Source organism: Variovorax paradoxus (assembly GCF_000834655.1).
GTDB classification, from domain to species: domain Bacteria; phylum Pseudomonadota; class Gammaproteobacteria; order Burkholderiales; family Burkholderiaceae_C; genus Variovorax; species Variovorax paradoxus_F.
This window is the reverse complement of the sequence record NZ_JXQQ01000004.1, coordinates 1-57671: the sequence shown is the minus strand read 5'-3', so window position 1 is coordinate 57671 and position 57671 is coordinate 1. Positions and strand designations below refer to the sequence as shown.

Annotated in this window: 46 protein-coding genes (1 of these 46 running past the window's edge); 38 read left to right on the top strand and 8 right to left on the bottom strand. The window is 67.0% G+C overall.

The window, feature by feature from the left end; genetic code table 11:
• Window positions 1–461: the final stretch of a glycosyltransferase gene (locus tag RT97_RS01065; RefSeq protein WP_042576930.1), read on the top strand. The gene continues 520 nt to the left of window position 1, outside the view; only the last 461 of its 981 coding nucleotides appear in the window; the start codon falls outside the window, past its left edge; it ends in the stop codon at window positions 459–461.
• Window positions 458–847, top strand: coding sequence for a GtrA family protein (locus RT97_RS01060; protein WP_042576929.1), 390 nt, complete (start codon window positions 458–460; stop codon window positions 845–847). The genes RT97_RS01065 and RT97_RS01060 overlap by 4 nt, the downstream gene beginning before the upstream one ends.
• Before the next feature lie 128 nt (window positions 848–975).
• Here RT97_RS01060 and RT97_RS01055 read toward each other — a convergent pair whose 3' ends face one another.
• The 3 genes from RT97_RS01055 to RT97_RS01045 form a co-directional block, all read right to left on the bottom strand.
• Window positions 976–2175, bottom strand: coding sequence for an amidohydrolase family protein (locus RT97_RS01055; RefSeq protein WP_042576928.1), 1200 nt, complete (start codon window positions 2173–2175; stop codon window positions 976–978).
• On the bottom strand, window positions 2130–2879 hold the full coding sequence (locus RT97_RS01050; protein WP_042576927.1) for a TetR family transcriptional regulator: 750 nt from the start codon (window positions 2877–2879) through the stop codon (window positions 2130–2132). The genes RT97_RS01055 and RT97_RS01050 overlap by 46 nt, the downstream gene beginning before the upstream one ends.
• 127 nt (window positions 2880–3006) lie before the next feature.
• Window positions 3007–3780 carry a ferredoxin--NADP reductase gene (locus RT97_RS01045; protein ID WP_042576926.1) on the bottom strand — a complete coding sequence of 258 codons (774 nt, stop codon included), beginning with the start codon at window positions 3778–3780 and terminating at the stop codon, window positions 3007–3009.
• Between the two features lie 316 nt (window positions 3781–4096).
• Between RT97_RS01045 and RT97_RS01040 the strand changes: the two genes are divergently transcribed.
• From RT97_RS01040 to RT97_RS00905, 28 genes are all read left to right on the top strand, one after another.
• Window positions 4097–5722: a hypothetical protein gene (locus RT97_RS01040; protein WP_042576925.1), complete on the top strand. Its 1626-nt coding sequence runs from the start codon at window positions 4097–4099 to the stop codon at window positions 5720–5722.
• A 3-nt stretch (window positions 5723–5725) separates the two neighbouring features.
• Entirely contained in the window at window positions 5726–6628 is a 903-nt protein-coding gene (locus tag RT97_RS01035) for a UPF0280 family protein (RefSeq protein ID WP_042576924.1), read from the top strand.
• Window positions 6629–6648: 20 nt separating this feature from the next.
• Complete coding sequence (locus RT97_RS01030) at window positions 6649–7290, top strand: amino acid synthesis family protein (protein WP_042576923.1); 642 nt, start codon at window positions 6649–6651, stop codon at window positions 7288–7290.
• 39 nt (window positions 7291–7329) lie between these two features.
• On the top strand, window positions 7330–7914 hold the full coding sequence (locus tag RT97_RS01025; RefSeq protein WP_042576922.1) for an amino acid synthesis family protein: 585 nt from the start codon (window positions 7330–7332) through the stop codon (window positions 7912–7914).
• Window positions 7915–7970: 56 nt separating this feature from the next.
• Window positions 7971–9176 (top strand): ABC transporter substrate-binding protein, encoded by a 1206-nt coding sequence (locus RT97_RS01020; RefSeq protein WP_013538680.1) that lies wholly within the window; start codon window positions 7971–7973, stop codon window positions 9174–9176.
• 80 nt (window positions 9177–9256) lie between these two features.
• Complete coding sequence (locus RT97_RS01015) at window positions 9257–11188, top strand: ABC transporter permease (RefSeq protein ID WP_042576921.1); 1932 nt, start codon at window positions 9257–9259, stop codon at window positions 11186–11188.
• Window positions 11185–11979 (top strand): ABC transporter ATP-binding protein, encoded by a 795-nt coding sequence (locus tag RT97_RS01010; protein WP_042576920.1) that lies wholly within the window; start codon window positions 11185–11187, stop codon window positions 11977–11979. The genes RT97_RS01015 and RT97_RS01010 overlap by 4 nt, the downstream gene beginning before the upstream one ends.
• Entirely contained in the window at window positions 11976–12710 is a 735-nt protein-coding gene (locus RT97_RS01005; RefSeq protein WP_042576919.1) for an ABC transporter ATP-binding protein, read from the top strand. The genes RT97_RS01010 and RT97_RS01005 overlap by 4 nt, the downstream gene beginning before the upstream one ends.
• Before the next feature lie 160 nt (window positions 12711–12870).
• A complete protein-coding gene (pncA, locus tag RT97_RS01000; protein WP_042576918.1) occupies window positions 12871–13596 on the top strand; it encodes a bifunctional nicotinamidase/pyrazinamidase in 726 nt (241 codons plus the stop codon).
• A gap of 46 nt (window positions 13597–13642) precedes the next feature.
• A complete protein-coding gene (locus RT97_RS00995; RefSeq protein ID WP_253278099.1) occupies window positions 13643–14803 on the top strand; it encodes an ABC transporter substrate-binding protein in 1161 nt (386 codons plus the stop codon).
• Window positions 14781–15281 carry a (2Fe-2S)-binding protein gene (locus tag RT97_RS00990; RefSeq protein ID WP_042576916.1) on the top strand — a complete coding sequence of 167 codons (501 nt, stop codon included), beginning with the start codon at window positions 14781–14783 and terminating at the stop codon, window positions 15279–15281. Before RT97_RS00995 ends, RT97_RS00990 begins: the two co-directional genes overlap by 23 nt.
• A gap of 136 nt (window positions 15282–15417) precedes the next feature.
• Window positions 15418–19260 carry a molybdopterin cofactor-binding domain-containing protein gene (locus tag RT97_RS00985; RefSeq protein WP_042576915.1) on the top strand — a complete coding sequence of 1281 codons (3843 nt, stop codon included), beginning with the start codon at window positions 15418–15420 and terminating at the stop codon, window positions 19258–19260.
• Between the two features lie 124 nt (window positions 19261–19384).
• A complete protein-coding gene (locus RT97_RS00980; RefSeq protein WP_042576960.1) occupies window positions 19385–20572 on the top strand; it encodes a fumarylacetoacetate hydrolase family protein in 1188 nt (395 codons plus the stop codon).
• A 163-nt stretch (window positions 20573–20735) separates the two neighbouring features.
• Window positions 20736–21809: a type VI secretion system protein TssA gene (gene tssA / locus RT97_RS00975; protein WP_253278098.1), complete on the top strand. Its 1074-nt coding sequence runs from the start codon at window positions 20736–20738 to the stop codon at window positions 21807–21809.
• A gap of 88 nt (window positions 21810–21897) precedes the next feature.
• Window positions 21898–22470: a type VI secretion system contractile sheath small subunit gene (tssB, locus tag RT97_RS00970; RefSeq protein WP_042576913.1), complete on the top strand. Its 573-nt coding sequence runs from the start codon at window positions 21898–21900 to the stop codon at window positions 22468–22470.
• Between the two features lie 84 nt (window positions 22471–22554).
• Window positions 22555–24063 (top strand): type VI secretion system contractile sheath large subunit, encoded by a 1509-nt coding sequence (gene tssC, locus RT97_RS00965; protein ID WP_042576912.1) that lies wholly within the window; start codon window positions 22555–22557, stop codon window positions 24061–24063.
• Between the two features lie 45 nt (window positions 24064–24108).
• Window positions 24109–24591, top strand: a complete 483-nt coding sequence (locus RT97_RS00960; protein WP_042576911.1) for an Hcp family type VI secretion system effector — start codon at window positions 24109–24111, stop codon at window positions 24589–24591.
• A 171-nt stretch (window positions 24592–24762) separates the two neighbouring features.
• Entirely contained in the window at window positions 24763–25641 is an 879-nt protein-coding gene (locus RT97_RS00955; protein WP_042576910.1) for a type VI secretion system accessory protein TagJ, read from the top strand.
• Between the two features lie 32 nt (window positions 25642–25673).
• Entirely contained in the window at window positions 25674–26201 is a 528-nt protein-coding gene (gene tssE, locus RT97_RS00950; protein WP_042576959.1) for a type VI secretion system baseplate subunit TssE, read from the top strand.
• 127 nt (window positions 26202–26328) lie between these two features.
• On the top strand, window positions 26329–28200 hold the full coding sequence (tssF, locus tag RT97_RS00945) for a type VI secretion system baseplate subunit TssF (RefSeq protein ID WP_042576909.1): 1872 nt from the start codon (window positions 26329–26331) through the stop codon (window positions 28198–28200).
• 56 nt (window positions 28201–28256) lie between these two features.
• The gene (tssG, locus tag RT97_RS00940; RefSeq protein ID WP_042576958.1) at window positions 28257–29393 is read left to right on the top strand and encodes a type VI secretion system baseplate subunit TssG; all 1137 of its coding nucleotides are present in this window, start codon (window positions 28257–28259) and stop codon (window positions 29391–29393) included.
• Window positions 29390–32119: a type VI secretion system ATPase TssH gene (gene tssH / locus RT97_RS00935; RefSeq protein WP_042576908.1), complete on the top strand. Its 2730-nt coding sequence runs from the start codon at window positions 29390–29392 to the stop codon at window positions 32117–32119. The genes tssG and tssH overlap by 4 nt, the downstream gene beginning before the upstream one ends.
• Window positions 32120–32143: 24 nt before the next feature.
• The gene (locus RT97_RS00930) at window positions 32144–34534 is read left to right on the top strand and encodes a type VI secretion system Vgr family protein (protein WP_080898120.1); all 2391 of its coding nucleotides are present in this window, start codon (window positions 32144–32146) and stop codon (window positions 34532–34534) included.
• Window positions 34534–35001 (top strand): hypothetical protein, encoded by a 468-nt coding sequence (locus RT97_RS00925; RefSeq protein WP_042576907.1) that lies wholly within the window; start codon window positions 34534–34536, stop codon window positions 34999–35001. Before RT97_RS00930 ends, RT97_RS00925 begins: the two co-directional genes overlap by 1 nt.
• A 5-nt stretch (window positions 35002–35006) precedes the next feature.
• Window positions 35007–37541, top strand: a complete 2535-nt coding sequence (locus tag RT97_RS00920; RefSeq protein WP_253278101.1) for a DUF2169 family type VI secretion system accessory protein — start codon at window positions 35007–35009, stop codon at window positions 37539–37541.
• On the top strand, window positions 37538–38587 hold the full coding sequence (locus RT97_RS00915; RefSeq protein ID WP_042576956.1) for a pentapeptide repeat-containing protein: 1050 nt from the start codon (window positions 37538–37540) through the stop codon (window positions 38585–38587). The genes RT97_RS00920 and RT97_RS00915 overlap by 4 nt, the downstream gene beginning before the upstream one ends.
• 59 nt (window positions 38588–38646) lie before the next feature.
• Window positions 38647–39309 carry a DUF3540 domain-containing protein gene (locus RT97_RS00910; protein ID WP_042576905.1) on the top strand — a complete coding sequence of 221 codons (663 nt, stop codon included), beginning with the start codon at window positions 38647–38649 and terminating at the stop codon, window positions 39307–39309.
• A 45-nt stretch (window positions 39310–39354) separates the two neighbouring features.
• Complete coding sequence (locus tag RT97_RS00905) at window positions 39355–39738, top strand: DUF4150 domain-containing protein (protein WP_042576904.1); 384 nt, start codon at window positions 39355–39357, stop codon at window positions 39736–39738.
• A gap of 21 nt (window positions 39739–39759) precedes the next feature.
• Here RT97_RS00905 and RT97_RS00900 read toward each other — a convergent pair whose 3' ends face one another.
• The 3 genes from RT97_RS00900 to RT97_RS00890 are packed head-to-tail and all read right to left on the bottom strand — an operon-like array spanning window position 39760 to window position 43057.
• The gene (locus RT97_RS00900) at window positions 39760–40569 is read right to left on the bottom strand and encodes a PP2C family protein-serine/threonine phosphatase (protein ID WP_042576903.1); all 810 of its coding nucleotides are present in this window, start codon (window positions 40567–40569) and stop codon (window positions 39760–39762) included.
• Window positions 40562–42607: a type VI secretion system-associated FHA domain protein TagH gene (tagH, locus tag RT97_RS00895; RefSeq protein WP_042576902.1), complete on the bottom strand. Its 2046-nt coding sequence runs from the start codon at window positions 42605–42607 to the stop codon at window positions 40562–40564. The genes RT97_RS00900 and tagH overlap by 8 nt, the downstream gene beginning before the upstream one ends.
• A gap of 48 nt (window positions 42608–42655) precedes the next feature.
• The gene (locus RT97_RS00890; RefSeq protein ID WP_042576901.1) at window positions 42656–43057 is read right to left on the bottom strand and encodes a TssQ family T6SS-associated lipoprotein; all 402 of its coding nucleotides are present in this window, start codon (window positions 43055–43057) and stop codon (window positions 42656–42658) included.
• A 140-nt stretch (window positions 43058–43197) separates the two neighbouring features.
• Between RT97_RS00890 and tssJ the strand changes: the two genes are divergently transcribed.
• From tssJ to RT97_RS00860, 6 genes are all read left to right on the top strand, one after another.
• Entirely contained in the window at window positions 43198–43716 is a 519-nt protein-coding gene (gene tssJ / locus RT97_RS00885; protein WP_042576900.1) for a type VI secretion system lipoprotein TssJ, read from the top strand.
• A gap of 246 nt (window positions 43717–43962) precedes the next feature.
• Window positions 43963–45258 (top strand): type VI secretion system baseplate subunit TssK, encoded by a 1296-nt coding sequence (gene tssK, locus RT97_RS00880; protein ID WP_253278100.1) that lies wholly within the window; start codon window positions 43963–43965, stop codon window positions 45256–45258.
• Between the two features lie 8 nt (window positions 45259–45266).
• Window positions 45267–46637 carry a DotU family type VI secretion system protein gene (locus RT97_RS00875; RefSeq protein WP_042576899.1) on the top strand — a complete coding sequence of 457 codons (1371 nt, stop codon included), beginning with the start codon at window positions 45267–45269 and terminating at the stop codon, window positions 46635–46637.
• Window positions 46637–50272 (top strand): type VI secretion system membrane subunit TssM, encoded by a 3636-nt coding sequence (tssM, locus tag RT97_RS00870; RefSeq protein WP_042576898.1) that lies wholly within the window; start codon window positions 46637–46639, stop codon window positions 50270–50272. Before RT97_RS00875 ends, tssM begins: the two co-directional genes overlap by 1 nt.
• A 3-nt stretch (window positions 50273–50275) precedes the next feature.
• Entirely contained in the window at window positions 50276–50989 is a 714-nt protein-coding gene (gene tagF / locus RT97_RS32955) for a type VI secretion system-associated protein TagF (RefSeq protein ID WP_042576897.1), read from the top strand.
• A 31-nt stretch (window positions 50990–51020) separates the two neighbouring features.
• Window positions 51021–53102: a serine/threonine-protein kinase gene (locus tag RT97_RS00860; protein ID WP_042576896.1), complete on the top strand. Its 2082-nt coding sequence runs from the start codon at window positions 51021–51023 to the stop codon at window positions 53100–53102.
• 16 nt (window positions 53103–53118) lie between these two features.
• On the opposite strand, the gene RT97_RS00855 is transcribed toward RT97_RS00860, so the two are convergent.
• Together RT97_RS00855 and RT97_RS32280 are read right to left on the bottom strand one after the other, a co-directional pair.
• Complete coding sequence (locus RT97_RS00855) at window positions 53119–54657, bottom strand: YifB family Mg chelatase-like AAA ATPase (RefSeq protein WP_042576895.1); 1539 nt, start codon at window positions 54655–54657, stop codon at window positions 53119–53121.
• A gap of 222 nt (window positions 54658–54879) precedes the next feature.
• Window positions 54880–55305, bottom strand: coding sequence for a GNAT family N-acetyltransferase (locus tag RT97_RS32280; RefSeq protein WP_155403698.1), 426 nt, complete (start codon window positions 55303–55305; stop codon window positions 54880–54882).
• 958 nt (window positions 55306–56263) lie between these two features.
• On the opposite strand from RT97_RS32280, the gene RT97_RS00850 reads away from it, so the two are divergent.
• Both RT97_RS00850 and glnK read left to right on the top strand, forming a co-directional pair.
• Window positions 56264–57133: a TorF family putative porin gene (locus RT97_RS00850; protein ID WP_080898117.1), complete on the top strand. Its 870-nt coding sequence runs from the start codon at window positions 56264–56266 to the stop codon at window positions 57131–57133.
• 66 nt (window positions 57134–57199) lie between these two features.
• Window positions 57200–57538: a P-II family nitrogen regulator gene (gene glnK, locus RT97_RS00845; RefSeq protein WP_007833403.1), complete on the top strand. Its 339-nt coding sequence runs from the start codon at window positions 57200–57202 to the stop codon at window positions 57536–57538.
• The last annotated feature ends 133 nt before the right edge of the window (window positions 57539–57671 follow it).

Genomic DNA, 57671 nt, shown 5'->3' with positions numbered 1-57671 from the left:
CGAAATCGTTCCCGGCGCTGTCGCGCGGCTTCGAGATCGAGACCGAGCTCACCGTGCACGCGCTGGAACTGCGCATGCCCTGGGCCGAGGAAAGCACCGCCTACAGCACGCGCCCCGAGGGCTCGCACAGCAAGCTCTCCACCTACCGCGACGGCTGGCGCATCCTCAAGACCATCTGCAAGCTCTTCGTGAGCGAACGGCCGCTGCAGTTCTTCTCGATCATCGCGGCGCTGCTCGCGGCGGGCGCGATCGCGCTGGTCGTTCCGCTGGTCGTCACCTACATGCACACCGGCCTGGTGCCCCGGCTCCCCACGGCGGTGCTGGCCACCGGCGGGATGCTGAGCGCGATGCTGTCGATGGTGTGCGGCGTGGTGATGCACGCAGTGACGCTCGGCCGCAGGGAGGCCAAGCGGCTGCGTTACCTGGCGATTCCGGGCGTGCGCAACTGCACCTCGCGATGAAGCTGGGGCGGGAGTTCCTGTCGTTCGCCGTGGTCGGCGCGGCAGGCTTCGTGGTCGACGTGGTGGTGCTGTACCTGCTTGCGCCGCTCCTGGGCTGGTATGGCGCGCGGGTGCTGTCTTTTCTCGCGGCTGCAACGGCCACCTGGGCGCTGAACCGCCGCTACACCTTCAGCGGCAGGAGTGCCAACGCTTCGGTGCTGCGCGAGTACCTCGGCTATCTCGTGACGATGCTGGGCGGCGCCGTCGTCAACTACGGCGCCTATGTGCTCGTGCTGCATTGGGTCACGGGCGCCTGGGCGCCGGCGGCCGGCGTAGCGCTGGGCAGTTGCGCGGGCCTGGTGGTGAACTTTCTCTCTGCGCGCTATCTGGTGTTTCGCGCGAAGTAGATGCCTGGCCCTCGAGGGTTTGGGGTGGGGGCATGCGGCGCGTCAGGCACCGACGCTCTTGCGAAGGCCGCGTGCCCCCATCCCAGCCTTCCCCCGGAAGGGGAAGGAGCAAGAGGACGCGCCGCGCCTCAGTGCGCGCCCGACACCACGACCGGAATTTCGGTCGCGGGCGGCGTGTTGCGGCTACGGCCGCAGCGCACGATGCCGTCGATCATCACCATGCCCACGCCCGGGATGTCGCCCAGTTGCACGCTCTCGAGCAGGCCCGGCGCGGGCGAGTGCTGCGCGCGGTCCATGAAGACGAAGTCGGCATCGCGGCCCACTTCGATCAGGCCGCAGTTGAGCTTGCGGATCTTCGCTGTGTTGCCAGTGGCAAAGCAGAACACCAGCTCGGCCGGGATGTTCGCGATGGACGACAGCATCGCCACCATGCGCAGGATGCCCAGCGGCTGTACGCCCGAGCCAGCGGGTCCGTCGGTGCCAAGGATCACGCGGTGCGGGCACTTCAGTTCGAGGGCGGCCTTGGCCGCCGCGATGGCCACCTTCTCGTTGCCGTTGTGCACGATCTCGATGGCGCGCGAGCTCTTCTCGCACAGCTCGCACACATGCGCCTCGGGCAGCGAGGTGTGGCCGCCGTTGATGTGGCCGATGATGTCGGCGTCGGCTTCGAGCACCACGTCCTTGTCGATCAGGCCCGAGCCCGGGATCGACGGACCGCCCGTGTGGATCGTGCTCTGGATGCCGTACTTGCGAGCCCAGGCCACCATTTCCTTGGCCTCGTAGCCTGCCTTCACCGAGCCCAGGCCCACTTCGCCCAGGAGGCCTACGCCGGCTTCGGCGAGTTCCTTGAAGTCGCTCTCGACCATGCCCTTCTCGATGACCGGCGCGCCCGCCAGCACCTTCACGCCGCCGGGGCGGAAGTTGTCGAAGGCGCGCTGCGCGGTGATGGCCAGCGCCTTCAGGCCGACGATGTCCTTGGGGCGCCCCGGCAGGTGCACTTCGCCCGCCGAGATCATGGTGGTCACGCCGCCGTTCATCGTGGAGTCGATCCAGCCGATCTGGCCCTGGCGCGGCGTCCAGTCGCCGAACACGGGGTGCACGTGGCTGTCGATGAGGCCGGGTGCAACGCAGGTCTTCTTCGCGTCGATGACGGTTTTCGCGCCTTCGAGGTCGCAGTCCTTTTCCTTGCCGACCGCGACGATCAGGCCGTCGTTCACCACGATGGTGTCGGCGTCCAGGATGGGCTTGTCGATGTCGCCCGAGAGCAGGAGCCCGATGTTCTTTATGACGACCTTGCCCGACTTTGCGCCGGCTGCGATTTCTGCCATTTCGTGGTGTCCTCGTCGTGGGGTGGGGTGTTGTCTTGTATGTCGTCGGCGCGCACGGTGCGCAGCACGGTCTCGATCACGAAGTCTTCCCAGTGCGTGACCGCCTCGGGCGACTCCAGCGGCTCGCCGAGGAAGGCGGTGAGCGTGTGCCGGTTGGAGGTGTAGAAATAGCCGGTGGACGCGATCAGCAGGTAGATGTCGCGCGCCACCAGGTCCCGGCGGAACAGGCCCTGCGACGAGCCGCTCGCAAGAATCTCCGCAATGATCGCCACCGCACGCGAAGAGTACTCGCGCGCCCTGAGCGACTTGGAGATGTGCCGGCCCTTGTGCAGGTTCTCGGTGTTCAAGAGCGTCACGAACTCGGGGTTCTTGCGGTAGTAGCCGAGCACGAAGCGGATGACTTCGGTGAGCGCGTCCACGGGACGGCTCGCATCGAGCGCGATGGCAGCCTCGGCATCGTCCATGCGCTGGTAGATGCCCTCGAGCACCGCGATGAAGAGGCCTTCCTTGCTGCCGAAGTAGTAATAGATCATCCGGTCATACGACTTGGCCGCTTTGGAGATCTTCTCCACGCTGCCGCCGTCGTAGCCGTACTTGGCGAACACCTTGGTCGCCGACTTCAGGATGCTGTCGCGCGTGGCCTGGGCGGCCGCCTCGCGCACGCCGGTGCGGCGCTGGGGCTTGGTGACTATCTTGCGTTCCATCGAGGGCTTTGCAGCACGCAATGAAGAGGGTGGCGGCTGCCGCCGGGCCGCCCCAAGGCGGACCGCGACTCCCCCATGGGGGGTGGAGTTACACGAGCGTAGCGAGTGAAAAGCCGGGGGGCTCTCATTACTTTTCCGCGAAGGCGCGTTCGACGACGAAGTCGCCGGGCGTGGAGGTGTTGCCTTCCTTGAAGCCGCGCTTCTCCAGGATGTGCTTCAGGTCTACCAGGAGACCAGGGCTGCCGCACAGCATGACGCGGTCTTCCTCGACATTGAGCGGCGGCAGGCCCAGGTCGTCGGTGAGCTTGTTGCTCTCGATCAGGTCGGTGATGCGGCCCTGGTTGCGGAACTCTTCGCGCGTGACTGTCGGGTAATAGAGCAGCTGCTTCTCGATCATCTCGCCCAGGATCTCGTGCTTGGGGAGGTGATCGGTCACGAGGTCGTGATACGCCAGCTCGTCGACCTGGCGCACGCCGTGCACCAGGATGACCTGTTCGAACTTCTCGTAGGTGTCCGGGTCGCGGATGATGCTCATGAACGGTGCGAGGCCGGTGCCGGTGCCGAACAGGTAGAGGCGCTTGGCCGGCAGCGTGTAGTCGATCAGCAGCGTGCCGGTGGGCTTGCGGCCCACGATGATGGTGTCGCCCACCTGGATGTGCTGCAGCTTGGAGGTGAGCGGGCCGTCTTCCACCTTGATGCTCAGGAACTCGAGATGCTCCTCGTAGTTCGGGCTCACGATGCTGTAGGCGCGCAGCAGGGGCTTGTTGTTCACCTTCAGGCCGATCATCGTGAAATGACCGTTCGAGAAACGCAGCGCCGGGTCGCGCGTGGTGGTGAAGGTGAACAGGCGGTCGGTCCAGTGGTGGACGCTCAGGACGCGTTCTTCGCTGAATGCACTCATACGGAACTCAAGAGTTGGTTGGTAACAGGGGAGGTTGGCTGAGCCGAGATGCACGCCCTTGGGGCGCAAGACGTCGGCCGGCTCCGAACCCTCCATTGTCGTTGGTCGGAAAAACCCCGATGAACATCGCGAGAAAACACCATTGCAAGCATCGGGCCTGTTTGCTACATTGATCTTCAATGTAGTGAATGCAACATGAAAGTGTAGGGAATGCTACACAAACGGCAGGCGACGCACAAGCGGGCTGACGGCACGTTTGTTGCAAACCCCACCGGACCGGATTGCCCATACACATACCGCCCACAAGAACGCCCCGATGACCGAACACACCAAGACAGACGGATTGCCAGGCATGGACATGCCGGTGGTCGCCGAAGCCGGCGCGAGCGCCTTCGGCAAGGCGCCGCCGCGCAACGAGAAGATGAGCACCGCGAAGGTCGAGTGCAACGCATGCCCGGTGCTGTGCCAGATCTCCGACGGCCGCACGGGTGCCTGCGACCGTTATGCCAACCGCGAAGGCGTGCTGGTGCGCGTCGACCCCGTCGTGTTGCTGCGTCGCGCGATCGCGAGCGAGGCGCCCACGCTGGTGCCCTTCGATCGCCCGGCGGCCGAAAAGTCCGAAGCGGCCGAGACGGGCGCCCCCGACTGGAGCGGCGACCTGCTGCACGCCGACGAAGTCTTCGTCACCGGCGTCGGCTCCTCCACCACCTACCCCGACTACAAGCCCGCCCCCTTCATCGTGGCCTCCAAGGCCCAGGGCGTGGACATGGTCACCGTCGTCACCGAAGGCATCTTCAGCTACTGCAGCTTCAAGGTGAAGATCGACACCGACCGGTTCCTCGGCTCCGAGCAGGCCAACGTGCGCTACCGCGGCGAGGTCGTGGGCCACGTCACCACGGCCGAATACGGCTCGCAGATGCTCTCGCTCGGCGGCGTGCACCACCTCACCGGCGGCAGCAAGAAGGAAGGCCGCATGACGGCCGAACTCATGCAGCTGCTGGGCAACAAGAAGGCGGTGGAGTGCACCATCGACGGCGGCTCCACCCTCGTCATCCAGGCCGGCAAGGCGCCCATCGTCAACGGCGTGGAAGAGCAGCGCATGCGCGTGGGCTGCGGCTCCGCGGCGGTCGGCATCTTCGCGCGCCAATTCGCCGGCGTGGCCGACGAGGTGGTGGTCGTTGACGACCACATCACCGGCGTGCTCACCGAGCACCAGGCCGGCCGGTGCCTGGACATGGCGCCCTCGGGCATCCAGATGCTGGGGCGCAAGTCCACGCCGGGGCGCTACTTCCAGGTGGCCAACCCGGGCAACGGCTGGGGCGGTACCGACATCGCCGATCCGCTCGCGATCATCGAGGGTTGGGAAGAAGGCGTCGCGCGTCCGGGCCTGCGGCTCTTGATGACCTCGACCACCGGCGAGCACGCGCAGTGGTACGTGCTCGACGAAGCACTCAAGCCCATCGAGCAGGACATGCCCGCCGAAGTGAAGCGCATCGTCGACCGCATCGGCGAGAACTGCGAACCGTCGCTGTGCACCGTGCTGTTCCTCGGCGGTGCGGGCGGGAGCCTGCGTGCCGGCGTGACCGAAAACCCCGTGCTGCTGACGCGCGCGATCAAGCGTTCGCTGGTCAACGTCACCTGCGGCGGTGCGCCGGCCTATGTGTGGCCTGGCGGCGGCATCACCGTGATGGCCGACGTCATGCGCATGCCCGACAACAGCTTCGGCACCGTGCCCACGCCAGCCATCGTGGCGCCGATCGAATTCAGCATGCGGCGCGACGACTACGAAGCGCTCGGCGGCCACATGGAGCACATCTTCTCGCTCGAGCAGGCACTCGCGCGCGGTGCGTGGCAGGAAGACGGCGCACCGCTCGCGCGACAGTGGCTCGTCATGGACGACGCCAACCCGTGGCCGCTTGGCCACGCACCCATGCTGGGCTGAACCATGTCCGCTCAACGCAGCCTGCTCGACGGCGGCCGCTGGCACTTCAACCACGGCCCGATCGACATCGTGGCCGAGGCGCACGGCGACCCGTACGCCGTCGCGGCCGCGCACGACGCGGCGTGGGCGCGCTTTGGCCATGTGCTCGACGAACTGGTGCGCGAACTGCCGCTGCTGCGCCTGCCGGTGACCGACAGGATGCGTCCGCGCGGCGTCGTCGGCCAGCGCATGTGGGATGCGTGCGCCGCGTTTTCGCCGACCTTCATCACGCCGATGGCGGGCGTGGCCGGTTCGGTGGCGCAGGAGCTGATCGCGTTCTACGACCGCCCCGGCATCGAGCGCGCCTGGATCAACAACGGCGGCGACATCGCGCTGCACCTGGCCCCCGGCCACTCGGCGCGCGTGGGCGTGTTCGCCGACATCGCGCGCTTCGACTGGCGCGACAGCGGCGTGCTCACCACCGACGGCCAGTTCGAACTGCACGCCAGCCAACCGGTGCGGGGCGTTGCCACCAGCGGCTGGCGCGGACGCAGTTTCTCGCTGGGCATCGCCGACAGCGTGACGGTCCTGGCCGCCACTGCGGCGCAGGCCGATGCGGCGGCGACGGTGATCGCCAACGCCGTCGATGTGGACGACGGCCTCATCCAGCGCAAGCCCGCCAGCCAATGCAAGGACGACAGCGACCTGGGCGATACCCTGGTCACCGTCGACGTGCCGCCGCTCGCACCGTCGCAGGTCAAGAGCGCACTCGATACGGGCGCGATCTGCGCCAAGGTCCTGCAAAAAGGTGGGCTCGTCTGGGCCGCTCTACTCGTTTGTCAGGGGCAGTTCCGACTTGTCGAGCCCTTATGCTCGAAGCCGCTGCAGACCGTGCTGCCCAAAACAGTTGGTTCAGTATTTGCTTAACGAAAGCAAGGTTCTTTTTCATGATCGATATTCGCCGCGTCTTCACCCATGTCGAGCACATCCACCACGAGTTCGGACCGCGTGCCGACACGCCGTTGGTGCGCGGTGCCATCGGCGCGGTGCTGACCAATCCCTTCGCCGGCCGCTACGAGCCCGACATCCTGCCGATGATGGCGCTGCTCGACCCCGTGGGCGTGGACATGGCGCACCAGCTGCACGCCGCGATGGACGTGCCGCTCGAGCAGATCGCCACCTACGGCAAGGGCGCCATCGTCGGCGCCGACGGCGAGCTGGAGCACGGTGCGCTCTGGCACGTGCCCGGCGGCTACGCGATGCGCGAACTGCTCGGCTGGAAGGGCAGCCGCGTCGCCTACACCGCGGGCATCGCCGAAGAGAAAACGGGCCAGCCCGGCAATGCGCTCTCGATCGTGCCCTCGACCAAGAAGGTCGGCCCGCCCGGCGCCGCGCTCGACGTGCCGCTCACCAACATCAACGCGAGCTATGTGCGCGGCCAGTTCGATGCCATCGAGGTGCGCGTGCCCGGCGCACCCGCGGCCGACGAGATCGTCTTCATCCTCGCGATGAGCACCGGCTACCGCGTGCACGCCCGCGTCGGCGGCCTGCTCGCGAAAGACATCAGCAAGTGGGACGGCCTGCGCTGATCCCACGCACACAGAGACAAGACAAGGAACACACAGAACATGACCGCCAACATCCGAAAGCTCGTCGTCCAGGTCGATGAAGTCCGCAAGGAAATGGGCCAGGAAGTGACGCCGCCCACGCGCCGCGCCGTCGCCATTGCCGTGATCGAGAACCCCTACGCCGGCCGCTTCAGCCAGAACCTCGACGAGCTCATCGCCATCGGCGAAGAACTCGGCGCGCTGCTCGGCCAGAAGGCCGTGAAGGCGCTCGGCATCGAGCCCGGCCAGGCGCAGAGCTACGGCAAGGCCGCCATCGTCGGCGAGCGCGGCGAGCTCGAGCATGCGGCCGCCATCCTGCATCCCAAGCTCGGCGCGCCGCTGCGCGTGGCGGTCGAGAAGGGCGCGGCGCTCGTGCCTTCGGCCAAGAAGCAAGGCACGCTCGGCACCGCCATCGACGTGCCGCTCGGCCACAAGGACGCCGCCTTCGTGCGCAGCCACTTCGACGCCATCGAGGCCCGCGTGTCCGATGCGCCGCGCGCCAACGAGATCGTCGTGGCCGTGGCCGTCACCGACAGCGGCCGTCCGCTGCCGCGCATCGGCGGGCTGCAAGCCAGCGAAATCAAGGGAGAAGACGGTCTTCGCTGATCCGTCTTCGCCGCACCGCACACCTGTTTTCTGTTTGAACCCCTAGGAGCTTCCCGATGAATCCATTGCGCCTTGCCTTCTGCGCCGCTTCCGTCGTCACGCTGGCCACAGCCCTCGTCCCCGCGCATGCGCAGGGCGTGATCAAGATCGGCGAAATCAACAGCTACAAGGCGCAGCCCGCCTTCCTGGAGCCCTACAAGAAGGGCATGGAGCTGGCCGTCGACGAGATCAACGCCAAGGGCGGCATCAACGGCAAGAAGATCGAACTCATCAGCCGCGACGACAACGCCAACCCCGGCGATGCCGTGCGCGTGGCCGAAGAACTCATCTCGCGCGAGAAGATCGACGTGCTGGCCGGCGCGTTTCTCTCGAACACGGGCCTGGCGCTCACCGACTTCGCCAAGCAAAAGAAATTCTTCTACCTGGCTGCCGAGCCGCTCACCGACAAGATCGTCTGGAGCAACGGCAACAAGTACACCTACCGCCTGCGCCCTTCGACCTACATGCAGGTCGCGATGCTGGTGCCCGAGGCCGCCAAGCTCAAGAAGAAGCGCTGGGCGATCGTGTACCCCAACTACGAATACGGCCAGTCGTCGGCTGCCACTTTCAAGACGCTGCTGAAGGCCGCGCAACCCGACGTCGAGTTCGTCACCGAACAGGCGCCGCCGCTGGGCAAGGTCGACTCGGGCAGCGTCGTGCAGGCGCTGGCCGATGCCAAGCCCGACGCGATCTTCAACGTGCTGTTCGGTGCCGACCTTTCCAAGTTCGTGCGCGAAGGCAACACCCGCGGCCTCTTCAAGGACCGTGAAGTGGTGAGCGTGCTGACCGGCGAACCCGAATACCTCGACCCGCTGAAGGACGAAGCGCCCAACGGCTGGATCGTGACCGGCTACCCGTGGAACGGCGTGAAGACGCCCGAGCACAAGGCCTTCCTCGATGCCTACCAGGCCAAGTTCAAGGACTACCCGCGCCTCGGTTCGGTGGTCGGCTACAGCGCGATCCACTCGATCGCGGCGGGCATCAAGAAGGCCGGCGGCACCGACACCGAAAAGCTGGTCGCGGCCTTCAAGGGCCTGCAGGTCGACACCCCCTTCGGCAAGATCAACTACCGCGCACAGGACAACCAGTCCACCATGGGTGCGTACGTCGGCAAGACCAAGAACGACGGCGGCAAGGGCGTGATGGTCGACTACGTGTACCTCGACGGTGCCAAGTTCCAGCCTTCGGACGACGAAGTGAAGAAGATGCGCCCCGCAGACTGACTGCGCGGCTCCTGCAACGCGCCCGCCGCCGCCGATGACGTGCGGCGGGGCGCGGTGTCTCCAGTTTCCTCAGGGTCCTTATGAGCTTTTCAGGCTTCGTTGTTCAGTTGCTCAACGGGTTGGCCGGCGCGTCCTCGCTTTTCCTCGTGGCGGCCGGTCTCTCGTTGATCTTCGGCGTGACGCGCATCGTCAACTTCGCCCATGGATCGTTTTTCATGGTCGGCATCTATGTCGCTTACACGCTCGTGGAGAAGCTGGGCTCGAGCCTGGGCTTCTGGCCTGCGCTCCTGATCGCGGCGCTCGCGGTCGGCGTGCTCGGCGCGCTGATCGAGGTGCTGCTGCTGCGCCGCATCTACAAGGCGCCCGAACTCTTCCAGCTCCTGGCCACGTTCGCGCTGGTGCTCGTCATCAAGGACGCGGTGCTGTGGCTCTGGGGGCCTGACGAGCTGCTCGGCCCGCGTGCGCCGGGCCTGAAAGGCTCGATCGAAATCCTCGGGCGCCAGTTTCCTTCCTACGACCTGTTCCTGATCGTCGTCGGGCCGCTCGTGCTCGGCCTCGTCTGGCTGCTGCTCACCCGTACGCGCTTCGGCACGCTGGTGCGCGCCGCCACGCAAGACCGCGAAATGGTCAGCGCACTCGGCGTGAACCAGGCCTGGCTCTTCACCGCGGTGTTCGCGCTCGGCGCATTGCTCGCGGGCCTGGGCGGTGCGCTGCAGCTGCCGCGCGAGCCCGCGACGCTGGAGATGGACCTGAACACCATTGGCGCCGCGTTCGTCGTGGTGGTGGTCGGCGGCATGGGCTCGCTGCCTGGCGCCTATGTGGCGGCGCTCCTGATTGCGGAGATCAAGGCCGTGTGCATCTGGCTGGGCGTGGTGCAGATCTTCGGCATCGACGTGTCGTTCTCCAAGCTCACGCTGATGGTCGACTTCCTCGTGATGGCGATCGTGCTGGTCTGGCGGCCATGGGGTCTGTTCGGACGGCCGCAGGCGCCCAGCCGCTACGTGGGCATGCAGGAAGAGCCGCTGCGCCGGCCGAGCAACGCCTACCTCGTCGCCGCCGCAGTGCTCGGGCTGATGCTCGCGGTGCTGCCGCTGCTCACGGTGAACTCGCCCTACACGATGGTGCTGATGATCGACCTGCTGATCGCCGCGCTGTTCGCCACCAGCCTGCACTTCATCATGGGCCCGGCGGGCATGCATTCCTTCGGCCATGCCGCGTACTTCGGGCTCGGCGCCTACGGCGCCGCGCTGCTGGTTCGCTCGCTGCACCTGCCGATGGAACTTGCATTGATCGTCGCGCCGGCCGTGGCCGCGCTCGGCGCGCTGGTCTACGGCTGGTTCGCGGTGCGGCTCTCGGGGGTCTACCTCGCGATGCTCACGCTGGCTTTCGCGCAGATCACCTGGGCCATCACCTACCAGTGGGACAGCTTCACCGGCGGCAGCAACGGCCTGACCGGCGTGTGGCCCTCCGAATGGCTTTCGAACAAGCAGGCCTACTACTGGCTCACGCTGGTGCTCGTGGGTGCCGGCGTGTGGTGGCTGCGCCGCGTGCTGTTCTCGCCTTTCGGCTATGCATTGCGCGCGGGCCGCGATTCCGTGCTGCGCGCCGACGCCATCGGCATCGACGTGAAGCGCATGCAGTGGATGGCCTTCGTGATCGCGGGCACCGTGGCGGGCCTTGCCGGGGCGCTCTACGCCTTCTCCAAGGGCAGCATCTCGCCCGAGAGCCTCTCGGTCGGCAAGTCGGTCGACGGCCTCGTGATGGTGCTGCTCGGCGGCATCCAGACGCTGGCGGGCCCGGTGGTCGGTGCCGTCACCTTCACCTGGCTGCACGACACCGTGGCGCGCAACACCGACTACTGGCGCGCGATGCTCGGCGCCATCATCCTGATCCTGGTGCTGCTGTTCCCGCAGGGCATTGCCGGCTCCGTCAAGCAACTCGCCGATCGCTGGCGTGCACCGAAGAATGAAACAGCAGAAGCAGATGCCAAGCTCAAGGAGGTGAAAGCATGAGCCTCCTCAAGGTACAGAACCTCGGCAAGTCCTTCGGCGGCGTGAAGGCCGTGGACGGCATCAGCTTCGAGCTGCCCGCGGGCGAGCTGCTCGCGCTCATCGGCCCCAACGGCGCGGGCAAGTCCACGACCTTCAACATGGTCAACGGCCAGCTGAAGGCCGACCAGGGCTCGATCACGCTCGACGGCCACGAACTCGTGGGCCGGAAGCCCCGCGAGATCTGGCGCAAGGGCGTCGGCCGCACCTTCCAGATCGCCGAGACCTTCGCCTCGCTCACCGTGGTCGAGAACGTGCAGATGGCCTTGCTCTCGCACGACCAAAAGCTGTTCTCGATGTGGCGCCGCGCGGCAGACCACAAGCGCGACGAGGCGCTCGCGCTGCTCGACCAGGTCGGCATGAAATCGCAGGCCGACCGGCCCTGCAGCGTGCTGGCCTATGGCGACGTGAAGCGCGTCGAGCTCGCCATCGCGATGGCCAACTCGCCCAAGCTGCTCCTGATGGACGAGCCCACCGCCGGCATGGCGCCCAAGGAGCGCAACTCGCTCATGGCGCTGACCAAGGACCTCGTCATTCAGCGCGGCATGGCCGTGCTCTTCACCGAGCACAGCATGGACGTGGTGTTCGCGTACGCCGACCGCATGATCGTGCTCGCGCGCGGCCGCCTCATCGCCCAGGGCAAGCCGCTGGAGATCCGCGACCATCCGAAGGTGCAGGAGGTGTACTTCGGCAGCGGCAAGACATTCGAGAAGATCGCAGAGAAAGCCGCAGCGCTGGGAGTGACAACCGCATGAGCACGCACGAACCCCTTCTTCAGGCCAAGGCGCTGTGCGCCTGGTACGGCGCAGCGCAGATCCTGTATGACGTCGACCTCGACGTGCGCCGCGGCGAAGTCGTCGCGCTCATGGGCCGCAACGGCGCGGGCAAGTCGACCACGCTGAAGGCGCTGATCGGCATGCTCGCCAAGCGACGTGGCGCGGTGCGCTTCCTCGGCCACGACATTTCCAAGAGCGAGCCGCACCACGCGGCGCGCCTGGGCCTCGGCTTCGTTCCCGAAGACCGGCGCGTGTTCACCGACCTCACGGTGATGGAGAACCTCGAAGTCGGCAAGCAGCCCGCGCGGCAGTGGGCCGACGGCACCGAGGCGCCGCTGTGGACGCCCGAGCGCCTGTTCAAGCTCTTTCCCAACCTCGGCGAAATGCCAAACCGCCCCGGCGGCCGCATGAGCGGCGGCGAGCAGCAGATGCTCACCGTGGCGCGCACGCTGATGGGCAATCCGTATCTCGTGCTGCTCGACGAGCCTTCCGAGGGCGTGGCACCGGTCATCGTCGAGCAGATGGCCAACATGATCCTGGAGCTCAAGGCGCAGGGCGTGAGCATCCTGCTCTCGGAGCAGAACATGCACTTCGCCGAACTCGTGTCCGACCGCGCCTATGTGCTGGAGAAGGGCCAGATCCGCTACCACGCCACGATGGCCGAACTCGCGGCCAACGAAGAAGTGCGCCGTGCCTATCTCAGCGTCTAGCATGAAGCTCACCCCCGGTCTTTGCGCACGCCATGCCGCTTCGCCAACCCCTTCCCAGGGGGCAACACCGACGGCCCGGCAAAGCCGGTTCCGTGGTGTTCCCGAAAAGTTGCCTCGGTCTTTTTGAGTTCTCGTCCCTCTTCTACAAGGAGTACGCACCATGCATCGCAGAACCGTATTGAAGTCCGCCGCTGCCCTCGGGCTCATGAGTGGCCTCGGCAGCTTCGGCCTTTCGGCCTTCGCGGCCGGCAAGATCAAGCCCGGTGCCAAGGCCGCGCTGATCGTGGTCGACGTGCAGAACTGCTTCCTGGACGGCGGCACGCTCGCGGTGAAGGGCGGCAACGAGGTGATCCCGGTCATCAACGCACTGGCGCCCGCGTTCGAGAACATCGTCGTCACGCAGGATTGGCACACCGCAGGCCACGCCTCCTTCGCGAGCACGTACTCGGGCAAGAAACCGTTCGAGACCACCAAGCTCAACTACGGCACGCAGGTGCTGTGGCCGGACCACTGCGTGCAGGGCACCGACGACGCCGCGCTCGGCAAGGACCTGAAGGTGCCGACCGCGCAGCTCATCATCCGCAAGGGCTTCCACAAAGAGATGGACAGCTATTCGGCCTTCGAGGAAGCCGACCACAAGACGGCCACGGGCCTGGCCGGCTACCTGAAGGCGCGCGGCATCAAGACCGTGTTCGTCACGGGCCTGGCCACCGACTTCTGCGTGGCCTGGACCGCGATGGATGCGCGCAAGGCCGGCTTCGACGCCTACGTGATCGAAGACGCCACGCGCGGCATCGACCTCAACGGCTCGCTTGCGGCGGCCTGGAAGCAGATGACCGCCAAGGGCGTCAAGCGCATCCAGTCGGCCGACATCCAGAGCACCTGAGCGCATTTCTTCTTCAACGACGACACAACTGCGAGAAAAACGACGCATGAAGCTTTCGATTTCAAGGCGCGCCATGGTGGCGGGCGGCGCGGCCCTGGCTCTGGGCCCGGGCCTTCTCGGGTCGGCACGCGCAGAAAACGGCGTGACCGACACCACCATCCGCATCGGCCAGTCGGCCGTGTTCAGCGGGCCGGCCAAGGACTTCGGCGTCGATTACCGCGCGGGCATCAAGCTCTACTTCGACCGCGTCAACAAGTCGGGCGGCATCAACGGCCGCAAGATCGAACTCGTGACGTATGACGATGCCTACGACCCTGCGAAGACGGCCATCAACACGGCCAAGCTGATCGACGAGGACAAGGTCTTCGCGCTCACCGGCTTCGTGGCCACCGGCAATCTCGCGGCCGCGATGCCGCTCGCCGAGAAGGCGGGCGTTCCGATGTTCGCGCCCCTGGTGGGCACCACGTCGTTCCGCACCAAGGTCAACCGCAATCTTTTCCATGTGCGCGCGGGCTACGACCTGGAGCTGCGCAAGATCATCAGCCACCTCTCGACCATCGGCATCTCCTCGATCGCCGTGGTGTTCCAGGACAGCCCGTTCGGCAAGTCGAACCTCGCCACCTGCGAGCAGCTTGCGGCCGAGTACAAGGTGCAGGTCGTCAAGACGCTGCCGCTGGCCATCACCGCGGAAGATGCGAAGCAGGTCGCCACCGAGATCTCCGCGGCCAAGCCCGGCGCGGTCGTGATGATCATGGCCGGCCGCATGGTCGAGACTTTCATCCGCGACTACCGCGCGGGCGGCGTGGGCGCGCCGCTCTACACGCTCTCGGTCGGCATCACCGATGCGGCCGGCTCGGCCAAGCGGCTGGATGGCAAGCTCGCGGGCCTGGTCACGGCCAGCATCGTGCCGCCGCCGAACGCGCAGCGCGTGCCCATCGTGGCCGACTACCAGCGCGACCGCGCCGAGTTCGGCGAGAAGATCGACAGCTACACCACGCTGGAGGGCTACATCGTCGCGCGCGTGATGGTCGAGGGCCTGCGCCGCGCGGGCAAGACGCTCACGCGCGACAGCTTCGTGGCCGGGCTCGAGAGCATCGGCAGCACGCGCTTCGGCGACTTCCCCATCGACTACAGCGCGAAGAACCACAACGGCTCGACCTTCGTGGACCTGGAGATGTACACCCGTGACGGACAGTTGCGGCGCTGAGCCGCTGCATCTGCAGGTCAACGGTCAGGCACAGTCGCTCGCGGGCGTGCCCCGCGAGGCGTCGCTGCTGCAGTTCCTGCGCAACGACCTCGAGCTGAACGGACCCAAGTACGGATGCGGGTTGGGTCAGTGCGGTGCATGCACGGTGCATGTCGACGGCGTCGCTGCGCGTTCGTGCGTGATTCCCGTCCAAGGGGTGGCGGGCCGCGAGGTCACCACCCTGGAAGGCCTGGGCTCGCGCGGGCGCTGGCATCCGGTGCAGGCGGCCTTCGAAGACGCGCAGGCCGCGCAGTGCGGCTACTGCCTCAACGGCATGGTGATGCAGGCGGCGGCGCTGCTTGCGCGCGATCCGCACGCGAGCGAGACGCGGATCCGCAGCGAGCTGTCGGGCAACCTGTGCCGTTGCGGCACGCACATTGAAATTCTCGATGCCGTGCAGCGCGCGGCTGTGCGCATGCGCGCAGAGGTGAACCGGTGACCGGCCCTTCTTGCCCCCTCTCCCGCTTGCGGGAGAGGGCTGGGGTGAGGGCGTCGGCCTTCGCAAACGCATTGCCTTCGCCATCGCCGCTGACCCTCACCCCAGCCCTCTCCCCAAGGGGAGAGGGAGCAAGACCATGACACGCCGCGCCGACCTGCCGCAGACCCGCGCGGAGTTTCTTGCCGCCGACGGCGTGCTGCTCGTGGTGCGCGAAACGCCCGCCGCACCGATGCCCGCCAAGGGCCAGCCCGCAGCGATCGCGGGCAACCCCATCGAGGGCGACGAAATCCTGCTCGCCGTATGGGACGACGGCAGCGTCTCCGCGCTCAACGGCCACGTCGATCTCGGCACCGGCATCCAGACAGCGCTTTCGCAGATCGTGGCCGAAGAGCTCGATCTGGGCATGCCCTGCGTTCGCATGATGCTGGGCGACACCGCGCGCGTGCCCAACCAGGGCGCGACGATCGCGAGTGCATCGATCCAGATCCATGCGCAACCGCTGCGCCTTGCCGCAGCGCAGGCGCGGGCCTGGCTGCTCGCTCGCGCGGCCGAGCGCCTGGGCGTTGCAGCCGACGCGCTGCAGGTGCGCCACGGCGTGGTGCGCGTCACCGAGACGCCCGACCTTCACGTCAGCTATGCGGACCTCGTGGCGCACCAGCGCACGGTGCTCCGCCTGGACTCCGGCGCGAAGCCCAAGGACCCGGCCGACTACCGCATCGTCGGCACACGCCAGGCGCGCGTGGACATTCCCGGCAAGCTCGCAGGCGAGCTCGTGTTCGTGCACGACATGCGCGTGCCCGGCATGCTGCACGGTCGCGTCGTGCGCCCCCCGTATGCCGGCGCGGACCACGGCGATTTCATCGGCAACACGCTCGAGGCGGTCGATGAATCGTCGATCGCGCACATCCCCGGCATCCGCGCCGTGGTCGTGGTCCGCGACTTCGTCGGCATCGTGGCCGAGCGCGAAGAGCACGCCGAGCAGGCGCTGCGCGAGCTGCGCGTCACGTGGAAGCCGTGGCCCGGCATGCCCGACCTTTCCGATGTCGCGCAGGCGCTTCGCGACAACCCTTCGACGCAGCGCCTGTTGGTGGACGAAGGCGATGTCGATGGCGCCATCGCTGCCGCATCGCAGCCGATGCAGCGCACCTACGTCTGGCCCTACCAGATGCACGCCTCCATCGGCCCCTCGTGCGCGCTGGCCGACTGGCAGCCGGCCGACGGCAGCGGCAGCGGCAGCGGTTCCGCCGCCGGGACGCTCCCAGGGCGGAACGCGGCCCCCTCGGGGGGCAGCGACCCACACGCAGCGGGGGAGCGTGGGGGCATTGTTCTTCGCGTGTGGGCCGGCTCGCAGAACCCGCATGTGCTGCGCGCCGACCTGGCCAGGCTCATGGGCGTGGACGACGTGCAGGTCGACGTGGTTCGCATGGAAGCCGCGGGCTGCTACGGCCGCAACGGCGCCGACGACGTGGCGGCCGACGCAGCGCTGCTCGCGCGCGCCGTCGGCATGCCGGTGCGCGTGCAGCTCACGCGCGAACAGGAGCATGCGTGGGAGCCCAAGGGTGCGGCGCAACTCATGGAAGTCGATGGCGGGCTCATGGCCGATGGCCGCATCGCCGCCTACGACTTCGAAACCTCCTACCCGTCGAACGGCGCGCCCACGCTCGCGCTCTTGCTCACGCGCACCATCGAGCCGGTCGCGCAGGCCTACGAGATGGGCGACCGCACCGCGCGCCCGCCGTACAGCTACGACAACCTGCGCGTGAAGGTCAACGACATGGCGCCGATCGTGCGCGCCTCGTGGCTGCGCGGCGTGTCGGCGTTGCCGAGTTCGTTCGCGCACGAGTCGTACATCGACGAGCTCGCGACGGCCGCAGGTGTCGATCCGGTGCAGTTCCGCTTGCGCCATCTGAACGATCCGCGCGCGGTCGAGCTCGTGCAGGCCACCGCGCAGAAGGCCGGCTGGCGCATGCGCACCGGGCCGCAGGAGAACGCGGACGGCGGGCTCGGCGAAGGGGGCGACATCCTCTTCGGCCAGGGCTTCGCATACGCGCGCTACATCCACAGCAAGTGGCCGGGCTTCGGCGCCGCATGGGCCGCCTGGGTGGCCGACGTCGAGGTCAACCGCAAGACCGGCGAGGTGCATGTGCGCCGCGTGGTGGTGGGGCACGACGCGGGCTTGATGGTCAACCCCGCGGGCGTCGAGCACCAGGTGCACGGCAACGTGATCCAGACCACCAGCCGGGCGCTGATGGAAGAGGTGAAGTTCGCGCCGCAGCAGGGTGCGCCATCGGGCGGCGCGCAGTTGCCCGGCGTGCTGCCGACCGGCGTGGTCGCGAGCCGCGAATGGGGCAGCTACCCGATCATCAATTTCCGCGACGTGCCGGTGATCGAGGTGATGCACATGCCGCGGCCGGGCGAGCCGTCGCTGGGGGCTGGCGAGTCGTCTTCGGTGCCGGGAACGGCGGCGATCGCGAATGCGATCTTCGATGCGACGGGGGTGCGGTTCAGGGCGCCGCCGTTCACGCCGGAGACGGTGCTGGCTGAACTGAATCGGGGTTTGCTTCCTCCCGTTGCGGGGGAGGGCGGGGGTGGGGGCATGCGGCGTGCGAGTGGTGACGCCGCCGTGCCCCCATCCCAACCTTCCCCCAAAGGGGGAAGGAGCAAGACGGATGCACCTTGGCCTCGGCGCAAGGGTGTGTGGGCCACGGGCGCCGCGCTCTTCATCGGCGGCATCGGTGTCGTCGCCGGCCTGCTCGGCTGGCGTTCGTCCATCGCGCCCGTCTCGCTGACCGCGCCGGTCTACAGCCAATCCACCATCGAACGCGGCCGCGTGCTCGCCGCGCTCGGCGATTGCGCGGTGTGCCACACCGCACCCGGCGGCGCGCCCAACGCAGGAGGCCGCGCGATGGACACGCCCTTCGGCACGCTCTACACCACCAACCTCACGCCCGATGCCGCCACGGGCCTGGGCCGCTGGTCGTTCAGCGCGTTCCAGCGCGCGATGCGCGAAGGCGTCTCGCGCGATGGCCATCACCTCTATCCGGCGTTCCCTTACACCGCGTTCGCCAAGACCAGCGACGACGACCTGCAGGCGCTCTACGCGTACTTCATGTCGATGCCCGCGGTGCGCGCGGAAACGCCGAAGTCCGAACTCAAGTTTCCGTTCAGCATGCGGCCGCTGATGGCCGGGTGGAACGCGCTCTTTCACGACCCCGCACCGCTGCAGCCCGTCGCGACGCAGAGCGCCGAGTGGAACCGTGGCGCGTACCTCGTCAACGGCCTGGGCCACTGCGGCGCCTGCCACACGCCGCGCAATGCGCTCGGCGCGGAGCAGGGCGGCAGCGCGTTCCTCTCGGGCGCGATGGTCGATGGGTGGGAGGCGCCCGCGCTCACGCACCTGTCGAAGTCCGCCGTGCCGTGGGACACCGAAGAGCTCTACCGGTACCTGCGCAACGGCCACACGCAACGCCACGGCATCGCCGGCGGCCCGATGGCCGAGGTGGTGCGCGAACTCGGCCAGGTGCCCGATGCCGATGTGCGCGCCATGGCGACCTACCTCGGCTCGTTCAACCCGACGCCGGCCGCCGAACCGCAAGCCCTCGCGCAACAGGCCGTCGCCAACGCGGCCCGCACGCAAGGCCAGTTGCTCGGCCCCGCGCAGCGCATGTTCGACAGCGCCTGCGCGTCGTGCCACCACGACGGCAACGGCCCGACGCTGCTGGGCGTGAACACGCCGCTCGCGCTCAACAGCAGCCTCACGAGCGCACGGCCCGACAACCTGCTGCGCACCATCCTCGATGGCGTGCGCGAGCCGGCCGGCCGCGACATCGGCTTCATGCCGGCGTTCCGCGAGGCGCTCGACGACCGGCAGATCGCCGAGCTGGCCGGCTACATGCGCGCGCGCTTCGCGCCGCAGGAGCCGGCGTGGTCCGACCTGCCCGCGCAGGTGGCGCGCGTGCGCGCCGCAAAGGCGCACTGAGCGGCTGTTCAGGTGCGCCTGCGCGCGCCCACACGATCACTGCCGAGGCTACGATGCGGCGTCGCGCACCGGCCTCGCGGCTCGCGCGCAGCACTGAACACCTTCAATGGAGACATACAGCACCATGGCCCTGAACCTCTCGCCCTCGACCAGCCTCCCCAGCGACGCGGACCGCGCCACCCTGGTCGGCCGCATCTGGCAGCCCGATGTGGGCCCGGTGCTGGTGGCCGTGCACGAAGGCGGCCTGCACGACCTGTCGACGCTCGCGCCGACCATGAGCGACCTGCTCGAAGCCAAGGGCTCGCCGTCCGCCGCCGTGCGCGAAGCACTGAAGAGCGGCAAGGCGCCGCGCGTCGCCGCGCTCGATGCCGTGCTCGCCAACAGCGACGAGACCGTGCGCGACAACCGCAAGCCCTGGCTGCTCGCGCCGTGCGACCTGCAGGTCATCAAGGCGAGCGGCGTGACCTTCGTGGCGAGCCTGCTGGAGCGCGTGATCGAGGAGCAGGCGCGCGGCGATGCCTCGCAGGCCGAGGCCACGCGCGCGGCCATCGGCAAGGTGCTGGGCGACAACCTCGCGGACATCGTCCCCGGCTCGCCCGAGGCCGCGAAGGTCAAGGAGGTGCTGATCGCGCAGGGCGTGTGGTCGCAGTACCTCGAAGTGGGCATCGGCCCCGACGCGGAGATATTCACCAAGGCCCCGGTGCTGGCCGCCGTGGGCACCGGCGCCGACGTGGGCATCCACTCGGGCTCGGTCTGGAACAACCCCGAGCCCGAGGTCGTGCTCGCCGTGAACAGCCGCGGCGAAACCTTGGGCGCCGCGCTGGGCAACGACGTCAACCTGCGCGACTTCGAAGGCCGCAGCGCCTTGCTGCTGGGCAAGGCCAAGGACAACAACGCCTCGTGCGCGATCGGCCCTTTCATTCGTCTCTTCGACGATCACTTCGGCATTGCCGACGTGCGCCGCATCACCGTTGCGCTCGAAGTCACGGGGCCCGAGGGCTTCGTGCTGGAGGGCTCGAGCTCGCTCACGAAGATCAGCCGCGATCCGCTGGACATCGTGTCGCAGGCCGTCGGCATTCACCATGACTACCCAGACGGCTTCATGTTGTTTCTAGGCACCATGTTCGCGCCGACACAAGACCGTCACGGCCCTGGGCAAGGATTCACCCACGTCGTCGGCGACCACGTGCGCATCGGCGCACCGGAACTCGGCGCGCTGTTCAACCGCGTCGTGCATGCCGACCGGGCGCCGCGCTGGACTTTCGGCGTAAGCGCGTTGATGCGAAATCTTGGTGGGCGCGGACTTTTGTAGTCCTTACGTGTGCGGTTCAAAAGGAGTTGTACTCCTTAGGGTTTCATTGCCCGTCCGTTGCATTCAGTTGCGGTTGACCACCGTTCCTGTTCCCCTCAAGATAACCAACGTTGATGATGGTTAACTCAAGGGGGACCGGTTGTTGCCGAGTGAGATCGATCTATTGCAGTCGCCTGTCGAAGGCCCGCTCCCGTGCGGTGAAGATCTGGAATACGACCCCGATTTCATGGCGTTGCAGCAAGCAACGACCGGCAAGCGGGAGCAACAATTCGGCGCGACGATCATCCCGGCCGAGCCACCCGACTGGGCCCGTGTCGAGCGCATCGCCAAGCAGCTGTGCGAACGCACGCGCGACCTGCGGGTACTGGTTCCGCTGACCCTTGCATGGACCGAGACACGCGGCCTCTCCGGCTATGTCGATGGCCTTCGGCTGGTCGACGTGGTGCTGCAGAAATTCTGGAACGACGTCCACCCGCGCGTCGTCGACGATGGTTTCGAAGACCCGCTGCCCCGCATGAATGCGCTGGCCGCACTGGCCGAAGCCGAAGGACTCGGGCGCAGCGTGCGCGATGCGCGGCTGCTCGATGACGGCGGTTCGTCGGTGAGCCTGCGACAGGTCGAGGCCCTGCTCGATTCGAGCAAGGCAGACCAGATCGACTACCCCGGCGGCATCGGCCGGTTGCGAGAAGCGGCGCGGCGCGCGCACGAGAAATCGACGCCGCAGGTGGTGGCCCTGCGCGCGGCGCTCGAATTGCTGCAACGCATTCGCGAGACCTCCGAGCGCGCACTGGGACAGAGCTGGGCGCCCGATTTTTCCAGGCTCGAGCGCTCGCTGCGCACCGTGCTGCAGCTGATGCCCGAGCAGGCGCCGACCGAGCCTCCGGCAAGCGCTTCGCATGAAGGCGAAGCACATGCGCAAGGCAATGTGCAGGGTGCCGCGGCGAGTGCGCAAGGCACGGTCGCTCAGACAGTAAATGTCGGTGCAGGCCTACGCGCAATAAGTATTAAAGAGATTGAAATATCGAGCCGTGATGATGTTCAGGTGTTGTTGGAGAAGGCTTGCCAGTACATGGAGCGCACGGAGCCCAGTCATCCGGCGCCCATGCTGATACGGCGAGCGCAGCGGCTCCTGGACCTGAACTTCTTCCAGATCATCGAAGAGCTCGTGCCCGAGGGATTGCAAAAGATAGAGAGCCTGGCCGGACGGCCGTTGAACGGCGGAGCCTCCTCGGAATAGGCGGCGCTCGCTGCCGATACGGGAGGCTCGAAGCCAGCAGGACAGACAGTCAGGTCCGACCCACGCATTCAGTTTCAAGAGGAAGCTTATGGCAGACAACCGTGTCAGAAACAGTGGTCAGAAGTTCATTGCGCGGAACCGGGCGCCGCGCGTGCAGATCGAGTACGACGTCGAGATCTACGGCAGCGAACGCAAGATCCAGCTGCCCTTCGTGATGGGCGTGATCGCCGACCTCGCGGGCAAGCAGATGGACCCGATGCCCGACCTGGCCGAGCGCGATTTCATGGAAGTGGACATCGACAACTTCGACGACCGCATGAAGGCCATCAAGCCGCGCGTGGCGTTCCAGGTGCCCAACACGCTCACGGGCGAAGGCCAGATGAATGTCGACATCACCTTCGACACCATGGACGACTTCTCGCCCGCGCGCATCGCGGGCCAGGTCGGCGCGCTGCAGCAGTTGCTCGCGGCCCGCACGGAGCTGTCGAACCTGCTCTCGTACATGGACGGCAAGAACGGCGCCGAGCAGCTGATCGCACAGGCGCTGCAGAACCCGGAACTGCTCAAGTCGCTGGCGTCCGCGCCCAATCCGGCGGTCGCCAAGGCGGTCGATGCGGCGAACGAAAAAGCGGGCAATGCGCCCGCCGGTGCTTCCGAGTAGACGCAAGCACGCAGCGCAGCAAGTAGAGCAACGCACAGCAGCAACGCACAGCAGCAACGCACAGCAAGCCGACAGGATTTCCACATGAGCACCGCACCCAAACAGACTGCACGCGCGCAGGCCGCCACGATCGATGCACTCGCACCCAACGAGTTCTCCGATCTCCTGCAGCGCGAGTTCAAACCCAAGACGGAGCAGGCGCGCGAAGCGGTGCAGAACGCCGTCAAGACACTCGCCGTGCAGGCGCTGGAGAGCACGGTCACCATCTCCAACGACGCCTACCGCACCGTGCAGGGCATCATCACCGAGATCGACCGCAAGCTCTCCGAGCAGATCAACCAGATCCTGCACCACGAGGACTTCCAGCAGCTCGAGGGCGCATGGCGCGGCCTGCATTACCTGGTGAACAACACCGAGACCGATGAGCAGCTCAAGATCCGCGTGATGTGCGCATCGAAGCGCGAAGTGGCGCGCTCGCTCAAGCGCCACAAGGGCATCGGCTGGGACCAGAGCCCGCTGTTCAAGAAGGTCTACGAAGCCGAGTACGGCCAGTTCGGCGGCGAGCCTTTCGGCGCGCTCATCGGCGACTTCCACTTCGACCACAGCCCGCCCGATGTCGAGATGCTCGGCGAGATGGCCAAGATCGCCGCGGCCGCGCATTGCCCCTTCATCGCAGGCGCATCGCCCACGGTGATGCAGATGGATTCGTGGCAAGAGCTGTCGAATCCGCGCGACCTCACCAAGATCTTCCAGAACACCGAGCACACCGCATGGCGCAGCCTGCGCGAGTCGGAAGACGCGCGCTACATCGGCCTGGCCATGCCGCGCTTCCTGGCGCGCCTGCCCTATGGCGCGCGCACCAATCCGGTCGACGAGTTCGAGTTCGAGGAAGAAACCGATTCGGCAGCGCACACCCGCTACACCTGGGCCAACTCGGCCTATGCGATGGGCGTGAACATCAACCGCTCGTTCAAGCAGTACGGCTGGTGCACCTCGATCCGCGGCGTGGAATCGGGCGGCGCGGTGGAGAACCTGCCCACCCACACCTTCCCGACCGACGACGGCGGCGTGGACATGAAGTGCCCCACCGAGATCGCCATCAGCGACCGGCGCGAGGCCGAGCTCGCCAAGAACGGCTTCATGCCGCTCGTGCACCGCAAGAATTCCGATTTCGCGGCCTTCATCGGCGCGCAGTCGCTGCAGCAGCCGGCCGAGTACTACGACGCCGACGCCACGGCCAACGCGAACCTCGCGGCGCGCCTGCCTTACCTGTTCGCGTGCTGCCGTTTCGCGCACTACCTCAAGTGCATCGTGCGGGACAAGATCGGCTCGTTCCGCGAGCGCGAGGACATGGAGCGCTGGCTCAACGACTGGATCATGAACTACGTGGACGGCAGCCCCGGCACGTCGTCCCAGGACACGAAGGCAATGAAGCCGTTGGCGGCGGCGGAAGTCCAGGTGGAAGCCATCGAGGACAACCCCGGCTACTACGCCGCCAAGTTTTTTCTCCGGCCGCACTATCAGCTCGAAGGGCTGACGGTTTCCCTGCGGCTGGTTTCGAAGCTGCCATCCAACAAGAAGGACAGCAGCTAAATCAACGGTGCTCCACGAGGGCGCAAATAACTTTGGGGGTTAATCATGGCAGTAGACATGTTCATGCGCGTTGAGGGCGCGAACGGCGAATCCAAGGACTCGAATCACAAGGATTGGAGCGATATCAAGTCGTTCGCGTGGGGTGCAACGCAGCCTGGAAACATGGTCAGCGGCGGTGGCGGCGGCGTGGGCAAGGCCAGCTTCAACGACCTGCAGGTGCTCGCGCGCATCGACAAGGCGGCACCGTCCATCATGAAGAATTGCGCGAGCGGCAAGCACCTGGGCAAGGTCGAGGTGTCGGTCTGCAAGGCCGGTGGCACGCAGATCGAATACTCCCGCGTCACGCTGGAGGAAGTGCTGGTCACCTCGGTGCAGTACACGGCCGAGCAGGGCGGCGACGCGGTGCTCGTGCAGTTCGCGTTCCAGGCCGCCAAGGTCAAGCAGCAGTACTGGGAACAGACCGACAAGGGCGGCAAGGGCGCCGAGACGGTTCTGGCCTGGAACCTCAAGGAAAACAAGGAAGCCTGAGGCTCCCGGGACAACAAGGAAGCCTTGGGGCTTCCTTGTTGCCGTCATGCCGGGGGCAGGCCGCGCGAGCAACTCGCGCGCCGATGCAAAGAAGGCCCGCCTTCCGGCCGAGGATCGATCACCACCGCACGGCGCACGCGTCGTGTGCGAGTCAGTCAATGAGGAAGCTTCATGGGCGATGGGTTTGCAGTGCTGGGCGAGCGCTCCGTGGCCGAGCACACCGAATGGGTACAGCGGCAGATTCGCGCCAGTCCCCAGAACGCCAGCCTGCGCCTTGCCCTGTGCCACTTCCTCGCGCTGCGCGGCGAGTGGCAGCGGGCTGAAGACCAGCTCAAGCTCGCCGCGAAGATCGATCCCTCTTTTGCGCCGGCGAGCGCCACCTGCGCGATGGCGCTGGCGGCCGAGCGCCACCGCACCGAATTCTGGAATGGCGGCCGCGCGCCGGCCGTCGTCGCCGGCCAGGCCGGCTGGGTCGACGGGCTGATCGCCGCGGCGGCATTGCCGCCCGAACGGGCCGACGAAGCGGCTGCATTGCGCGAGGCGGCGCGGCAGGACGCACACGCATCGCCGGGCATGCTGAGCGTGGTCGACCGTTCCGACTCCCGCGCCGCGCAGGCCATCGACGGCGAGCCGGTCGAGACCGCCGAATTTGCATGGCTCTGCGACGGCGACGTGCGCATCGGGGCCGTGCTGGAACTCCTTACGCCTTCGGGCTATGCGTGGCTGCCGCTGCATGCGGTGCGCCGCCTGAAATTCAAGCGTCCGCAGCACCTGGTCGACCTCTTGTGGGCGCCGGCAGAGATCGTGCTGCAGGACGGCCGCGGGCTCAACGGCCTGGTGCCGGTGCGCTATCCCGGCAAGCTCGACGGACTCGACGACGAAACCACGCTGGGCCGCCGCACCGACTGGCTGCCGCTGGCCGGCGAAGAGCAGTACGCGGGCGTCGGCCAGCGCACGCTCATCAGCGAAGCCGGCGACCATTCGCTGCTGGACGTGCGGCTCGTCGAATTCGACGCGGCACCCGCAACGGCGGAGGACGCCGCACCGTGAGCACCACGCTGCCCGCCAGCCGTTCCGCGGCGATCGACATCGATGGCGATCCGCAGGAGAGCGTTGCGCGCGACCGCCTGCAACCCGTGCTGCTCGACCGCCTGACCGACAAGCAGCCGCAAAGCCGCCAGGAGCGTGCGGGCAGTTTCCTCATGAGCGGCAAGCTCCTGCGCGACTCGGTGCTGCGCGACCTGCAGTGGCTGCTCAACACCACCAACTTCGGCGCGGACCACGACATCAACGCCATGCCGCGCGCGCGGCGCTCGGTCGTGAACTACGGCGTGCGCGGATGGGCCGGCGGTCGCATGTCGGAGGTCGACTTCGCCGACGTCGAGGCCGCCATCCGCGCCTCGATCATCGACTTCGAGCCGCGCATCATGAAGGACAGCATCGACGTGCGCTGCGTGACCGATGCGACCGACCTCGAACACCACAACCTGCTCGCGCTGGAGATCCGCGGCACGCTGTGGTCGGTGCCTTACCCCATCGAATTCATCCTGCGCTCGGAGCTCGACCTGGAAAGCGGCCACATGATCCTGCGGCCGACGGGAGGCCTCTGATGCGGGTGCTCCGATGCTCTTTTCGAGAAACACCGCGGAGCCGGCTTTGCCGGGCCGCTGGCGTTGCCCCCGGTGAGGGGGAAGGCGCAGCGACACGAAGTGCGCGAAGCCTGGGGGTGAGCCACTGATGGACGCGCGGCTGCTGGATTACTACAACCGCGAGCTCACCTACATGCACGAGCTCGGGGCCGAGTTCGCGCAGCGCTACCCCAAGATCGCCGGCCGCCTGGGCATGCGCGGCATCGAGGTCAGCGACCCCTACGTGGAGCGCCTGCTCGAAGGCTTCAGCTTTCTCACGGCGCGCATCCAGCTCAAGATGGATGCGGAGTTCCCGCGCTTCTCGCAGCGCCTGCTGGAAGTGGTGTACCCCAACTTCCTCGCGCCGCTGCCCGCGATGGCGGTGGTGCAGATCGACGGCAACCTCAACGAAGGCTCGCTCAAGGCAGGCTACGAACTGCCGCGCCACACGATCCTGCGCGGCCGCATGATCAAGGGCGAGCAGACGGCCTGCGAGTTCCGCACCGGCCACGCCGTGACGCTCTGGCCCATCAGGATCGCGGAGGCCGGCCTCGGCCCGGTGCCCGCGGAGATCGGCCACGCGATGCCGATGGTGGCGCGCCAGGCCAAGAGCGCGATCACCATCAAGCTCGAAGCGGTGGGCGGCGCGCGCTTTTCCGAGATGCCGCTCGACCGGCTCGAGTTCTTTCTCTCGGGCGCCGAGTTGCACGCGCTGCGCGTGCTCGAACTGGTGGCGCACCACAGCATGGGCACCGTGTGCCGCAGCGGCCCGGGCGCCACGGCACGGATCGTGCCGCTGGGCGACGAGGCCATCCGCCACGAGGGCTTCGACCCCGACCAGTCGCTGCTGCCCTACGACGCGCGCTCGTTCCAGGGCTACCGTCTGCTGCACGAGTACTTCGCGTTTCCCGACCGCTACCTGTTCTTCAGCGTGAAGAACCTGCGCGCCGCGGTCTCGGCCATGAGCGGCAGCACGATGGAGATCGTGATCCTGCTGGACCGCGCCGACGGCGACCTGGAGCGGCTGGTCGACGCCAAGCATTTCTCGCTCTTCTGCACGCCCATCATCAACCTCGTGCCGCGCAGGAGCGACCGCATTCCGGTCGGCCCGGGCCAGCACGAGCACCACGCGGTGATCGACCGCACACGGCCGCGCGACTTCGAGATCTTCACCGTCGAGCGCGTCACCGGCCACATGGCCAACGGCTCGGAGGAGCGCGAGTTCCGCCCCTTCCTCGGTTCGTTCGCGACCGACGACGGCGACTTTGGCGCGTACTTCTCGCTGCGCCGGGAGCCGCGCCTGGTGTCCGACCGCGCACGCGCGCAGGGCACGCGCACCAGCTACACCGGCAGCGAGGTCTACGTGTCGCTGGTCGACCAGCACGACGCGCCCTTTCCGCACAGCCTGCGCCACATCACGCTCGATGCGCTGTGCACCAACCGCGACCTGCCGCTCCTGCTGCCGACGGGGCTCGAATCGGACTTCACGCTGCGCATCTCGGCGCCCGTGCGCTCGATCCGCATCCTGCGCGGCCCGTCGCGGCCGTACCCGGCACTCGCGGAGGGGGCGCTTACCTGGCGCCTCATCAGCCACCTGGGCCTCAATTACCTGAGCCTCACCGACGTCGATGCCGCGCAGGGCGCCGCCGCGCTGCGCGAGATGCTCGACCTCTACGGCAACCTGGCCGACCCGGCGGTGCGCCGCCAGATCCAGGGCGTGCGCTCGATGGCGCTGGCGCCGGTGTTCCGGCGCCTGCCCGAGCCGGGGCCGATCGTCTTCGGGCGCGGCGTGGAGGTGGCGCTCAAGATCGACGAGGTCGCGTTCTCCGGCGCGAGCCCGTATCTTTTCGGCGCGGTGCTGGAGCAGTTCTTCAGCCGCCACGTGTCGCTCAACGCCTTCACCGAGTTCGCGCTCTCGAGCCTGCAGCGCGGCGAAATCGCGCGCTGGACCCCGCGGGTCGGGCGCCGCCCCGCCGTATGAGCGCAGCCGGCTTCTCCGACGGAATGCAGCAGGCCGCGCAGGTCGAGGGCGAGGAGATGTTCGAGGCGCGTGCGTTCGATGAGCCCGCGGGCCATGAGACGCCTGCGATTGCCGCGACGGGCCGGCGCGACGCCCTGCTGTCAGACCCCGCGCTGTGGGCGGGCCTGGTCGACCAGCCCTTCGAGCACGACCTGTTCATGCTGCTGCGCCGGCTCGATGCACAAGGCGACCACCCGCTGCTGGGCCGCGCACCCCGCCCCTCGGACGAGCCGCTGCGCCTCGGGCAGGAGCCCTCGATGGCCTTCGCGCCATCGAACGTGTCGGGCGTCGATGTCGATGGCGACGGGCCGCCGCGCATCTCGATCTACGGCTTCGGCTTGTTCGGCCCCAACGGCCCGCTGCCGCTGCACCTGACCGAGTACGCGCGCGAACGCAAGCGCCACCACAACGACCACACGCTCAGCGCGTTCGCCGACCTGTTCCATCACCGGCTCATCCTGCTGTTCTACCGGGCGTGGGCCGATGCGCAATCGGTCAACAGCCTGGACCGCCCCGACGGCCACCGCTTCGTCGACTACGTGGCGAGCCTCATGAACATGGGGCAGCCGGGCCTGAAGGAGCGCGACCGCATCGCCGACCATGCGCGCACCTTCATGGCGGGCCACCTCGTGCGCCAGACGCGCAATCCCGAGGGGCTGATCCAGATCCTGCGCCTGTACTTCGACGTGCCCGTGCGCGTGGAGGAATTCGTGAGCGACTGGGTGATGATCGACGAGCGCCAGGTGAGCCGGCTCGGCCTCTTCGGGCGCAACCACCAGCTCGGTGGCGGCGCGACCATCGGCCTCGCGGTACGCGATGCACAGAGCAAGTTTCGCCTGGAGCTCGGGCCGCTGTCGCAGCAGCAGTTCCGCGAGTTCCTGCCGGGCAGCCGCCGGTTGCAGCAGGTGGTCGATTGGGTGCGGCAGTACGTCGGCATCGAGTTCGCCTGGGAGCTGCGGCTGGTGCTCCGGAAAGAGGAGGCGCGCGGCATGCGGCTGGGCGGCGACCAGGGCCTCGGCTGGGGCAGCTGGGTCGGCACGCGCCTGTCGGACACCGACGCCGGCGACATGCTGTTCGAGCCCGAGGCGCTGTATCCCCGTAACGCATCGGCGGCCGATGTGCCTGCCGAGTCCGCATCTTCCATGGCCCTATGACCGACATCCGCCGCGTCTCTCTTTTCTCCAAGCTGAACCCGATGCTCTACAAGGCATTGGAGACCGCCACCGCCTTCGCCAAGCTGCGCGGCAATGCCTACGTCGAGCTCGTGCACTGGCTGCACCAGATCCTGCAGCTGCAGGACAGCGACATGCTGCGCATCGTCAAGCGCGCGGGGCTCAACCTCGATGCGGTGGAGCAAGACCTCGTGCGCGCGCTCGACCGCCTGCCGCATGGCGCCACCTCGATCAGCGACATCTCCGAGCACGTGGACAACGCCGTCGAACGCGCGTGGGTGTATGCGAGCCTGCGCTTCGAGGCCACGTCGATCCGCGGCGCGTATCTGCTGGCCGGCATCATCAAGACGCCGGGGCTGCGCCAGGTGCTCTCGGGCATCTCGCGCGAGTTCGACAAGATCGTGCCCGACGTGCTGGTCGCCCAGCTCGCCGCGTGGACCGAAGGCTCGCCCGAAGACGACTTCGACGCCACGCCGAATGCGGGCCCGGGCGGCAGCGCACCCGCCGTGCAGCACCAGGGCGATGGCGCGCCGGCCGGCGGCTCGGCGCTCGCGAAGTATGCGAGCGACCTCACCGCCAAGGCGCGCGCGGGCGAGCTCGATCCGGTGTACGGCCGCGACGACGAGATCCGCCAGATCATCGACATCCTCATGCGCCGCCGGCAGAACAACCCGCTGCTCACCGGCGAGGCCGGCGTGGGCAAGACCGCGGTGGTCGAAGGCCTGGCCTCGCGCCTGGCCGCGGGCGACGTGCCACCCTCGCTCAAGGACGTGTCGCTGTGGGTGCTCGACCCCACGCTGCTGCAGGCCGGTGCGGGCGTGAAGGGCGAGTTCGAGCAGCGGCTGCGCCAGGTGATCGACGAGGTCGAGAAGAGCCCGAAGCCCATCGTGCTGTTCGTCGACGAGGTGCACACGCTGGTCGGCGCGGGCGGCACGGCCGGCACCGGCGATGCGGCCAACCTGCTCAAGCCAGCGCTCGCGCGCGGCCGGCTGCGCACCATCGGCGCGACGACCTGGTCGGAGTACAAGAAGTACATCGAGAAAGACCCGGCGCTCACGCGGCGCTTCCAGACGATCCAGGTGCACGAGCCCACCGAGCCCAAGGCGGTGATCATGCTGCGCGGCATCTCGGCCGAGCTGGAGAAACACCACGGCGTGCTGATCCTCGATGCCGCGCTCGAAGCGGCCGTGAGCCTGTCGCACCGCTACATTCCCGCGCGGCAACTGCCCGACAAGGCCGTGAGCCTGCTCGACACGGCGTGCGCCCGGGTGGCATTGAGCCAGCATGCGCTGCCGGCCGCGCTCGAAGACCTGCAGCGGCGCATCGAAGTGCTCGGCATCGAGTCGGGCATCGCGGGGCGCGAGGCGGCGATCGGCGTGGGCGAGCACCAGCGTGTCGAAGACATCGCGGCCGAAGTGGCGGCGGCGCAGGCCGAGCTCGACCTGCTGGAGCAACGGCGCGTGGAAGAGGCCGCGCTGGTGGAGCGCATCGTGGCGCTGCGCAAGTTGCTGTCGCCTGCGGCCGTGCCGGTGCAGGCCGAGTCCGAGGACGAAGGCGAGGAAGAGGGCGAGGAAGCGTACGTCGACACCCCGCCCTCCGAACCCGAAAGAACGCCCGAAGCGATCCGCGCCGAACTCGACCAGGCGCAGGACAAGCTCGTGCAGCTGCAGGGCGAGTCGCCGCTCATCCTCGCCGCCGTCGATGCACAGGCCATCGCCACCGTGGTGGCCGACTGGACCGGCATTCCCATCGGCCGCATGGTGCGCGACGATGCGCAGTCGGTGCTGCGCCTGGGCGAGATCCTCTCGGCCCGCGTGGTCGCGCAGCCCGATGCGCTGGAAACCATTTCGCGGCGCATCCGTACCGCGCGTGCGCGGCTGGACAACCCCAACAAGCCGGTGGGCGTGTTCCTGCTGTGCGGCCCTTCGGGCGTCGGCAAGACCGAGACCGCGCTGGCACTTTCAGAAGCGTTGTATGGGGGCGAGCAGAACCTCGTGACCATCAACATGAGCGAGTTCCAGGAGTCGCACACCGTCTCCACGCTGAAGGGCGCGCCGCCCGGCTACGTGGGTTACGGCGAAGGCGGCGTGCTCACCGAGGCGGTGCGCCGCAGGCCCTACAGCGTGGTGCTGCTCGACGAGATCGAGAAGGCGCACACCGACGTGCACGAGATCTTCTTCCAGGTGTTCGACAAAGGCTGGATGGAAGACGGCGAGGGCCGCCACATCGATTTTCGCAACACCGTGATCATCATGACCTCCAACGTCGGCACCGACCTGGTCATGCAGCTGTGCGAAGACCCGACCCTGCGCCCCGACCCCGAGCCGCTCGCGGCCGCGCTGCGCGAACCGCTGCTCAAGGTGTTTGCGCCGGCCCTCCTCGGGCGGCTGGTTGTAGTGCCTTATTACCCGTTGCAGGCCGATGCGTTGCATCGCATCATCCGTCTTCAACTCGACCGCATTGCCACGCGGCTCGCGGCGAACCACGGCATTACTTTGAATTACAACGACAGCGCCGTGGAGCTTGTGGCGCGCCGTTGTACCGCCATAGAGTCGGGTGGCCGGATGATCGATGCGATCCTGACGCACACGATCCTGCCGCGATTGAGCGAGGAAGTCATCGGCGCCACCGTCAGTGCGCGCAAGCTCGCCGCCGTGCAACTGAGCGCGGCGGGCGACGACTTCCACTACGAATTTTCTGAACGCTAGTCGAAGAGAGAAAGGGAGCGCGCCATGGCCAGAGTCGTCAAAGCCCATACACCGCTTGGAGAGGAGCAGTTGCTGTTTCGCTCGATGCATGGCAACGAAGGGCTCTCGCAGCTGTTCGAGTTCGAGGTCGACCTGCTCAGCCCGAACACCTCGGTGGACATGAAGGCCGTGCTCGGCAAGCCGCTCACGCTGGAGATCGTCACCATCAACGGCACGCCGCGCTATCTCAACGGCCAGATCACGCGCTTCACGATGATCGGGCGCGAAGGCGGCTCCTCCCGCTACACCGTGTACCGCGCCTCGGTACGCCCTTGGCTCTGGTATCTCACGCGCACCAGCGACTGCAAGATCTTCCAGAACAAGTCGGTGGTAGAGATCCTTGAGGAGGTGCTCGGCGAATACGGCTTTGCCTTCGAGAAGAAACTCAGCGCCTCCTATCGGCAATGGGAGTACTGCGTTCAGTACCAGGAAACAGACTTTGCCTTCGTGAGCCGCCTGATGGAACACGAAGGCATCTACTACTACTTCAAGCACGAGAAGAGCCAGCACACGCTGGTGCTGGCCGACGACATGGGCGCCCACGAGCTGCTGCCCGAGTATCCGAAGATCGGCTATCTCGCGACCGACCGCGTTGCCGATTCCGGCCGCGAAGTCATCGACCAATGGGAGGTGACCGAGGAGATCCGACCCGGCACCTACGTCGTGGACGACTTCGACTTCAAGAAGCCAAAGGCCGACCTGCTCACCACCCGCAGCCAGCCGCGCGCGAACGATCACGGCCAGTACGAGATGTATGAATGGCTGGGCGGCTACAGCGATGCGGGGCAGGGCGAGCACTACGCGCGCATCCGGCTCGAGGAAGCGCAGGCACAGGCGGAACTGGACACCGGCCACGCCAATGTGCGCGGCATGGCCCCGGGCTATCGCTTCACCATGCAGAACGCACCGCGCAACGAGGACAACCGCGAGTACCTGATCGTCTCGGTGATGTACAGCTTGCGTGAAGGCGGCTATGCCACCGGCGCCGCGCCGGGCGAGTACGGCTTTCATTTCGGCGTGCAGCCCACGTCGTTCCCGTTCCGGGCGCCGCGCGTCACGCGCGCGCCGAGCACCCACGGCCCGCAGACGGCCACCGTCGTCGGCCCCCCGGGGGAAGACATCTGGATCGACAAGTACGGCCGGGTGAAGGTGCAGTTCCGCTGGGACCGCTACGGGCAACGCAACGAGAACAGCTCATGCTGGGTGCGCGTGTCCAGCGCGTGGGCGGGCTCCAACTTCGGCGCAGTGAACCATCCGCGCGTGGGGCAGGAGGTCATCGTCGATTTCATCGCCGGTTGCCCCGACCGGCCGATCATCATCGGCCGCGTCTACAACGCCGACCAGATGCCGCCGCTCGAGTTGCCGGCCAAGGCGACGGTCAGCGGGTTCATCAGCCGCACGATCAAGGGCGACGGCGAGCTGGCCAATCACTTCATCATTGACGACGACCCGGGGTGCGAGTCGATCAAGATCCATGCGCAGAAGGACTTCACGCTCGAGGTGGAGAACAACGAGATGCATACGGTGGAGGGCGAGCGCACCACCATCATCACGGGCGCCGACACGTACACCGGAGACACCTCGCTGGACGAGACGATCAACGGGCCGCACACCTTGACCGTCAACGAGGGCGGACCGCAGACGATCACCGTCAACGGGGGTGACCAGTTCATCAAGGTCAACGGCGGGAACCAGGATGTGTATGTCGACGGCAACCAGACGATCCATGTCACGGGGCGGCGCGACGACAAGGTCGATAGCGGCGAGAGCCGGACCATAAAGTCCTACATGGTCGAAGAGGTAAAGGGCCCCAAGAGCGAACGGGTGGACGACCAGTACAACGAGTATGCCGGCAACAAGATCTTCCAGACCACGAAGGGAGAGCTGCGGCAAGACGTGAAGACCTACCTGGACCTGAAGACGGGTTCCTACTACAAGGCGGCGATCGGCGGGGACTACACCGTAGAGACCGAGGGCGACATCACCTTCAGGGCGCCGGGCAAGAAATGGCTGGTGGAAGCCGACAACATCCGGCACAAGTCCAAGCAGAACGTCGTGGAGTACGAGATCGGCGTCGACACGCACGCGGGCCAATACATCAAGTCGAAAGCCGACGACCTCATCTACTCGGAGTCCGATGTCAAGGTGCATTCGAAGGCGCCCGAGATCCGCACGGAAGCGACGACCAAACTGGACATCACCGCGGCCTTCAATATCTCGACGACCTATGTGTTCGCGTTCAACTACGCGACGACGCTGCTGGACATCAAGGTCGCCAAGACCAACATCTCGGGCCTCAACATCGGGCTCGACGCAGTTGCCTTCGGCTTCGCCATCCTGCGCAACAAGACCTCCCAGCTCCATCTGTACTGGTGATGACGACCCGCCGGATCACCTCTCTGATCTGCATCGCGTCGATCGCGGTGCTGCTGCTCGTCGGGCTGATCTTCCCGCGCATCGCCGGGACTTCCACGGCGGCCAACCTCACGCTCGGGGCCGTGATCGGCGGCGGGGTCGTGCTGACCATGCTGTTCTGTCTGGGCGTGTTCTTCTGGGCGTCCCGCAAGCCAGCAATCCTTGAGACGCGGACGGCGCTCGTCGTGGAGGCCAGCTCGGACAACACGATGGTGTTGAACCAGTACGTCATCCGGCTCGTCGTCGAGGTCGACGCGCCGGGCGGACAGCGCCGCCGTGTCAAGGTCGAACAGGCGGTCGACATGATCGACATGGCGGGCTACGCGCGCGGCCGCGAGGTATTGCTGCACCGCGGCCATCGTGACGGCAAGGAAGTCCTCTGGGTGAGCCAGCCGAATCCGCTCGTCGCCGAAGGAGCCGCGTCTTGAGGACCGTGAAGCCGATCCACCTGAGCATGCTCACGCATCCGTATCGCTGGCAGCGGCGCGACCACCTCGGGGTGGCGGTGATGGCCATGAGCACCCTGGGCGACAACCCGCACCTGGTGCTGGAGCAGGAACTGTGGAAGCTCACGGCCGAGGAGATCGGTCCGGGCGCCGTGCTGGACCTGGGCGTGCCGAAGCTGGTACCCGAGGTCCTGGTCAGCGGCTATGCGTACACCCGTCACCAGCAGGACAAGACCAGTTGCGCGGTGAAGCTGCAGATCGCCGGACTGCAAAAAACCCTCACGGTCCACGGCGACCGTTACTGGCTCGACCGCCGGGCCACTCCGCCGCAGCCCTTCGAGAAAATCCGTCTGGATTGGCAGCATGCCTACGGCGGGCCCGGCGTGCCGGAAAACGCCCTGGGCATGGGAACGGTCGAGGAACTGATCAACGGGGTGCGCACCACGAGGCTTGCGCACATCGAAACGCCGGGCCGGCAACCCACGTCGCCGAGGCAGGCCGTCCCGCCCGCGGGGTTCGGAGCGATTCCGCCCGACTGGCCACAGCGCGCGTCGCTGATGGGCACGCAGTATGGCCAGTCGTGGCTCGAGAACGACTACCCGGGCCTTGCCAAGGACGCCGACTGGCGTCATTTCAATGCGGCGCCCGCCGACCAGCGCTGGGAAGGGCTGCAGGAAGTGCCCACCGGCGCGGCCTATGAACTCTGGAACATGCACCCGGACATTCCAATCCTGCGCGGGCACCTGCCGCGCTGGCAGGCACGCTGTTTCGTACAGCACACCCCGAGCGGCCCCGAACTGCGCGAGGTGCCGCTGCGCCTGAGCACGGTCTGGTTCTTTCCGCATCTCGAACGAATGGTTCTGATCTGGCACGGTGTGTTCCCGGTCACCCAGGATGATGCAGCCGACGTTCCGCTGGCCATGAGCGCGCTGGAGCGCATGGATGACGTGCCGCGCACCATGGCGCACTACGAATCGGTGCTGAAGCTGCGCTCGGAGCCTGAGCGCGGCGGCCTGCATGCGATGCGCGACAAGGACCTGGCACCCAAGGAGGTGCTGAGCGACTGGGCCGATACCCTTCCGACATCGGTCAACGAGCCGCTTGTGCGCAACCTGCGTGCCGGCCAACTGCGCGACCATGAGCGTCGGCGCGAAGAGCTGCGTGCGCGCGGCCTGGACCCGGACGTGCACCTGCCCGCGTTGGCGCCGCCGGAAGCGGTGCCGCATCTCGATGACCTGGTCGAGCATCTGGACCGGATGGAAGCGCAGGGCGGCGATGCCAAGGCGCGGATGGAGGAGTTCGCCAAGCAGGCGGCATCTGGTGTGCTGGCCCTCGATGCGCAGGGCGACAAGCCGTTGCGCGCCGAAGAAGGCCAGGGCGAAGGAACGGAAGACGAACCCATGCTGCCCGTACCGCCGGCTGCCGATACCGCGTCGGCGCTGAGGCAGCGGGCCAACCTGCATGCGGCCCACTTGTCGGGCGCCGAGCCACCTGCGCCTTCCTTCCGCTCCGCCAAGTGGCGCCGGCGACTTGCGGCCTCTGACCCGGCGCAGCGCGATTTCTCGCGCTTGAACCTGACAGGCGTCGACCTGTCCGGCATGGACCTGCGCGGCGCACGCTTTGTGCAGGCCGTGCTCCAAGACACCAACCTGCGCGGCGCGCAGCTCGACGACTGCGATTTCTCCCAAGCCGTCCTGGTGCGCGCCGACTTGAGCCAGGCCTCGATGGCGCGGGCGAAGCTTTTCAAGACCAACCTTGGCGGTGCCCGCTGCGAGCAGACCGTTTTCGATGATGCCGACCTGCGAGAAGCCAGTTGCACCGGGACGCGCTTCGAGGGATGCCGGATGGCGGGTGCTCGCTTCGAGCTGACGCAGCTCGAAGAGGCGACGCTGCAGCGCTGCGATCTCAGCCGCTCGCGCTGGCAGCAGATGCTGCTGTTGCGCCTGAAGCTGGAGGACTTGCATTTCGATGGCGCGACCTTCGACCAGGTGACCTGGGTTGAGTGCCACCTGCGGAACGTATCGTTCGTGGGAGCGCGCCTTGAGCGCTGCGGCTTCGTCACCGCCGACTGCGCGGGTGGCGTCGACTTTTCGAATGCGCACCTCGAAGGCAGCGGCTTTGCGCATGGTTGCACGCTGGTGCAGGCGAAGTTCAAGTCCGCCAGCCTGAAGGAGTGCGGTCTCAGGACCACGCCGATGATGCAGGCCGACCTGAGCGATGCGCGCATCGAGAACAGCGACTTGTCCGAGTGCGACCTGAGCCATGCGCGGCTGGACCGCATCGTGGGCGGCGACAGCCTGTTCATACGGACCGTGCTTGCCGGTGCGTCGCTGCGCGAGGCCAACCTGATCGATGCGAATCTGTCCAAGGCCGACCTGCGCGGCGCCGACCTGACGCGCGCCAACCTGTTCCGTGCCGACGTGTCCCAGGTGCTTTTCGATCCCGCAACGCGCATGGACAGCACGTACACCAAGCATGCCAAGGTATGGCCCGCGCGTCGACCCGAGGCGCCGACTGCATGACCCGCGATGAACTGCTCGACCACATTCGCCATGGCATCCAGGTCGGCAACGCAGATTGCCGGGGGTGGGACATGAGCGACCTGGACTTGTCCGGCGCGATGCTCGACGGTATCGATTTCAGCGGGGCCCGCTTCACCGGTGCGAACCTGGAAGGCAGTGTGCTGACCCGCTGCCGCCTGGACGCCTGCGACCTCTCACGCAGCACGCTGGACAACGTGCAGTTCTTCAGCTGCGGGCTGCCGCAGGCGAAACTGGACGGGGCCCGGTGCGAAGGCACCAATTTCTCGGAGTCGGCGCTGCCGCAGACGAGCTTCCAGGAGGCCCGCTTCGATCGCACGCTGTTCTTTCGCTGCGAGTTGACGCAAAGCCGCCTGCGCTCGGACAGCTTCAGGCAAGTGTCCTTCACCGAATGCCGCCTCGAAGGAAGCGACTTCTCGGGTTCCGCGATGAATTCGGTCACCTTCCATCGCCAAGACTTGACCACGGCGGTGTTCGCGGATGCGAGCTTCGACACCACGCTCTTCATCGAGTGCGACCTGACGAATCAGCGCTTTGCGGCGCAACGGTTCGTGCGCTGCGTGTTCACCGACAGCCGGATGGACCACGCCGACTTCAGCAACGCCAGCCTGGCTCAGTGCATCTTCAAGGGCGCGTCGCTGCGCCAGGCCAGCTTCTCGCAAGTGGACGCTCCCAATGCGCTGTTCCCATCTGCCGACCTGCGCGGCGCGAACCTGCAGCGTGGTCGCTTCGATCGCGCCATCTGGGTCGAAGCCAGGCTCGAAGGCGCAGACCTCAGCGAGGCCCACATCCACGAAAGCGTGTTCCATCGCGCGCGCTGTACCGGAGCCAGCTTCCGCGGTGCCAGCCTGCACGATGCGGACTTTTCCTATGCCGAGATCGTGGATGCCGATCTGCGCGATGCGCAGTTCCTGCGCACGCGCATGCACCGCACGGTGGAGGACGGAGCGCGGTTTTCGAGGCGCAAGGGCCTCATCGAGAGCGATCCCGAGCTGCAAAAGGCGCAGACGTGGTCCAAGGTTCAGTGACGGGTGCGGGCTGCCGCCGCATCGCAGGTCTTACAGCAGATCAGACAAGGAGATTCACCATGACAGTCATTCCACTGCGCGCACAGGTCCAAGCATCCGGGCCGGTCCAGCATCTGGGCCAGCTGGTGTCCGTCGATGCCGACGGTTTACTCGAGGTGCAGGCCGAGGACGGCACCACCTGGCACTGCCGCCGTGCGGCCAGTTGCCTGCTGCAGCCGCAGCCGGGCGATACGGTGTTGTTGTCGGGGCCGGACGCCCGGCGCGTCTACCTGATTGCAGTGATCGAACAAGCCGACGCGTCGGTGAGCCGCATCGAAGTGCCCGGCGATCTGCGACTGGCGGCGCCCGCGGGTGCAATCGCGATCGAGAGCGCGGCAGACCTTCGTCTTCATAGCGCCTCCAAACTGGAAATGAAGGGCGCCCGATGGGCTCTTCAGGCGCAAGAGGCGCAGTGCGACGTGAGCGAGATGCGCTACACCGGGCAGGCACTCGATGCCACCGTCGGCCGGCTGCGCCTCGTTGGCCAGGTGTTCGAATCGGTGGCCGATCGCGTGATGCAGATCGCGCGCAACGCACTGCGCTTCGTCGATGGCGTCGAGCAGGTGCGCGTCGGTCATCTCGACCTGCGTGCGAAGGAGACGGCCATCATCCATGGCAGGCACGTGGTGGTGACCGGCAAGGAGCTGATGAAGGTCGATGCCGGACAGATCCACATGGGCTGACGGCAACGGCCCTCCCCAACCCCAACAACCTCAAGGAGAAACTCAATGCTGGCTACACACCAATGGATGGGCGGCGCGATGGCCTTCCCGGACGTCTGCAAGATGCCGTTTCCGTTCCCGTTCTTCAACCTCGGCCTGCGCCCGATGACCATCCCGGCCTGCTGGCACATCCTGCTGTTCGGCGGACCCATGCACAACCTCTTTGCCAAGACGCCCATCACGCTTCTCGACCAACCGGGGGTTCTGGGCGGCGTCATCTCGCAGGTGTTCATGCAGATGCAGCGGCATATCACCGGCTCCTTCACCTTGCTGCTGCGGGGAGGGCCGGCCACGCGGCTGACCAGCCTTGCGGTTCAGAACCGCATGAACATCGTCGGGTTCGAGTGCATTCCCGGCATGCACTTCAAGTTCTTCAACTTCAAGTTCTGAAGCGAAGCGCAGGCTGCGCCATCAAGACGCAGGCCGCGCCGTCCCCGCCAGCGTCACCTGCTGCGGCGCTCCCACCCACACCGCGAGCGCCGAGTAGTTGTCGCGCGACTTGTCCGCCTTCGCCTCCGCCGCGCGGCGCAAGAGCGCGAGCCATTCTTCCGCGCTGTCGGCCAGTTGCAACGACCGCTCCATCACCTGCTGCGAAATGAGCTGCCAGAGCCCGTCGGTGCACAGCAGGAACGCATCGCCGTCGGCGAGCCGCTGCGGTGTCGACACCGAAGTCTCCGCCGTTGCGCGCGCACCGAGTGCGCGGTACAGGAGGTTGCTTTTCACCAGGCGTTCGCCGCCATTGGCACCCTGGCCTGAGGCGGCTTCGCCGGAGCGCTCCGACAGGCTGTGATCTTCGGTGCGCTGCATCAGCGCGCCGCGGCGAAACCAATAGAGGCGGCTGTCGCCCACGTGCGCCCAGCAGGCCTGGCCGCTCGCGCGGTCGACGAACAGCGAGACGATGGTCGCGCTCATGCGGCTCTGGTCGGCCAGTTCGCGCTGCCTCGCGAGGATGGCGTCGTTGGCTTCCTTCACCGCATGGCGGATGTCGTCGGCCGCGACCGAGGGGTGGTCCATGAAGGTGTTGAGCGCGGTGTCCACCGCGATGCGCGCGGCCAGCTCGCCGCCCGCATTGCCGCCGACGCCGTCGCTCACAACGAAGCATGCGTTGCGTTCGTCCAGGTGGTAGCCGATGGCGTCCTGGTTGCCGGAGCGCTCGCCCACGCAGGAGAACTGCGAGGTCGAGATGGGAACCGCGAAGGCGGCGCGGGTGGCCTCAAGCACGGCGCGCCTCCTTCAGGCGTTCCATCTCCCGGTCGTAGGCCTGCTGGAACGCGCGGCCGAAGACGGCCTGGAAATCGTCCTCGACGGCCGCGGTCGTCTCCGCATGCAGCTGCCGCAGCTGGCGCCACAGGCGCGCATCGCGTCCCCCGGGCAGCATCTTCTCGCCGAGGCTGCCGTCGTGCGGTGTGGTGCGGTTCAGCGTCGCGGGGTCGAAGCGCTGCAGCACGGTGAGCAGCGCCGCGCGCATGCCGGCCACCATGCCCAGCTGGTGCGACTGCAGGTCGCCGAGCGCATCGTGCACGGCCGCTTCAGGCGTGAGAAAGCCGGGCATGCGCGCGCCGAACATCTGCATCAGCACGGCGCGCCCGTTGGGCAGGATCTTGAACGGGTTGTTCTCCTCGTCCACGATCATCGTGATCTCGGCGCGCACCTCGCGCTTGAGCATTGCGCGCGACGACAGGAGCTCGATGGTGCCGTCGGTGAACGCCCGCATCAGCCGGCCCAGGTGGCGCATGGCTTCCGCATCGAGCGGCTGCTGGCCGGCGACGTCGGGCACGCCGGCGCCTTCGAGAAACGCCTTGAAGAGTTCGTCGGAAGACGCGGGTGACGACGATGCGGATGCGGGGGGGAGCGCCGCAGCCACTGCAGACGGGGCGATGGGTGTCGGCGTCTGTTCGGGTTCGGGCTCGACAGGTTCCGGCGATGCGATCGCTACCGGCGGAGCGGTCTCTGCAGGTTCGGCCGTCGACGGCAGTGCGGCGAAGGGCGCTTCCGGCTCGACAACCGGCTCGGGCGCCGATGCTGCTTGTGGCGGTGGCGGTGGCGGTGGCGGAGGTGGAGGTGGTTCCGGTGGCGGACTCGCCTCCGCCTCCACCGGCTTCGCTGCGGGCACAGCGAGCGCGACCGGATTCGGCGGCCTGAACTGCGCCCCCACTGCGCGTGCATGGTTCGCGTGGTTGTAGCCCTGCGCGGCGGGCGCAGGGGCCAGCAGGTCGAGCGCCGGGTGCCTGTCGCTGAGCGGGTCTTCGTGAGTCAGCGCGGTAGGGCGCGGATCGGACAGCGGCGAGGGCGCGTTGCTGTCGGCCGCGAAGAACGAGAGCGGGTCCATGCCGCGCTTGAGCGCGATGTCGGACATGCCGCCCGCCGCATCCGGGTTCATTTCCGCGAGCGGGTCGACGGGGTTCCTTCGCGCCTGCGACGGCAGCTCGAAAGGCTCGTGCGCCAGGGGGTCGGGCATCGGTGCCGGCGTGCTGTCGACTCGGCGCGGCGCGTTCGCGAGGATGGCGTCCCAATCGGCTGCTGAAGGAATCTGCGATGCGGTCGGCGCAGGCGTTTTCGCGAGCGGCGATGGTGGTGGTGACGATGGTGCCGTCGTGCCCGCCGGCGCGACAAACGGTTCTTGCGAAGGCGGCGCGAAGACCGGCGCAGGGGCGCGCACGGGCGCCGGTGCAGGTGCAGGTGCAGGTGAAGGTGCGGGTGAAGGTGCGGGCGCAGGCTTTGCCACGGTCGTCGCCGACGCATCGCCGATGGGCAGCGCGCCCGCGCCGAACAGGTCCGAGAACACGTCGGAGACCGGCGCCTCCGGCAATAAGGCATCCATCGGACTCGGCTGCATCGCAGAGGGATGCATCGTTGCGGGCACATCGAGCGGCGGCGGCGGCGGCGGCGGTGGTGCCGGAGATGTTGGCGGCGAAGCCGGCATTGCCGCAACGCTCGCCGCACGCTGCGCACTCGCCGCCTCCAGCACATAGCTTCCGATGGCTACATGGTCTCCATCCGCAACGCGCGACTCTTCTTCATGCCGCAGCGTGCGTCCGTTCACGATGATGGGCAGCACCGCGCTCATGTTGCGCAGCACCGCGGCGCCCTCGTCGTCGAAGCGCACGGTGGCCTGCAGGCGCGAGATCTGCCGCTGCTCGTCGGGCAGCACGAGGTGGTTGTCGGGGCTGCGGCCGATGGTGCCCCCGGGCGCCGCGAGCAGCGCCGAAGGGCCTGTTGTCACCGGCCTGCCGGCATGTTCGATCACGGTCCAGCGCATGGCGTCTTCCTGTTCATGTCGAGCGTCGGTCGGAGGCGACCGCGGTGGTCAGCGCTTCATGCGCTTGGCAACCTCGTAGGCGGGGCCCCACACCGGATGCTTGCGCTCGGCGACGTTGAGTTCGAAGTTCGGGAATACATCGAGGGTCCGGCGGAACTGCGCGCGGCATTCCGGGATCTGGTTGCTCACGCAATAGCTGAAGGCCTCCAGCTTCATCGCGCTCTGGCGCGTGGCGGGCTCTGCGCCTTCGAACACCGACACGCCGCCGCTCTTGAGCGTGGTGATGGCCTTGGCGTAGTCGCCCTCGTCATAGGCCTGCTGCGCACGTTCGAGCGTGTCGCGCGCCACCTTCTGGCTGAGGCGTTCGGGTTGCGGTGGCGGCTCGGGCGTCGTCTGGCAACCGGTCACCAGAAAAAGCGTGAACGCCAGAGCAGGCAGACATGACTTCAATCTTCTCTCCTACCTTGCGAAGGGCAATGAAAGGCAATGCTTGTAAGAGCGCGCCGCCGAGGTGCGACAGGCACACGATGCGTCGTCGATTGTGTGCACGACTTCGATAATATAGGCCGCGAACCTCTGAGGGAGATCTCATGCAGCGACGAAGTTTGCTTCAAGGCGCACTTGCAACCACACCGTTGTTTGCGGGCCTCATCAGCGGATGCGCATCGACAGCCAAGTCGCTGCCCACGCCCTATGCCGTCACCATCCGCGTCGACGACGGCGTGAACCCCGACGGACGCGGCCAGGCGGCGCCGATCCTCGTGAAGGTCTTCGAACTGAAATCTTCCGGTAACTTCGAGACCGCAGACTACTTCGCGCTGCAGGACCGCGACCGCGAGACGCTGTCGACCGAGCTCGTGAATGCGGACCAGGCCATCATGCGAAGCGGCGAAGAGCGCGTCTTCAAGCGAGAGGCGGGCTTGGACTCGCGCTCCATCGGCATCATCGCGGGCTATCGCAAGCTCGAGGCCGCGCGCTGGCGCATCGTGCTGCCGCTCAAGGAGCCCAAGCAAACCAATCTGTACAAGGTGTGGCAGTTCTCGCCGAGCGAGCAAGCCGTGCGCATCGCCATTCGCAAGACAGGCATCGAGTTACTACCAAGTCGTTAATCTGGTTCAAAAGGTAGTGCGAAAGTGCGAGAAATCATTGCGCGAGATGCGGTGCAAAACGCAACAAGCGGCGTGTAGCATCAAGCGCAGAACGATCGATCAGGGAGGCCGTTCATCAGGGCGCATCTCCCGCTTCCGTGTGAGCACTCCCCAGGAGGTTCTTTGGTGACAGTTCGCAACTCGGGCTCCGCAAGATTGGGCGCCCATCCGCAGGCATTGGCAAATCGCGTGGTGTGGTCCGAGGGCATGTACCTGCGGCCCCAGCATTTCCAGCAACTGGAGCGCTACGTCGAGCAGTACGTGACGCGCCGCGCCGCGGGCCTGCAGGGCGCCTACTGGGGATGGCTGCACCTGGATATCGACCGCGATGCCTATGCGCTCGGGCGCGTGTCGCTGCTCGGCGGCGCGGGCGTGCTGCCTGACGGCACGCCGTTCTCCTTCGGCATCGAAGACGCGCCGGCGCCCTACGAAGTACCCAACGACCTGACCGACGAGCTCATCGTGCTCGCGCTGCCGCTGCGCAGGCCCGGCAGCGAAGAGGTCATCTTTGCCGAAGACGAGGGCTCGGCCGCGCGCTTTGGCGTCATCGAACGCGAGGTGGCCGACGGCAATGCGGTGGCCCTCGGCCCCGCGGTGCTGCAGCTCGCTGCGCCGCGCCTGCGCCTGGCACGCGCCTCGTCGCTCACCGCGGAGTGGCAGGCCATCGGCGCGGTGCGCGTGATCGAGCGGCGCACCGACCACAAGCTGGTGGTCGATGCCAACTACATCCCGCCGGTGCTCGACGCATCGGCCCACGCGATGCTGCGCAGCATGATCGCGGAACTGCACGGCCTGCTCACGCAACGCTCCGAGGCGCTGGCTTCGCGGCTCTCGCAGCCGGGTCGCGGCGGCGTGAGCGAGGTGTCCGACTTTCTCCTGCTCGAATTGGTGAACCGCTATCTCGCGACCACCTGGCATGCGCAGCAGGCGGTGCAGGTGCACCCCGAGCAGCTCTTCATCGACTGGCTCAAGCTGGCCTGCCATCTCGCCACGCACACATCGCCCACGCGGCGTCCGGTGCTGTGGCCGGTGTACGACCACGACAACCTGAACGAGAGCATCCGTCCGCTGATGGAAGAACTGCGGCGATCGCTCTCGGCGGTGCTCGAGCAGAGCGCGATCGCCATCGAGCTGGAGGAGCGCAGCCACGGCGTGCGCGTGGGCCGCATGCCCGACCCGGTGCTGGTGCGCAACGCGGGCTTCGTGCTCGCGGTGCATGCGGACCTGCCGGCCGATGCGATCCAGCAGCGCTTTCCCACGCAGGTCAAGATCGGCTCGGTCGAGCGCATCCGCGACCTCGTGCAGCTGCAGCTGCCGGGCGTGACCGTGCGGCCGTTGCCGGTGGCGCCGCGGCAGATTCCGTACAACGCGGGCTACCACTACTTCGAGCTCGACAAGAGCGGCGACATGTGGCGCCAGCTCGAGAAATCGGGTGGCGTCGCGATGCACCTGGCCGGTGACTTTCCGGGTCTGGCCATGGAGTTCTGGGCCATCCGTCCGTGAGGGACCCTATGAACGGTGTCAACGACATGGCCGTCGGTGCCGGAGGCTTCGTGCCGCCGAATCCCGGCGGCGGCAATGCGGGCAACGGCGGCGACATGGGTGGCATGCCCACTTCGCCGCGCGGCCTCGGCCAGCAACCCGAATCCTTCACCGCGTGGCACGACGCGCGGCGCCCGCACGCGGGCGACACCGCGCTCGCGGGCAACAACCCGCTGGTGGCGGCGGCCAATCCGCTGCTCGACCTGATCCCGCAGATCCGCGCCACCGGCCACCACGACGCGCCCGCGCAACTGCGCGAGCACCTGGTCGATGAGGTGCGGCGCTTCGAGACGCGCGCGCAGCAAAGCGGCATCTCGCCCGAGGTGATCATCGGCGCGCGCTATTGCCTCTGCACCGCGGTCGACGAGGCCGCTGCGCTCACGCCGTGGGGCGGCAGCATCTGGTCGTCGCAGAGCCTCCTGGTGATGTTCCACAACGAGACCTGGGGCGGCGAGAAGTTCTTCCAGCTGCTCTCGCGCCTGGTGCAGAACCCGCAGCAGCACCTGCACCTGATCGAGCTCATCTACTTCTGCCTGGCCATGGGGTTCGAGGGGCGCTTCCGCGTCATCGACAACGGCCGCACGCAGCTCGAAACATTGAAGCAGCGCCTGCTGCAGATCATTCGCCAGGCGCGCGGCGAAATCGCGCAGCCGCTCTCGCCGCATTGGCAGGACGCGACCGCGCCGGTGCGTCGCACGCGCAACTGGCTGCCGCTGTGGGCCGTGGGCGCCGTGGCGGGGGTGCTGCTGGTGCTGACCTTCGCAGTGCTCACCTTCAACCTCGCGGGCACGTCCGATGGCGCGTTCGCGGCCGTCAATGCGGTGCGCCTGCCGCAGACGGCGCGCGCGGTCGTCATGCCCGCGCCGCAGCCGCGCCTGCAGCGCTTTCTCGAACCCGAGATCCGCGAAGGCCTGCTCACGGTGCGCGACGAGGCCGACCGCAGCGTGGTCGTGCTGCGCGGCGACGGGCTCTTCGCCTCGGGCTCCGACCGTGTGCTCGACCGCTATGCGCCGGTCCTGAGCCGCGTGGCCGATGCGCTCAATTCCGTGGAGGGCAACGTGCTGGTCAGCGGCTTCAGCGACGACCAGCCGATCCGCAGCGTGCGCTTTCCGTCCAACTGGCAGCTGTCGCAGGCGCGCGCCGATTCGGTCAAGAAGATGCTGGCCGCGCGCATCACACGGCCCGAACGCCTGCGCGCCGAAGGCCGCGGCGATGCCGATCCGCTCGCGCCCAACGACTCGCCGGCCAACCGCGCGCGCAACCGGCGCGTGGAGGTCACGCTGCTGGTCGCGCCCGTGGCGCCGTCGGCATCGGCAACGCAGCAAGGGGGAACCCGCTGATGCTGCGTTCCATCTTCCGTTTCTTCATCAGCCGCGACCTGTGGATCTTTCTCGGCCTCCTGGCCGTGGCGTTCCTGATCTGGGTCATCGGCCCCGTGATCGCCGTAGGCCGCTACCGGCCGCTGGAGGGCGAGTTCGTCCGCATCGTCGTCATCGCGCTGATGTTCGCGATCTGGATCGTGCGGCTGGTCTACCGCAAGTGGCGCGAACGCCGCCTGAACGCGCAGCTGCTCAACCAGCTGCGCGTGCCCTCGAAGAAAGAGAAAGAGGCCAGGCCCGAGGACGCGCCCGAGATCAAGGAGCTGCAGACCGGCTTCACCGACGCCACCGCGATCCTGAAGAACATGCGCTTCGGGCAGGGCGCCGACGGCAAGCCTGCGAGCCGGTTCTCGGTGTTCGACCGGCAGTACCTGTACCAGCTGCCCTGGTACATCTTCATCGGCGCGCCGGGCTCGGGCAAGACCACGGCGCTGGTCAATTCCGACCTGGACTTCCCGCTGGCCGACCAGCTCGGCAAGGCCGCGGTGCGCGGCATCGGCGGCACGCGCAATTGCGACTGGTGGTTCACCAACGAAGCGGTGCTGATCGACACCGCCGGCCGCTACACCACGCACGAGAGCAACCGCGAGACCGACGAGGGCGAGTGGAAGGGCTTTCTCGACCTGCTCAAGAAGTTCCGCCCGCGCCAGCCGATCAACGGCGCGATCCTCACGATCAGCATCGCCGACCTGCCGCTGGCCGACGACGCGCAGCGCGCGCGCCACGCGATGGCGCTGCGCAAGCGCCTGCTGGAGCTGCGCAACGACCTGGGCATCGACTTTCCGGTCTACGTGCTGGTCACCAAGACCGACCTCCTGGCCGGCTTCAACGAGTACTTCGGCTCGCTGGGCCGCGCCGAGCGCGCGCAGGTCTGGGGCTTCACCTTCCCCATCGAGGCCCGCTCGCCCGACGCCGCGAAAGCCGACCTGCGCGAGCGCTTCCACCAGGAATACAAGCTGCTGCACCAGCGCCTGGACGAGCGCCTGCCCGAGCTGATGGCCGCCGAGCCCGACCAGATGCGCCGCGCGCAGGCCTACCTGCTGCCGCAGCAGTTCGCGAGCTTCGAGGACATCCTGGGCACGTTCCTCGCCGACGTGTTCAACCCGTCGAAGTTCGAGGCCGCGTCGATGCTGCGCGGCGTCTATTTCACCAGCGGCACGCAGGAAGGCACCGCCTTCGACCGCGTGATGGGCGCCATCAAGCGCTACCTGCAGGTCAACGCGCCGCCCGCGCCGCCGCCGGGCCCGGGCAAGAGCTACTTCCTGAAGGAACTGCTGCAGCAGGTGATCTTCCGCGACGCGGGCGTGGCCGGCACCAACCTGCGCTGGTACCGCCGCCGCCGCGCGATCGACATCGCGGGCTACAGCCTCATCGGGGTGCTGCTGGTGGTGCTGCTGGGCGCCTGCGTGAACAGCTGGCGCAACAACAAGGACTACGTGGCCGAAGTCGACGGCAACGCCAAGGCCTTCAACAAGGCCGCTGCGCGCGGCGAGCTGCCCACGGTGGTCGATGCGAGCGGCGATCTCGCGAGTTCGCTGCTGATCCTGGACCGGCTGCGCGACCTGCCCAAGTCGGGCCAGTTCGACATCGGCGATCCGCCCGTGTCGTACCGCTTCGGCCTCTACCAGGGCGAGAAGCTGCAGGCCGCGACCGATGGCGTCTACCAGCGCGCGCTGGAGAGCGTGCTGCTGCCGCAGGCGGCGCAGCGCATCGAGCAGTCGCTGCGCGATGCCGCGAAGATCGATGCGGAGTACAGCTACGAGGCGCTGAAGGCCTACCTCATGCTGTACGACGCCGAGCGCTACGACGCCGACTTCCTGCAGGCGTGGCTTCTCACCGACGTGGACCGCAAGATCGGCGCCTCGCTCACGCGCGAGCAGCGCACCAACCTCGAGTCGCACCTGAAGGCGCTGTTCGCAGGGCGCGTGGTGGCATCGCCCTTCGCCAAGGACGACAAGCTCGTCACGCAGACGCGCGAGCGTCTGGCCGGCGTGCCGCTCGCGCAGCGCTCGTATGCGCGGCTGCGCCGCATCCTCCTGCAGACCAGCCCGCCCAACGCCTTCACCATCGCCGAGATGGCGGGCGCCGAATCGGCGCTGGTGATCCGGCGCGCGAGCGGCAAGCCGCTGACCGACGGCATCCCGACGCTCTTCACCTACCGCGGCTACTGGGACATCTTCGACAAGCGCATGGCCGAGACCACGCTCTCGCTCGAACAGGAAGACCGCTGGGTGCTGCAGATCCGCGCGCCCGGCATCACCGACGTGACCTCGCGCGAGCTCTTGCTGCGCGAAGTGCGGCGGCTCTACCTCACCGACTACATCCGCGTGTGGGACGAGTACCTTGCCGACGTGCGGCTGGCCGAAAGCAAGTCGCTCCTGCAGAGCATCCAGATGACGCGCGTGCTCTCCACCGGCGAGTCGCCGATGTCGCGGCTCATTCGCGGCGCCGCGCGCGAAACCGACCTGCTGCGCAACCACGACGAGGCCGCGCGCAGCCTGCTGGACCAGGCGCAGAACCGCGTGGCCAGCACGCGAGAGCGCATCGAGCAACTCATCGGCCAGCCCGACGGCAGCCAGCGCCGCAACGCCGCGCCCGACCGCCCCGAGTCGCTGGTGGACAACCACTTCGAGCCGCTGCGCCGCATGGTGACTGCGCCCAAGGCGGGCGGGCAGACGCCGCTCGATGCCACGGCCGCGCTCATCAACGAGCTCTACACCTTCCTCACCGCCACCGACACCGCGCTGCGCAGCGGCAACATCCCGCCGTCGAGCGATGCGGTCACCAAGGTGCAGGCCGAGGCGGGCCGGCTGCCGGTGCCGTTCCAGGCGATGCTGAACGACCTGTCGGCCACCGCGTCGTCGAAGGCGGCGGCGGTGACGCGGCAGAACATCGGGCAGAACGCGGCCGCCACCATCGGGCAGTTCTGCAACCAGGCGATCGCGGGGCGCTACCCGTTCACGCGCGGATCGCCGCGCGACGTGGCGAGCGGCGACTTCGCGCAGCTCTTCGCGCCGGGCGGGATGATGGACGACTTCTTCCAGAAGAACCTCGCCTCGCAGGTCGACACCTCGGTCAACCCCTGGACCTTCAAGCGAGGCGTCGACGGCAGCGCCGCGGGGCGCTCGGCGTACCTCGATTCGTTCCAGAAGGCGCAGGCGATCCGCGACGTGTTCTTCACCGGCATGGCGGGCAGCCGCACGCCCTCGTTCACCATCGACCTGCGGCCCGAGGACATGGACGCGGCCATCACCCAGTTCACGCTCGACGTCGACGGCCAGACGGTGCGCTACGCACACGGCCCGCAGGCGCCCAGCACCGTCAAGTGGCCCGGCCCGCGCAACAGCAACCAGGTGCGCCTGCAGGTGACCACCGCCAACGGCACGCCGGCCGGCGGCATCGTGACCGAGGGGCCGTGGGCGTTGCACCGGCTCTTCGACAAGGCCTCGGTCTCGGCGGGCGGATCGCCCGAGTCGTTCAACGCGACGTTCGACCTGCAGGGCAAGAAGGTGGTGCTGGCGGTCACGGCCAACAGCGTCTACAACCCGCTGCGCCTGAACCAGATGAGCGGGTTCTCGTGCCCCGGGAAGTCGTAGGCCATGAACGGCAGCATTCCCCCGCAGGCCTGGGTCCCCGTCGACGAGCAGATCGGCTGGTACGGCAAGCTGCCCGCCGCCGGCGACTTTCTCTACCGCCGCATGCCGCGCGAACTGCAGGCCTGGTGGGACCGCTGGATGCAGAACGGCCTGGGCAGCTTCAAGCGCTGGCCCGACGCCATGACGCGTCACTATGCGGTCGCGCCGGTGTGGAACTTCGCCATTCCGGCGACGCAGGGCGTGGACGCGGTGCAGTTCGGCTGCATCGCCCCCAGCTGCGACCGCGTGGGCCGCTACTACCCCGTGTGCGTGACGCTGCAGGTGTCGGCATCGAACTACCGGCCCGCCGTGCTCGAAGGCTCGGCCGCGTGGTACTGGCAATGCGGCAGCGCCTTGCTGCAGGCCATTCGCCATGGCGTGGCGCCCGACCAGTTCGACGGCCAGATCCTCGTTGCGGCGCGTGGGGGCTTTCGCACCGCCAGTGGCGGCTCGGACGACATCCTCTCGATCCTGGGGCCTACAGCCGCTGGCGCGGGTGCCCAGCAGCGCCTGGGCTGGCCCGAGCTTCCACTGTGTTTCGACCCATTCGGCAGCACCAGTTACTGGTGGACCAACCAGGCCGATGGATCACCGTTGCGGACCGCAGCCCATGGCGGCGGCCTCAACACACCGCTGTTCTCGAAATTGTTTTCGCAGGGGCACGTGCCATGGGCATGAAAAACCAGGCCCCTGCTGCAGGAGGAGATGCATGACGACGCACGGCAGTGGCAGCGGCGGCGGCGACAGTCCGCCGTCCGATGCACAGGACACCTCGGAAAAACCGCACCCGCTGGCCGTGGGCCACCGGCTCGACGAATTCGAGCTGCTGGAAGTGATCGGCGAAGGCGGCTTCGGCATCGTCTACCGCGCCTACGACCACTCGCTGCAGCGCGAAGTCGCGATCAAGGAATACATGCCCGCCATGCTCGCGCGCCGCGTGGGCGACAACAGCGTGCACGTGCGCTCCGAGCGCGTGACCGCCACCTTCCAGGCGGGCCTTCGCAGCTTCATCAACGAAGCGCGCACGCTGGCGCAGTTCAGCCATCCGGCGCTGGTGCGGGTGCATCGCTTCTGGGAGTCGAACTCCACCGCCTACATGGCGATCCAGCTCTACAAGGGCCGCACGCTGCGCCGGCTGGCCGACGACGAGCCCGCCAGGATCACCGAGCCGTGGCTGCTGGGCGTGCTCGGCCCACTGCTCGGCGCGCTCGAGACGCTGCACCGCAACCAGTGCTTTCACCGCGACATCGCGCCCGACAACATCTTCATCCAGCACGACGACCTGCCGGTGCTGCTCGATTTCGGCGCGGCGCGCAAGTCGATCGCCGACCTGGTCGACGAAGTGGCGGTGATGGTGAAGTCGGGCTATTCGCCCATCGAGCAGTACGCCGACGACAACACGCTGCTGCAGGGCGCGTGGACCGACATGTATGCGCTGGGCGCCGTGCTGTACCGCGCGGTCACCGGCCATCCGCCGCCATCGGCCGTGGTGCGCAGCGTGCAGGACGCCTACGTGCCGCTGTCCTCCATGGGCCGCAGCGACCTGAGCCCGGGCTTCTGCGCCGCGGTCGACCACACGCTGGCCGTGCACAGCAAGGACCGCACGCAGACCGTGGCCGCGTTCGCCGCCGAGCTGGGGCTCGTGAAGCTGGGCGACATCTACGTGAGCGCGATGGCTGCGCCGACGGTGATCATTCCGGCGGCGCCCGTGTCGGCAACGCCGCCTCCGCCGCCGCTCTCGCCCGTGTCGGCGCCGGCCCCGCTCGAGGCAGCCGCCTTCGCGTCGCCACCCGAGCCCGTGGCCGAGCCGGTGAAGGTTGCCAGGGCGCCCGCCCCGCCGCCGCGCGCTGCATCGCCGAAGGGCGACAGCGAGCCCAAGCCCAAGCCCAAGTCCCACCCCGTCTCAGGCGCAAAGTCGTCGGCCTTGCCGCGCTGGGGCGTGGTCGGCGTGTTGCTGGTCGCGCTGGTGGCCGTGGGCTGGTGGATCGGCTTGCGCATGACCGCGGACAAGCCCGACACGACGACGGCCATGGTGCCGGTGCCGCCCCCTTCGGCGCCGATGTCCGACCCCGCTGCGCCGCCTGCCGCGATGCCGCAGCCGGGCACGAGCGCAACACCCGGCACAACCCCCGGGCCTACGCCTGCAATAGCCGATGGCACGCCCACCGGCGTTGCCACGGTCATCGCCGGCGGCGCCACGCCGCCCGCGGGAGCCGCCAGCGCACCCGCGGCAGGGGCGCCGACGGCCTCGTCGACGCCGCCCGAGAGCGTGCCCGCCGCCACGCCTCCACCCGAAGCCCCCGCGGCAGTGGCCACGCCCACCGTGCCGCCCGAACCCGCGCAGGCCACCAGCGAGGTCGAGGACTGGAACCTCGCCCAGGCCGAGAACTCGCGCGAAGGCTACGAGGCGTACCTGCGCCGCTACCGGCGCGGCCCGCACTCCCGGGAGGCGCGCAACGCCATCGCCGAGCTGAACCGGTTGTCGCCGACGATGCCCGCGCCGCCCGGGTCCGTGTCTCCGGCGAACAGTGTCCCGACCGTGGTGGCCGGCGGCGCGCCCCCGCCTGCAGCCTCACAAGGCATGGGTCGGGTGCAATTCAACATCCGGCCGTGGGGCCAGGTGCTCGTCGACGGCGCCGACCGCGGCGTGAGCCCGCCGCTCAAGTCGCTGTCGCTGCGGCCGGGGATCTACAACATCGAGGTGCGCAATGGCGACCTGGAGCCGTACAGGCAGCGGGTGACGGTGCAGGACAGCCGCTCGGCGCCTGTGGTGGCGCACGAGTTCAAATAAGAGGCGCACGCATCGATTACCCGGCGGCGTGCAAGCCCCTGCGGTACTGCACAGCCTCCGCCACGTGCGCAATTTGCACGGCCTCCGACGAATCCAGGTCCGCGATCGTGCGCGCCACCTTCAGCGCGCGGTGCGTGCTGCGCGCCGACCAGCCGAGCTTGGCGGCGGCGTTGTAGATGAACTTGAGCGCCGTGTCGTCCAGCACGGCGTGCGTGTCGATGGCGTTGCCCTGCAGGTTCTGGTTCGCGTGGCCCTGGCGCTGCATCGCGCGTTCGCGTGCCGCCACCACCCGGGTGCGGATGCTCTCGGTCGACTCGCCCGATGGCGAGTTGAGCAGCTGCTGCGCCGACACGGCAGGCACCTCGATGTGCAGGTCGATGCGGTCGAGCAGGGGGCCGCTGAGCTTGCCCTGGTAGCGCGAGACCTGGTCCGGCGTGCAGCGGCACGGCTTCAATGAGGAACCGAGGTAGCCGCAAGGGCAGGGGTTCATGGCCGCGATCAATTGAAAGCGCGCGGGGAATTCGGCGCGCCGCGCGGCGCGAACGATCGTGATCGTCCCGGTCTCCAGCGGCTCGCGCAACGCCTCCAGCGCGGAGCGCGCGAACTCGGGGAATTCGTCGAGGAAGAGCACGCCGTGGTGCGCGCGTGAAATCTCGCCGGGCCGCGGCGGCGAGCCGCCGCCCACGAGCGCCACCGCGCTGGAGGTGTGATGCGGCGCCGATGTCGGCCGGCACATCCAGCGCTCCGTCGCGAAGCGTCCGCCCAGACTGGCCACGGCGGCGTTTTCCAGTGCCTCGTCGATGCTCATCGCCGGCAGGAGGCCCGCAAAGCGCTGCGCGAGCATCGACTTGCCCGAGCCCGGCTCGCCCACCATCAAGAGGCTGTGGCCGCCGGCCGCGGCGATCTCGAGCGCGCGCTTGGCGCCAGCATGGCCCTTGACCTCTGCGAGGTCGGCGTACGGCTGTGCGGCGACGTTCGGCGCGACATGGATCCGCGCCCAGCCGTCCTCGGACGGGTCCGCCGGCATCTTTTCGTCGTCGGCGAGAAACTGCCGCACCACATCGAGCAGGTGCCTCGCGCCATAGACCTCGCCCCCGGGCACGAGCGCCGCCTCCTGCGCACTCTCGATGGGCAGAACCAGCTTCGTTGCGACACCGCGCGTGTGCAGCGCGAGCGCCATGGCCAGCGCACCGCGTATGGGCCTCAATTCACCCGAGAGAGACAGCTCGCCCGCGAACTCGTGCCCCGCGAGCCGCGCGCCCTGGATCTGCCCGCTCGCCGCGAGGATGCCCAGCGCGATCGGTAGGTCGAAGCGGCCGGAATCCTTCGGCAGGTCGGCCGGCGCGAGGCTGACGACGATCTTCTTGTTGTTCGGAAACTCCAGCCCCGCGTTCTGGATGGCCGAGCGCACGCGATCGCGCGATTCCTTCACCTCGGTCTCCGCCAGCCCGACCAGCGTGAAACTGGGCAAACCGTTCGCCAGATGCACCTCGACCGTGACATCGGCCGCTTCCAGCCCGAGCAAAGCGCGGCTTTGCACCAAAGACAGACTCATTCTTCTCCCCTCTCCCACTGGCGGCTAACGGTTGGCGCAACGAACCGGTTTTGTTGATCTATTTGGGATCGAATTTCTTTAGCAATTCATCGAACTCGAATCGTGGAGTCTTGTTGTTGGCCGTTGCGAGCGAACTGTCGAAGGACTTCGAATTTGACTTTTAGCGTTCAGCAAATAGGTCTGCAAGGCCATCCCGAAAGCTTTGCTTAAGATTTTTAATGGCTAGCTTCTCCGAAGAACGGCTGCACGCGAGCAGGCTACCAGTGATGATTTCCGGGAAATGTCAAACCTGGAAAAAAACTCCTCTTGGCCAGCCATAACTTCCGCGTAGATTGCGGTATGGCTGTGGGATTTCAAAAATTCTTTCATCAAAATTGACCCAACACCATTGCGTTGGAGGTGCGAATGAACAGCCAGTTCGGCAAGCCATGTGATGGATGAGTTGTCACCAAAAGCTCTGAGAATTCCTGCAACTTTTTCATCGAAATATAAGATTGCATAGTAATTGCCAGGTGCATACATTGCTCTTATTTCTTTGTGGGAATAATTTCCGCCCCAACCAATTGAGTTGTAGACGTCGATGACCCCGTCGCAATCCATTGCGGACAGATTTGTACTTATTTTTAGAATTGCATTTGATTTGTTCAAAAGGAACCTTTGGTGCTTGGCTTAGGAGCGCGAAAATACGACCATAGAGAACGCCATGCGGATGGTTTCCTCGGGTCGCATCTATGGAGTCAATTAGTGTGAGTCAGCAACCCATGGTCATTTGCATTTGAGGGGTGCAGTAGGACCCGAAATCCATCACGATATTGATGGTGCCTTGGTCATCGCGATGAATAACTGGATTTTCACTTCGATTCCATATTTTCGAAGCGCTCTGATTGGATTGGCAATTGCTGTATCTGAAAAATCTGAATCAGGCCAGACTCGGATGAGCATTTCCGGTGGCAGGGCATTTAGAGTTTTAGGTGGAATTAAAGTTGTCGCCTGCGCGGCAAAGGTTGTTAATAGAAAAGTTGCAGATAGAAGGGTTTTTATAAGTACTGTGAATAGAATTGACAATTGCAAACGAATTTAGCGTCGCATGCCATTGAATCTATTTCGTTCTCTGATAGGGGTCAACGAAAGAAGCGCGCGCCGAAGAAATTACACAAATCGAAATTGATCAAATATGAAATTTGGCACAGTTATTGAGGCCGACTTCGGGCGCGAATAGGCAAGCGCCAGACGCCAACACCGGCGATTCGATGCAGAAGGGCCTTCCCTCGGGGTCGCGCTCCTATGAGGGTGACTAAACGCGTTCGCCAGATATGCCTCCGCGGTGACATCGGTCGCTTTCAGTTCAAGCAAGCACGGCGTTGCACCAAATACAGACTCACCCTTCTCGGCCTCCCCAAGATGGTGCGCGTAGCCTTTTTCTGAGCCCGCGGCCACGCGGCACGCTGGTGCCTGCAACCGATCGAAACATTCCTTGTAACGAATTGGCGCTCATCGGCGGCCGCCCGTTCCCTCTCGGGCGACCGTATTCGTGCACTTTGGCACGCTCCCTGCTTTGACGGTGTTCAGGTCCCACAACACTTTCTTACTTGCGAGGAGTTTCCCGATGACGCACCGTTCCGCCGTCCAGGCGCTGATCGTTCTGGCCACTGCATTGACCACGTCGGGCGCTGCCCTGGCGCAGACGGCACCGGCAGACCCGGCGCCCGCTCCGGCGCCCTCGCTGACCGGCAATATCTCGCTGACCACCAACTACAAGTTCCGTGGCCAGGACCAGGACATGATCGGCCGCAACGACTACGCCAAGACCCGCGGCTTCAAGCCCGCCATCCAGGGCGGCTTCGACTACGCCTTCGGCGACAGCGGCTTCTACGTGGGCAACTGGAACTCCAGCGTCAACTGGCTCAAGGGCAACAGCATCGAGACCGACCTGTACGGCGGCTACAAGTTCAAGGCCGGCCCGATCGACATGGACGTCGGTGCGCTCACCTACATCTACCCGGGCAACTCCGCGGGCAACACCACCGAGCTCTACCTGGGCGCCACCTACGCCAACGAAGCCTTCGGTTCGTTCACCGCCAAGTACTCGCACACCGTCTCCAAGGACTACTTCGGCTACGCCGGCAACAAGGCCGGCTCGGGCCTGAAGGGTCGCAACACCGGCTACCTGAACCTGTCGTACAGCAAGGAAATCGTGCCCAAGGTCACGCTGAAGGCGGCCGTCGGCTTCACGAACATGTCCAGCGACATCCGCAGCCTGGGCTACAAGAGCTACGTCGACTACAACGTCGGCGCCTCGTACGACTTCGGCAACGGCCTGTCGCTCACCGGCTCGGTGCAGGGCGCCAACAAGAAGACGAACTACCAGGTGGTCGCGAACCCGGGCATCGAGATCCCCGACTTCGGCACCTTCGGCACCACGTACTACTCGCCGAACAAGGCGCGCTTCATCCTCACGCTGACGAAGACGCTCTAAATAAAAACAACGAGGTGCGGCCCAAGCTGCCGCACCATTTCATTTCCATCCAAAGGAGAAGTTCACATGAAGCTGGTCACAGCCATCATCAAACCGTTCAAGCTCGACGAAGTGCGCGAAGCACTCTCGGCGATCGGCGTGCAGGGGATCACCGTCACCGAAGTGAAGGGCTTCGGCCGCCAGAAGGGCCACACCGAGCTCTACCGCGGCGCGGAGTACGTGGTCGACTTCCTGCCCAAGGTCAAGATCGAAGCGGCCGTCTCCGACGACCTGGTCGATCGCGTGATCGAAGCCGTCGAAGGTGCTGCGCGCACCGGCAAGATCGGCGACGGAAAAATCTTTGTCTACAACCTCGAACAGGTCGTACGCATCCGCACCGGCGAAACGGGCCGCGAAGCCCTCTGATCGAGTCTGGCCCGAAAGAACAACGACTATGAAAAAACTGCTTGTCTCTCTTGCGCTCGGCTTGAGCGTTCTCGCCGCCGGCACGACCGGTTTCGCGCAAACTCCCGCCGCACCCGCTGAAGCGCCCGCCGCA

Excerpts from the sequence above, each read along its gene's own strand:
- RT97_RS01060 (WP_042576929.1), top strand. The coding sequence starts at position 458 with ATGAAGCTGGGGCGGGAGTTCCTGTCGTTCGCCGTGGTCGGCGCGGCA.
- RT97_RS01055 (WP_042576928.1), bottom strand. The coding sequence starts at position 2,175 with ATGGCAGAAATCGCAGCCGGCGCAAAGTCGGGCAAGGTCGTCATAAAG.
- RT97_RS01050 (WP_042576927.1), bottom strand. The coding sequence starts at position 2,879 with ATGGAACGCAAGATAGTCACCAAGCCCCAGCGCCGCACCGGCGTGCGC.
- RT97_RS01045 (WP_042576926.1), bottom strand. The coding sequence starts at position 3,780 with ATGAGTGCATTCAGCGAAGAACGCGTCCTGAGCGTCCACCACTGGACC.
- RT97_RS01040 (WP_042576925.1), top strand. The coding sequence starts at position 4,097 with ATGACCGAACACACCAAGACAGACGGATTGCCAGGCATGGACATGCCG.
- RT97_RS01035 (WP_042576924.1), top strand. The coding sequence starts at position 5,726 with ATGTCCGCTCAACGCAGCCTGCTCGACGGCGGCCGCTGGCACTTCAAC.
- RT97_RS01030 (WP_042576923.1), top strand. The coding sequence starts at position 6,649 with ATGATCGATATTCGCCGCGTCTTCACCCATGTCGAGCACATCCACCAC.
- RT97_RS01025 (WP_042576922.1), top strand. The coding sequence starts at position 7,330 with ATGACCGCCAACATCCGAAAGCTCGTCGTCCAGGTCGATGAAGTCCGC.
- RT97_RS01020 (WP_013538680.1), top strand. The coding sequence starts at position 7,971 with ATGAATCCATTGCGCCTTGCCTTCTGCGCCGCTTCCGTCGTCACGCTG.
- RT97_RS01015 (WP_042576921.1), top strand. The coding sequence starts at position 9,257 with ATGAGCTTTTCAGGCTTCGTTGTTCAGTTGCTCAACGGGTTGGCCGGC.
- RT97_RS01010 (WP_042576920.1), top strand. The coding sequence starts at position 11,185 with ATGAGCCTCCTCAAGGTACAGAACCTCGGCAAGTCCTTCGGCGGCGTG.
- RT97_RS01005 (WP_042576919.1), top strand. The coding sequence starts at position 11,976 with ATGAGCACGCACGAACCCCTTCTTCAGGCCAAGGCGCTGTGCGCCTGG.
- pncA (WP_042576918.1), top strand. The coding sequence starts at position 12,871 with ATGCATCGCAGAACCGTATTGAAGTCCGCCGCTGCCCTCGGGCTCATG.
- RT97_RS00995 (WP_253278099.1), top strand. The coding sequence starts at position 13,643 with ATGAAGCTTTCGATTTCAAGGCGCGCCATGGTGGCGGGCGGCGCGGCC.
- RT97_RS00985 (WP_042576915.1), top strand. The coding sequence starts at position 15,418 with ATGACACGCCGCGCCGACCTGCCGCAGACCCGCGCGGAGTTTCTTGCC.
- RT97_RS00980 (WP_042576960.1), top strand. The coding sequence starts at position 19,385 with ATGGCCCTGAACCTCTCGCCCTCGACCAGCCTCCCCAGCGACGCGGAC.
- tssB (WP_042576913.1), top strand. The coding sequence starts at position 21,898 with ATGGCAGACAACCGTGTCAGAAACAGTGGTCAGAAGTTCATTGCGCGG.
- tssC (WP_042576912.1), top strand. The coding sequence starts at position 22,555 with ATGAGCACCGCACCCAAACAGACTGCACGCGCGCAGGCCGCCACGATC.
- RT97_RS00960 (WP_042576911.1), top strand. The coding sequence starts at position 24,109 with ATGGCAGTAGACATGTTCATGCGCGTTGAGGGCGCGAACGGCGAATCC.
- RT97_RS00955 (WP_042576910.1), top strand. The coding sequence starts at position 24,763 with ATGGGCGATGGGTTTGCAGTGCTGGGCGAGCGCTCCGTGGCCGAGCAC.
- tssF (WP_042576909.1), top strand. The coding sequence starts at position 26,329 with ATGGACGCGCGGCTGCTGGATTACTACAACCGCGAGCTCACCTACATG.
- tssG (WP_042576958.1), top strand. The coding sequence starts at position 28,257 with ATGTTCGAGGCGCGTGCGTTCGATGAGCCCGCGGGCCATGAGACGCCT.
- tssH (WP_042576908.1), top strand. The coding sequence starts at position 29,390 with ATGACCGACATCCGCCGCGTCTCTCTTTTCTCCAAGCTGAACCCGATG.
- RT97_RS00930 (WP_080898120.1), top strand. The coding sequence starts at position 32,144 with ATGGCCAGAGTCGTCAAAGCCCATACACCGCTTGGAGAGGAGCAGTTG.
- RT97_RS00925 (WP_042576907.1), top strand. The coding sequence starts at position 34,534 with ATGACGACCCGCCGGATCACCTCTCTGATCTGCATCGCGTCGATCGCG.
- RT97_RS00915 (WP_042576956.1), top strand. The coding sequence starts at position 37,538 with ATGACCCGCGATGAACTGCTCGACCACATTCGCCATGGCATCCAGGTC.
- RT97_RS00910 (WP_042576905.1), top strand. The coding sequence starts at position 38,647 with ATGACAGTCATTCCACTGCGCGCACAGGTCCAAGCATCCGGGCCGGTC.
- RT97_RS00905 (WP_042576904.1), top strand. The coding sequence starts at position 39,355 with ATGCTGGCTACACACCAATGGATGGGCGGCGCGATGGCCTTCCCGGAC.
- tagH (WP_042576902.1), bottom strand. The coding sequence starts at position 42,607 with ATGCGCTGGACCGTGATCGAACATGCCGGCAGGCCGGTGACAACAGGC.
- tssJ (WP_042576900.1), top strand. The coding sequence starts at position 43,198 with ATGCAGCGACGAAGTTTGCTTCAAGGCGCACTTGCAACCACACCGTTG.
- tssK (WP_253278100.1), top strand. The coding sequence starts at position 43,963 with ATGTACCTGCGGCCCCAGCATTTCCAGCAACTGGAGCGCTACGTCGAG.
- RT97_RS00875 (WP_042576899.1), top strand. The coding sequence starts at position 45,267 with ATGAACGGTGTCAACGACATGGCCGTCGGTGCCGGAGGCTTCGTGCCG.
- tssM (WP_042576898.1), top strand. The coding sequence starts at position 46,637 with ATGCTGCGTTCCATCTTCCGTTTCTTCATCAGCCGCGACCTGTGGATC.
- tagF (WP_042576897.1), top strand. The coding sequence starts at position 50,276 with ATGAACGGCAGCATTCCCCCGCAGGCCTGGGTCCCCGTCGACGAGCAG.
- RT97_RS00860 (WP_042576896.1), top strand. The coding sequence starts at position 51,021 with ATGACGACGCACGGCAGTGGCAGCGGCGGCGGCGACAGTCCGCCGTCC.
- RT97_RS00855 (WP_042576895.1), bottom strand. The coding sequence starts at position 54,657 with ATGAGTCTGTCTTTGGTGCAAAGCCGCGCTTTGCTCGGGCTGGAAGCG.
- RT97_RS00850 (WP_080898117.1), top strand. The coding sequence starts at position 56,264 with ATGACGCACCGTTCCGCCGTCCAGGCGCTGATCGTTCTGGCCACTGCA.
- glnK (WP_007833403.1), top strand. The coding sequence starts at position 57,200 with ATGAAGCTGGTCACAGCCATCATCAAACCGTTCAAGCTCGACGAAGTG.